At 63.6% G+C, this 57,671-nt stretch carries 35 protein-coding genes, 3 pseudogenes and 2 riboswitches (1 of these 40 running past the window's edge); of the genes and pseudogenes, 19 read left to right on the top strand and 19 right to left on the bottom strand.

Annotated elements, in window-relative coordinates:
- Both gcvT and BO39_RS19655 read right to left on the bottom strand, forming a co-directional pair.
- Window positions 1-580: the 5' portion of a glycine cleavage system aminomethyltransferase GcvT gene (gcvT, locus tag BO39_RS19660; RefSeq protein WP_084698284.1), read on the bottom strand. 530 nt of this gene lie to the left of the window's left edge; the window shows 580 of its 1,110 coding nt (coding positions 1-580); it begins with the start codon at window positions 578-580; the stop codon falls past the left edge of the window.
- Window positions 581-643: 63 nt separating this feature from the next.
- Window positions 644-735: riboswitch (glycine riboswitch) on the bottom strand.
- Between the two features lie 3 nt (window positions 736-738).
- Window positions 739-837, bottom strand: a riboswitch (glycine riboswitch).
- A gap of 63 nt (window positions 838-900) precedes the next feature.
- On the bottom strand, window positions 901-1,452 hold the full coding sequence (locus BO39_RS19655) for a hypothetical protein (protein ID WP_043836631.1): 552 nt from the start codon (window positions 1,450-1,452) through the stop codon (window positions 901-903).
- 183 nt (window positions 1,453-1,635) lie between these two features.
- Between BO39_RS19655 and ispH the strand changes: the two genes are divergently transcribed.
- The 4 genes from ispH to BO39_RS19635 all read left to right on the top strand — a co-directional run bounded on the left by ispH (window position 1,636) and on the right by BO39_RS19635 (window position 6,145).
- Window positions 1,636-2,643 (top strand): 4-hydroxy-3-methylbut-2-enyl diphosphate reductase, encoded by a 1,008-nt coding sequence (gene ispH / locus BO39_RS19650; RefSeq protein WP_043836629.1) that lies wholly within the window; start codon window positions 1,636-1,638, stop codon window positions 2,641-2,643.
- Window positions 2,644-2,715: 72 nt separating this feature from the next.
- On the top strand, window positions 2,716-3,690 hold the full coding sequence (locus BO39_RS19645; RefSeq protein WP_043836627.1) for a homoserine kinase: 975 nt from the start codon (window positions 2,716-2,718) through the stop codon (window positions 3,688-3,690).
- On the top strand, window positions 3,680-4,144 hold the full coding sequence (gene rnhA / locus BO39_RS19640; RefSeq protein ID WP_043836625.1) for a ribonuclease HI: 465 nt from the start codon (window positions 3,680-3,682) through the stop codon (window positions 4,142-4,144). Before BO39_RS19645 ends, rnhA begins: the two co-directional genes overlap by 11 nt.
- Before the next feature lie 78 nt (window positions 4,145-4,222).
- Window positions 4,223-6,145: a potassium transporter Kup gene (locus BO39_RS19635; RefSeq protein WP_084698276.1), complete on the top strand. Its 1,923-nt coding sequence runs from the start codon at window positions 4,223-4,225 to the stop codon at window positions 6,143-6,145.
- Window positions 6,146-6,429: 284 nt separating this feature from the next.
- On the opposite strand, the gene BO39_RS19630 is transcribed toward BO39_RS19635, so the two are convergent.
- On the bottom strand, window positions 6,430-8,910 hold the full coding sequence (locus BO39_RS19630) for a PAS domain-containing protein (protein ID WP_043836621.1): 2,481 nt from the start codon (window positions 8,908-8,910) through the stop codon (window positions 6,430-6,432).
- Between the two features lie 118 nt (window positions 8,911-9,028).
- On the opposite strand from BO39_RS19630, the gene BO39_RS32755 reads away from it, so the two are divergent.
- Together BO39_RS32755 and BO39_RS19620 are read left to right on the top strand one after the other, a co-directional pair.
- Entirely contained in the window at window positions 9,029-9,553 is a 525-nt protein-coding gene (locus BO39_RS32755; protein WP_043836620.1) for a hypothetical protein, read from the top strand.
- Between the two features lie 71 nt (window positions 9,554-9,624).
- Complete coding sequence (locus BO39_RS19620) at window positions 9,625-10,794, top strand: aminotransferase (RefSeq protein ID WP_043836618.1); 1,170 nt, start codon at window positions 9,625-9,627, stop codon at window positions 10,792-10,794.
- Window positions 10,795-11,692: 898 nt separating this feature from the next.
- On the opposite strand, the gene BO39_RS34500 is transcribed toward BO39_RS19620, so the two are convergent.
- The 8 genes and pseudogenes from BO39_RS34500 to BO39_RS19595 form a co-directional block, all read right to left on the bottom strand.
- Entirely contained in the window at window positions 11,693-12,130 is a 438-nt protein-coding gene (locus tag BO39_RS34500; RefSeq protein WP_043836615.1) for a hypothetical protein, read from the bottom strand.
- A gap of 147 nt (window positions 12,131-12,277) precedes the next feature.
- A pseudogene (locus BO39_RS35255) lies at window positions 12,278-12,679 on the bottom strand (TniQ family protein); the annotation flags it as partial.
- 347 nt (window positions 12,680-13,026) lie between these two features.
- Window positions 13,027-15,501: a TIR domain-containing protein gene (locus BO39_RS31285; protein WP_084698283.1), complete on the bottom strand. Its 2,475-nt coding sequence runs from the start codon at window positions 15,499-15,501 to the stop codon at window positions 13,027-13,029.
- 421 nt (window positions 15,502-15,922) lie between these two features.
- Window positions 15,923-17,167 carry a hypothetical protein gene (locus tag BO39_RS31280; protein ID WP_245615274.1) on the bottom strand — a complete coding sequence of 415 codons (1,245 nt, stop codon included), beginning with the start codon at window positions 17,165-17,167 and terminating at the stop codon, window positions 15,923-15,925.
- Between the two features lie 312 nt (window positions 17,168-17,479).
- A pseudogene (locus tag BO39_RS35250) lies at window positions 17,480-17,875 on the bottom strand (TniQ family protein); the annotation flags it as partial.
- On the bottom strand, window positions 17,856-18,956 hold the full coding sequence (locus tag BO39_RS31275) for a TniB family NTP-binding protein (protein WP_084698271.1): 1,101 nt from the start codon (window positions 18,954-18,956) through the stop codon (window positions 17,856-17,858). The gene BO39_RS31275 and the pseudogene BO39_RS35250, both read right to left, overlap by 20 nt.
- Window positions 18,953-21,070, bottom strand: a complete 2,118-nt coding sequence (locus BO39_RS19600; protein ID WP_043836609.1) for a DDE-type integrase/transposase/recombinase — start codon at window positions 21,068-21,070, stop codon at window positions 18,953-18,955. The genes BO39_RS31275 and BO39_RS19600 overlap by 4 nt, the downstream gene beginning before the upstream one ends.
- Entirely contained in the window at window positions 21,067-21,801 is a 735-nt protein-coding gene (locus BO39_RS19595; RefSeq protein WP_156963780.1) for a hypothetical protein, read from the bottom strand. Before BO39_RS19595 ends, BO39_RS19600 begins: the two co-directional genes overlap by 4 nt.
- 2,728 nt (window positions 21,802-24,529) lie before the next feature.
- On the opposite strand from BO39_RS19595, the gene BO39_RS33675 reads away from it, so the two are divergent.
- The 7 genes from BO39_RS33675 (at window position 24,530) to BO39_RS32750 (ending at window position 34,360) form a co-directional block, all read left to right on the top strand.
- Window positions 24,530-25,717: an amidohydrolase family protein gene (locus BO39_RS33675; protein ID WP_169742791.1), complete on the top strand. Its 1,188-nt coding sequence runs from the start codon at window positions 24,530-24,532 to the stop codon at window positions 25,715-25,717.
- A gap of 59 nt (window positions 25,718-25,776) precedes the next feature.
- Window positions 25,777-26,979 (top strand): DUF2252 family protein, encoded by a 1,203-nt coding sequence (locus BO39_RS19585; RefSeq protein ID WP_211257490.1) that lies wholly within the window; start codon window positions 25,777-25,779, stop codon window positions 26,977-26,979.
- 441 nt (window positions 26,980-27,420) lie between these two features.
- On the top strand, window positions 27,421-28,185 hold the full coding sequence (locus BO39_RS19580; RefSeq protein ID WP_156963779.1) for a hypothetical protein: 765 nt from the start codon (window positions 27,421-27,423) through the stop codon (window positions 28,183-28,185).
- A gap of 311 nt (window positions 28,186-28,496) precedes the next feature.
- Window positions 28,497-30,377 carry an ATP-binding cassette domain-containing protein gene (locus BO39_RS19575; RefSeq protein ID WP_052402330.1) on the top strand — a complete coding sequence of 627 codons (1,881 nt, stop codon included), beginning with the start codon at window positions 28,497-28,499 and terminating at the stop codon, window positions 30,375-30,377.
- 190 nt (window positions 30,378-30,567) lie between these two features.
- On the top strand, window positions 30,568-31,839 hold the full coding sequence (locus BO39_RS30215) for a S1C family serine protease (RefSeq protein WP_169742790.1): 1,272 nt from the start codon (window positions 30,568-30,570) through the stop codon (window positions 31,837-31,839).
- Window positions 31,836-33,197, top strand: a complete 1,362-nt coding sequence (locus tag BO39_RS34495; protein ID WP_156963778.1) for an energy transducer TonB — start codon at window positions 31,836-31,838, stop codon at window positions 33,195-33,197. The genes BO39_RS30215 and BO39_RS34495 overlap by 4 nt, the downstream gene beginning before the upstream one ends.
- Before the next feature lie 719 nt (window positions 33,198-33,916).
- On the top strand, window positions 33,917-34,360 hold the full coding sequence (locus BO39_RS32750) for a hypothetical protein (RefSeq protein WP_156963777.1): 444 nt from the start codon (window positions 33,917-33,919) through the stop codon (window positions 34,358-34,360).
- A 2,318-nt stretch (window positions 34,361-36,678) separates the two neighbouring features.
- Here the strand turns inward: BO39_RS32750 and hxsA are convergent.
- The 3 genes from hxsA to hxsB are packed head-to-tail and all read right to left on the bottom strand — an operon-like array spanning window position 36,679 to window position 40,105.
- Window positions 36,679-37,260 (bottom strand): His-Xaa-Ser repeat protein HxsA, encoded by a 582-nt coding sequence (gene hxsA, locus BO39_RS35245; protein WP_408735175.1) that lies wholly within the window; start codon window positions 37,258-37,260, stop codon window positions 36,679-36,681.
- A gap of 47 nt (window positions 37,261-37,307) precedes the next feature.
- Window positions 37,308-38,513, bottom strand: a complete 1,206-nt coding sequence (gene hxsC / locus BO39_RS19560; RefSeq protein WP_043836598.1) for a His-Xaa-Ser system radical SAM maturase HxsC — start codon at window positions 38,511-38,513, stop codon at window positions 37,308-37,310.
- Window positions 38,510-40,105, bottom strand: coding sequence for a His-Xaa-Ser system radical SAM maturase HxsB (gene hxsB / locus BO39_RS19555; RefSeq protein ID WP_169742789.1), 1,596 nt, complete (start codon window positions 40,103-40,105; stop codon window positions 38,510-38,512). Before hxsB ends, hxsC begins: the two co-directional genes overlap by 4 nt.
- 179 nt (window positions 40,106-40,284) lie before the next feature.
- On the opposite strand from hxsB, the gene BO39_RS19550 reads away from it, so the two are divergent.
- Window positions 40,285-40,926 (top strand): class I SAM-dependent DNA methyltransferase, encoded by a 642-nt coding sequence (locus tag BO39_RS19550; RefSeq protein WP_211257489.1) that lies wholly within the window; start codon window positions 40,285-40,287, stop codon window positions 40,924-40,926.
- Window positions 40,927-40,964: 38 nt separating this feature from the next.
- Here BO39_RS19550 and BO39_RS19545 read toward each other — a convergent pair whose 3' ends face one another.
- Window positions 40,965-41,762, bottom strand: a complete 798-nt coding sequence (locus BO39_RS19545; RefSeq protein WP_043836596.1) for a hypothetical protein — start codon at window positions 41,760-41,762, stop codon at window positions 40,965-40,967.
- Between the two features lie 1,251 nt (window positions 41,763-43,013).
- On the opposite strand from BO39_RS19545, the gene BO39_RS19535 reads away from it, so the two are divergent.
- The 3 genes from BO39_RS19535 to BO39_RS31265 all read left to right on the top strand — a co-directional run bounded on the left by BO39_RS19535 (window position 43,014) and on the right by BO39_RS31265 (window position 45,909).
- On the top strand, window positions 43,014-43,427 hold the full coding sequence (locus BO39_RS19535) for a DarT ssDNA thymidine ADP-ribosyltransferase family protein (protein ID WP_043836591.1): 414 nt from the start codon (window positions 43,014-43,016) through the stop codon (window positions 43,425-43,427).
- A gap of 385 nt (window positions 43,428-43,812) precedes the next feature.
- Window positions 43,813-44,883, top strand: coding sequence for a hypothetical protein (locus BO39_RS32745; protein WP_156963775.1), 1,071 nt, complete (start codon window positions 43,813-43,815; stop codon window positions 44,881-44,883).
- Window positions 44,884-44,922: 39 nt separating this feature from the next.
- On the top strand, window positions 44,923-45,909 hold the full coding sequence (locus BO39_RS31265; protein WP_211257488.1) for a BTB/POZ domain-containing protein: 987 nt from the start codon (window positions 44,923-44,925) through the stop codon (window positions 45,907-45,909).
- A gap of 264 nt (window positions 45,910-46,173) precedes the next feature.
- Here BO39_RS31265 and BO39_RS19530 read toward each other — a convergent pair whose 3' ends face one another.
- Together BO39_RS19530 and BO39_RS31260 are read right to left on the bottom strand one after the other, a co-directional pair.
- Entirely contained in the window at window positions 46,174-47,538 is a 1,365-nt protein-coding gene (locus BO39_RS19530; RefSeq protein WP_043836589.1) for an IS5 family transposase, read from the bottom strand.
- A gap of 870 nt (window positions 47,539-48,408) precedes the next feature.
- Window positions 48,409-50,139, bottom strand: a complete 1,731-nt coding sequence (locus BO39_RS31260; protein ID WP_084698281.1) for an AIPR family protein — start codon at window positions 50,137-50,139, stop codon at window positions 48,409-48,411.
- Between the two features lie 412 nt (window positions 50,140-50,551).
- On the opposite strand from BO39_RS31260, the gene BO39_RS19525 reads away from it, so the two are divergent.
- Window positions 50,552-51,508 (top strand): hypothetical protein, encoded by a 957-nt coding sequence (locus BO39_RS19525; protein WP_156963774.1) that lies wholly within the window; start codon window positions 50,552-50,554, stop codon window positions 51,506-51,508.
- A gap of 948 nt (window positions 51,509-52,456) precedes the next feature.
- Here BO39_RS19525 and BO39_RS19520 read toward each other — a convergent pair.
- Both BO39_RS19520 and BO39_RS19510 read right to left on the bottom strand, forming a co-directional pair.
- Window positions 52,457-53,335: a metalloprotease gene (locus BO39_RS19520; RefSeq protein ID WP_156963773.1), complete on the bottom strand. Its 879-nt coding sequence runs from the start codon at window positions 53,333-53,335 to the stop codon at window positions 52,457-52,459.
- A gap of 2,718 nt (window positions 53,336-56,053) precedes the next feature.
- A complete protein-coding gene (locus BO39_RS19510; protein ID WP_043836580.1) occupies window positions 56,054-57,253 on the bottom strand; it encodes an IS256 family transposase in 1,200 nt (399 codons plus the stop codon).
- Between the two features lie 191 nt (window positions 57,254-57,444).
- On the opposite strand from BO39_RS19510, the pseudogene BO39_RS19505 reads away from it, so the two are divergent.
- A pseudogene (locus tag BO39_RS19505) lies at window positions 57,445-57,671 on the top strand (IS110 family transposase); the annotation flags it as partial.

The following is a 57,671-nucleotide window of genomic DNA, read 5'->3' as shown; positions in this document are numbered from 1 at the left end:
CGATCTCGAAGCCGTCCTCCCCGGTATAGCCGGAACGGGTGACCAGGGCGGGGATGCCGGCAACCGCGGTTTCCAGCACCCCCATGAAGGGCATCGCGGCCACCCCTTCGGCGAGCCCCGCGAGGATCGCCTCCGCCCCCGGCCCCTGGAGGGCCAGCAGCGCGCGGTCCGGCCGGGGCACCAGCGCGACGCCCGCCGGCAAGGCGGCACCGATGGCCTCAAGGTCCACCGCCTTGCGGGAGGCGTTCAGAACGAGGAACAGCCGGTCGCCGAGATTGGCGACCATGAAGTCGTCCACGATGCCACCGAATTCGTTCATCAGCAGGGCGTAGCGCTGCCGGCCGGAGCGGAGCGCCCCGATCTCGGCGGGCGTCACCCGCTCCAGCGCGGCCGCGGCGCCCTCGCCCCGCAGCTCCGCCTGGCCCATGTGGGAGACGTCGAACAGCGCGGCCGAGGACCGGCAGGCGAGGTGTTCCGCCATGATGCCGGTCGTGTACTGCACGGGCATCGCGTAGCCGGCGAAGCCAACCATGCGCCCGCCCAACTCGCGGTGCAGGCCGGCCAGCGGCGTTTCGAGCAAGCTTTCCGTCTCGGCCACAAATCCCCCAGAGCCGCGGATGCGGCCGGTTCAGATCGTGGCCCCCCTCTGTCCCGAGACCTGAGAGATTCGGGTGGGGTGAACCCGGCCCTTACTCCGTCGGTGCCGCGGCCTTCCGGCAGCGGGCTTTCCAGAGGCCCCTTCCCCGCGCGGTCCTTTTGCCTGAGCGTTTCCGGGGGCCGGTTGCGCCTTCGGCGGGGGGCGGGCCGGGCCAGCCCCCTCTCTCCCGCGCGGAATCAGCGGGTAGAGGACTCGTGCCCGAATGCGGCGCCCCGCGCAACCTCCGTCCGCAACCTCCGCCGCTAGCGGACGCCGCGACGCCGGTTGGCCGCCAGCTGCTCCGGGGTGAGCTGGAAACCGATCAGCACCACCTTCTCCGCCGCCCGACGGACGTCGCCGGGGATGCGGACCAGCATCTCCTCGCCGCGGGCGAGGGTCCGGCGCTCACTGCCGTTGAAGGAGACGCGAAGGGTGTCGGTGCCGCTGTTCAGCACCCGCTCCTCGCTCTCGTCGGTCACACCGACGACGTAGGGCAGGTCGAAGGTGGTGCCCGTGGCGGCGGGGCCGCGCTCGGCGGTGAACTCGACCTGTACGGTCACGTCCAGCCCGGCGTCGCGCGGGGCGTAGTCGCAGCGCGCCCCGAAGCCGGTCATCCGGGCATCCACCTCCATGGCCGGGAGGTCGGGCCGCGCGCCCTGGCGGTAACGAGTCAGGTCCACGGCCTCGGCCAGGAGGGCCACGCGCGGGCAGGGCGCCTGCGGGCGCTGGGTGAGCACGCTGCCGCGGCCGCCGCAGCCGGCGAGGAGCGGCAGGGCGAGAAGAGCGAAGGCGGCGGGGCGGGCGAATCGGATCACGCGGGAGGCACTCCTGGCCCAGGGGGCAACGGCAGGATGACGCCCCAGGGCATCGCCTGGGAGAATTGCGGCGGCCGCGCGGCTCACGCCCTGGGCGGCGGGCCCCTGGGCGGCTAGATAGAACGCGCCCACGGTCCGGCCGGGGGCTGTTCGCGCCGGCGCCGAAGGACCAAGTCGCACGCCATGGACCAGACCGCAAACCCTCGCCCGACGGGCCTCCAGGCCCCGGCGAAGCCCCCCCTGACCGTTCTGCTCGCCGGCCCGCGCGGCTTCTGCGCCGGGGTGGACCGCGCCATCAAGATCGTGGAGCTGGCGATCGAGCGTTACGGCACCCCCGTCTATGTCCGCCACGAGATCGTCCACAACCGCTTCGTGGTGGAGGGCCTGCAGGCTAAGGGCGCCGTCTTCGTGGAGGAGCTGGACGAGATCCCGGACGACGGGCAGCCCGTCATCTTCTCCGCCCACGGCGTGCCGCGCTCCGTGCCCGCCGCCGCCGATGCGCGGCAAATGCTCTACCTCGATGCCACCTGCCCGCTGGTGAGCAAGGTCCACCGCGAGGCCGAGCGCCATTTCGCGGGCGGCAGCCACATCCTGCTGATCGGCCATGCCGGCCATCCGGAGGTGGTCGGCACCATGGGGCAGCTTCCGCCGGGCGCCGTGACCCTGGTGGAGGACGCCGAGCAGGCCGCGACCGTGCAGCCGCCGCCCGGTCCGCTGGCCTATGCGACCCAGACCACGCTCTCGGTCGATGACACCGCCGAGGTGCTGGACGTGCTGCGCCGCCGCTTCCCGGAGCTCTCGGCCCCGGTGAAGGAGGATATCTGCTACGCCACCACTAACCGTCAGGCGGCGGTGAAGGCGATCGCGGAGCGCTGCGAGCTGATCGTCGTAGTGGGCGCCGCCAACTCGTCCAACTCCGTGCGCCTGCGCGAAGTGGCGGAGCGCGCCGGCTGCCCGCGCGCCGTGCTGGTGCCGCGCGGCCGGGACTTCGACCCGGCGCTGGCCGACGGCCTCCGCACCATCGGGATCTCGGCGGGCGCGAGCGCGCCCGAGGTGCTCGTGGAGGAGGTGGTGGCCCGCCTGCGCGAGCGCTTCGACGTGACGATCGAGGACGTGACGGTCGCGGAGGAGAAGATCATCTTCAACCTCCCCCGCCCGCTCCGCACGCCCCGCACCGCGACAGTGGAGTAGCAGGCGGCCCCTTGCCGCCCTGCCCGGGCTGATGCATGGACCCCCGCGCAGAGGAGGTGCCCGGGAGATCTGATGGCCGTCTATACCGAGGTGTCCGACGAGGCGCTGCGCGCCTTTCTCTCCGGCTACGACCTGGGCGATCTCGTGGCTTTCCGCGGCATCGCGGAAGGCGTCGAGAACAGCAACTACGGTCTCAAGACCACCGGCGGCGACTTCATCCTCACCCTCTACGAGCGGCGCGTGGACCCGGCGGAGCTTCCCTGGTTCCTCGGGCTGATGCGCCACCTTGCCGCGCGCGGCCTGGCCTGCCCGCAGCCCGTCGCCGGCACCGACGGCGAGGCGCTGCGCGAGCTGGCGGGGCGCCCGGCGGCCATCTGCACCTTCCTGCCCGGCGTCTGGCCGCGCCGCCCCTCGGTGGCCCATTGCGGCCCGCTGGGGGAGGCGCTGGCCGCCCTGCACGCGGCGGGCGAGGGCTTCGCGGCCGAGCGGGCGAACTCCCTCGGCCCTCCTGGCTGGGCGCCGTTGCTGGAGCGCTGCCGCCCCAATGGCGACACGGTGCAGCCAGGCCTTTGCGCCGAGTTGGACGGGCAGCTGGCCGCCATCCTTCAGGACTGGCCCCAGGACCTGCCGCGCGGGCACATCCACGCGGACCTCTTCCCCGACAACGTCTTCTTCCTCCAGGGCCCGGACCGGCGGCCACGGGTTTCGGGGCTGATCGACTTCTACTTCGCCTGCACGGACATCCTCGCCTACGACGTGGCGATCTGCCTCAACGCCTGGTGCTTCGAGCCCGACCTCGCCTTCAACGTGACGAAGGCGCGCGCCCTGCTGGCCGGCTACAACCGCGTCCGGTCCCTTTCCGCAGCCGAGATGGCGGCCCTGCCCGTGCTCCTCCGCGGCGCCGCGCTGCGCTTCCTGCTCACCCGGCTCTACGACTGGGCCAATACCCCAGCGGGCGCGATGGTCACCCGCAAGGACCCGATCGAATACCTGCGCCGCCTGCGCTTCTTCGCCGCGGCCAAGGAGGTCTCCGCCTATGGCATCTGACACCGTGGAGAGCGGCACCCTGGCGGTGGAGATCTGGACGGATGGCGGCTGCAAGCCGAATCCCGGCCCGGGCGGCTGGTCCGCGATCCTCCGCTTCGGGACGATCGAGAAGGAGCTCTCGGGCTACGATCCCGCCACAACGAACAACCGCATGGAGCTGACCGCCGCCGCCTCGGCGCTTGAGGCGCTGAAGAAGCCCTGCCGCGTGGTCCTGCACACGGACAGCGAGTACGTCCGCAACGGCGTGACCCGCTGGGTCCATGGCTGGGTGCGCAACAACTGGCGCAACGCGGCGAAGGAGCCGGTGGCGAATTACGAGCTGTGGCAGCGCCTGCTGGCCGCCGCCAAGCCGCACCAGGTGGAGTGGCGCTGGGTGCGCGGCCATGCGGGGGACGTGATGAACGAGCGGGCGGACAAGCTCGCCACCGCGGCGAGGCTAAGCCTCGGGCGATAGGCGCGCCACCACCGGGCCCTCCCTGCGTTCTCCCCCGGCAACGGCGTCCAGGGCCGTGCTGAGAAGGGGAGCACGGCCATACCCGATAGCAACGCAAGCAGCCCTCCGCCGGCCGCGGTCTCCACCCCGGCCGCGGCGGCCCATCCCGCCGGCGCGGCCCTGCTGCTCGGCGCGCTCGGGGTGGTCTTTGGCGATATCGGCACCAGCCCGATCTACGCGATGCGCGAGACGCTGCGCGCCGCGAGCGGGGAGGGGGCGGCGGACCCCACGGCCATCTACGGGGTGGTCTCGCTGATTTTCTGGGCCGTCACCCTCGTGGTCGCGACCAAATACGTCGTTCTCGTCATGCGGGCGGACAACCAGGGCGAGGGCGGGACCATGGCCCTGATTTCCCTGGCCATCCCCGTTGCGCCAGAGCGGCTGCGGTTGGGCTTCCTCGTCGTGGGCCTCGCCGGCGCCTCGCTCTTCTTCGGGGATGCCATGATCACCCCGGCGATCTCCGTGCTCTCGGCCGTGGAGGGGCTATCGGTCGCGACGCCGGTCTTCACGCCCTATGTCGTCCCGATCGCGGCCGCGGTCCTCATCGGACTTTTCGCCATCCAGAGCCGCGGCAGCGCCAAGATGGGGCGGCTCTTCGGGCCGGTGATGGCTGCCTGGTTCGCCGTCCTGGCACTGGCCGGCCTGCTGCACGTCATCGCGCGGCCGGAGGTGCTCGCGGCACTCGACCCTCGCCACGCGATCCGCTTCCTGGCGGGCAACCCGGGCCAGGGGGCGCTGGCCGTGCTCGGCTCCGCCTTCCTCGCGTTGACGGGCGGCGAAGCCCTCTACGCGGATATGGGCCATTTCGGCCGGCACGCGATCCGCGTGGACTGGTTCGTCCTCGTCATGCCCGCGCTCGTCCTCAACTATCTCGGCCAGGCCGCGCTGGTGCTGGGCGACCCGGCGGCGGCGGAGAACCCCTTCTTCGGACTCTTTCCCGGCCCCCTGCTCTACCTCGCCGTAGTGCTGGCCACCGCCGCGACGGTGATCGCGAGCCAGGCGGTGATCTCGGGCGCCTTCGCGCTCGTGCAGCAGGCAATCCAGCTCGGCGCCGTGCCGCGGCTCGAGGTGCGGCAGACCTCGGAGGAGACGGCAGGCCAGGTCTACCTGCCGCTCATCAATTGGCTGCTTGCCGCCGCGGTCCTCGCGCTCGTCTTCGGCTTCCGCAATTCCGAAAGCCTGGCCAACGCCTACGGCATCGCGGTTGCCGGCGACATGATGGTGACGACGATCCTTCTCTCCCTCGTCGCGCGCGGGCGCTGGAAGCTGCCCTGGCCGGCCGTGGCGCTCGTGGCCGTGCCCTTCCTCCTGCTCGACCTCGTCTTTGTCGCGGGCAACCTGCACAAGATCCCGGCGGGCGGCTGGTTCCCGCTGCTGGTCGGGTCCGTGTGCCTCGCGATGATGCTCATCTGGCGGCGCGGCCGCGCGGTTCTCCTCGCCCGCCGCGACGAGGGAGCGCAGACGCTCGAGGTGTTCCTCGGCGGCCTGGACGCCGCTGACGCCCCGCTGCGGGTGCCCGGCACGGCCATCTACCTCACCGGCCAGCGGGAGGTGGTGCCGGCGGCGATGGCCCTGAACATGCGCCACAACGGCGTGCTGCACGAACGCGTCGTGCTGATGCACGTGGTAGCCGAGCGCGTGCCGCGCATCCCGGAAGCCGAGCGCGTCTCGGTCCACCTCCTGCCGGGCGGCTTTCGCCACGTCACCCTGCGCTTCGGCTTCGCGGAGAAGCCCGACGTGCCCCAGGCTCTGCGCCTGCACCGGGAAACGATCGGCTTCTCGCCGGAGGAAGCCTCCTACTTCATCGGCAACGAGGTGCCCGTCCCCTCCATGCGCCCTGACCTGCCGGTCTGGCAGGAACACATCTTCGCCTTCCTCACCCGTAACGCGGTCCGTGCGCCGGACTACTTCCTCATCCCGCCGCCGCGTGTGGTGGAACTCGGGACGCGAGTTGAGCTTTGATCCTGGCTGGTGCGTTGCCGGTGACTCCGGGGAGAGGAAGAAGGAATTCTTCCCCTCCCCGGGCCCCTCACCATCATCTTTTTCTTCAAGCTTGAAGGACTTCTGCGGCCGGTGCGCCTCCGGTCGTGGACCCGAGGCGACTGCACAGTCAGGCAGGGTGCCGCCCCTCAATCATCGCGTCCGCAACAGCCAGACGCAGGTCCAGGAGCCTCAGGCTCCTGGCGGGTGAGGTCCGGAGAGGGCAGCGCCCTCTCCGGGGTCACCAGCACCGGCCAACCGATCTGTTACACCTGAATCGCACCCCGCGCGGCCTGCCGGGAGAGTTCCTCCGCGACATCGGTGCCGCGCGCGAAGGGGATGCCCATCTCGACGATCAGGCCTTCGGCGGCCCATTCCCACTGCACGAAGCCGCCGAGCTGGTTACTGAGGGTGTTGTCCACCACGCGCGATCCGAAGCCCTTCCGGGCGGGGGCGCTGACGGCGGGACCGCCCGCCTCTTCCCAGCGCAGGCGCAGGGTATTGCCGTCCCGCTTCCAGGACACGCGCAGCACGCCGGATGCCGAGGAGAGGGCGCCGTACTTCGTGGCGTTCGTCGCCAGTTCATGGAGGGCCATGGTCAGCGCCTGCACCACCGATCCGGGGATGACGACCTCCGGCCCCTCCAGCACCGCGCGCGGCGCCGCCCCCTGGCCCAGGAAGGGCGCGAGCGTCGATGCGAGAACCGCCCGCAGCCCGGTGCCGGCCCAGTTCGTCTCCGCGAGCAGCGATTGCGCGCGGGCCAGGGCATCCACCCTTCCCTCAATGGCCGCGCGATAGACGGGATCGTTGCCCGGAGTGAGGCGGAGCGCGGCCTTCACCACGGCGAGGGCGTTCTTGCCGCGGTGGTCCACCTCCCGCATCAGCAGGGCTTGCCGCTCCTCGGCCAGCCGGCGCGCGGTCATGTCGAGCATGACACCGAGGGCACGGACGGCACGGCCGCTGGCTGAATCGCGGAAGAAGCGGCCGCGGTCCCAGACCCAGGCCCAGCCCCCGTCAGCGCGGCGGATGCGGTACTCGGCTGAGTAGCGGTCCCGCGCCGGATCGGTCAGGCCCGCCTCGACCTCGCGTTCGAAGCGCTCGCGGTCTTCCGGGTGGATGCGGCCGATCCAGGCGGCCGCGGCCTCCGGGATCTCCTCCCCTAGCAGGGCCGTGACACCGGCGGTGCGTACCACGCGGCCGGTGACGAGATCGCGCTCATAGACGAACCCGTCGATGGCCCCTGCCGCCGCCTCGAAGCGTTCCCCAATCCGGCGGCGGTCGGTGATGTCGACGTGGATGCCGACGAGGGCGGCCGGGGCGTTGTCGGCGGCGGGGAAGAGCCGGGCGCGGCAGAGGAACCAGCGCTCCTCCCGACCATCCGGAACGCGGCGGAAGACGCGCAGCTCAAGGGTCATCGCCCCCTCGCGCAGCGCCCTGGCCACCCCCTCCCGCAGCAACTCCCTGTCCTCCGGATGCACGGCGGCGAAGAAGGCGGCGGCACTCTCGGTGCCCGCGTCCTGCAGGGGATCGAGCCCGAGCAGCACGTACATCTCCGCCGACCAGCGCACCTGGCCCGTGCCCGGCTCCCAGGACCATGACGCTGCATTGGCGGCCTGCTGCGCGAGCTGCATCAGGCGGGAGTTCTCCGCCAGCGCCCGCGTGCGCTCGGCCACGCGGCTCTCCAGCGCCTCGTTCGATCCCTCGAGCTCCCGCTGGCGGCCGAGCACCGCGCGCGCGAGCACGAAGAGAAGCGCGGAGGAGGCGAGCGCGAGAAGCGCCTGGGGCAGGACCTGCTGCCGCCAGTCCGCGTAGAGCACCGAGCGCGCCCGGGCGGCGGAGACGTAGACCGGCCAGCTGCCGCCCACGCGCCGATAGGCAACCACCCGCTGCACGCCGTCGATGCTGGAAACCTCGCGCGAGACCGAGCGCTCCTCGCCGAGCCGCATGGTTTCGAGCATCGTGCTGCCCTCCGCGATGCGCGGCTCCTCGCTGGGCAGGTTACCGAGCCCGGAGGAACGGGCGAGCAGCGCTCCGTCGGTCCGCACGAGCGAGACGACGTTGTCGGGCGAGGCGGCCAGCGCCTGGAGGGAGCGGTTCACCTGGTCGAGATAGAGGGAGGCATTGATCACGCCGTCATAGGCGCCGGGCGGCAGGCCGTTCCCCGTCCGCACCCGGCGCGCGCTGAGGGCGAAGAACGGCCGCCCCGTGTAGCGACCGGTATAGACAGGGCTGATGTGGAAGGAGGGCGCGTCGGCCGGGCGGAGCGCGCGGTTGAACTCGCGCGAGAGCATCGGGGCGTCCATTCTCACCGGCAGCATGTTGCTTGCCACGAGGGCGTAGGCGTCCCGGTCGTAGACGAGGACGTAAAAGGTCTCTCGTTCCGGCGCGACGTTCTCGGTGGCCAGGCGCTGGAGCGCGGCGTGCCACTCGGCTTCCTGCGCCCGGATTTCGGCGTCCGAGAGGCCGGCGAGGATATCGTTCGCCCGCTGGAGCCGGAGGAACTGCCCCTCCAGCAGGCGGCGGGCATATTCCGCAGCTGCATCGGCCGTGCGCGCGACCTCGGCCTCCGCCCCGCGCGCCGTCGCGTCCCAGGCGCGCCAGGCGGAAAGGCCGGCCAGGAGGGGCGGCGCGAGGACCACGCCGCAGAGGATGAGGAGCAGAATCGCGCGCGACCGCGAACGCGCGCCCCGGCCTGTCGCCGCGGCGCCCGGACCGGATCCGTCCCGGACGGCGTAGGTCTGGTTCACGGCGCTCCCCCACAATGACCGAATGTTTACGATGCGGCGCGGGCCTTGTAACGCCCGCCGACGCGATCCCCGGGCGGCCGCGCCGTTACGAGGGGGCATTCCGCTGGAGGAACCGGCCATGGCGGCACCCGATGCTCCGATCCGCGTGAACCGCGCGCCCGTGCTGACCCTCTGGGCCGCCGTGGTGGCGGAGCGCCTGGGCCATTCGGCCGACACGGCCATGAGCCTGGCCAGCCATGTCGCGGGAACCGCGGCGCAGGCGAAGGCACGCCGCCTCGGCATCACCGAGGCGTCCAGGCAGGAGGATCAGGCCAAGGGGTTGGTGCAGCACGAGTCCGTGCCTCTGCTGGGACGGCAGGTGCCGGTGACGAGGGACGAGCACGGCCAGATCCTCGCCGCCTCGGGCGAAGGGCCGACGCCTGCCGCGCCGGCGAGGGCCTATGTCGCCAAGGCCTTCGGCAAGCGGCTGGACGAGGCGCGCGCGGCCATGGAGGCGCTGGCCGGCTCGTTCGACCCGAAGGAGCTGAACCGGGTCGGCTTCCGCCTTTACGAGCATTTCCGCCCGGAGGTGCCGGCGGATGCCCGCGGATGGGGCGCCAAGGGGGAGCTCCACCTGCCGCGGATCCGGGAAGCCGCCGGCTAAGCGCCCGCCGGAAAGGCACCAATCCGCGTCCGCCGCGTTCTCCCTCTCTCTTTCTCCGTCCGGGATCCCCGATGCTGCCGCTGAATCCGCACCTGCTCGACACCGGCACCCCGCCGATCCCGGAGATCCAGGCCTGCGGCGCCCGCTACGACGGTTCGCGCGGGCCGCTGCTCAATCTCTGCCAGGCGGTCCCGGCCTATCCGCCACCGCCCGAGATGCTTGCGCAGTTGGCCTCGGCGGCTGGCAGCCCGGCGGCCGCGGGCTATGGCCCCATCAGTGGCGACGCCGCGCTGCGCGAGGCCTATGCCGAACATCTCCGCGGAGTCTACGGGGATGGCATCTCGGCGCAGGAGGTCGCCATCACGGCGGGCTGCAACCAGGCCTATTTCGTTGCGATGATGGCGATCGCGCAGCGGGGCGACGCGGTGCTGCTGCCCACGCCCTGGTACTTCAATCACAGCATGACGCTCGACATGCTGGGCATCGAGGCGAGGCCCCTTCCCTGCCGCGCGCAGTCGGGCTTCGTGCCCGACCTTGAAGATGCGGAGGCGTTGATCGACGACCGCGTGCGCGCCATCGTGCTCGTGACGCCGAACAACCCGACCGGCGCGGTCTACCCGGCCGAGGTCATCCGTCGCTTCCACGAACTCTGCCAGCGACGCGGCCTCTGGCTCGTGCTCGACGAAACGTATCGAGACTTCCTGCCCGCGGGGCAGGACCGGCTGCACGACCTGCCGGCGGGCGGCTGGCCCGATAATCTCTTGCAGCTCTACAGCTTCTCGAAATCCTTCGCGGTGCCGGGGCACCGGCTCGGCGCGGTGACCGCCCCCGCCGCCTTCCATGCCGAGCTGAGCAAGGTGATGGACTGCGTGCAGATCTGCGCCTCCCGTGCGGGGCAGGCGGCGGTGACCTGGGGCCTGCCGGCGCTGACGGACTGGCGTGAGGCAAACCGGGCCGAGATGAACGATCGGGCGACGGCCCTTCGCGGGGCCTTCGCCCGGCTTCCCGGATGGCGGCTGGAGGCGCTCGGCGCCTATTTCGCCTATGTCCGCCATCCCTTCGGCGACACATCGGCCTGGGTGGTCGCGCGGCAGCTGGCCGAGGAGCACGGGCTGATGTGCCTGCCCGGCCCCGCCTTCGCCGGGGAGGAAGGCCATCTCCGCATCGCCTTCGCCAATGTCGATGCCGCCGCGATCGAGGAGATGGTGGAGCGCCTGCGCGCCGCGACACCGACAGGCTAGGTATAGCTCGCCAAGGTATCCTAGACACCGCGCCGCAGACATCAACGGCTTACAGGTAGCTTCGCCGTCAGTCCCTGTACTTCTCGCCACGCTTCCCTGGACAAACTGGCACTCCTGCCTTGGTAATCTGAAATGTTGAAAATCCTCAAAAGATTTCAATTGCTTAAACTTGAAGTCACTGCACAGGCTGACGCCATTTCCACGTGGTTTTCACCCCGCCTTGCTATTCCCTGGCCCCACGAAATTGGTTTCAGATTCTGGTTCTTGAAGTCAGCCAAGGACACTTAATAATTGAATTCACACACTTTCTACCCAAGTTCGCACGCGATCGTTTCTTTTCATCATCCGGTCCACCCACTGCAAAAGCAGCCCCTGTGCCCTTCCAACGGTCGACAATCTCCTCCGCCACAGAGGGCACCGCCATACAGGTGTCGTGCAAGGGGTTAAACCATCCAGAGGCGTCATGAGGATCCCAGCCACCCTGGCGAGCAGGGAAAGGCAGGTTGAGGGATCGATCAGACGTATTCTCCCCTGGCAGGGACGGGCCGAGACAGGCGCTGCGATGGCCGGGTTCCCGGCGTCGTCGCCGGACGAGTTCCCGACGTCGCCTACCACGCACGGGCTCGCGGATCCCTGGGGAGGTCTGACGCCCCTTGCAGGAGACGTCCAGGGAGCCTCAGCACGCCGTCTAGCTCTCGATCTCCGCCTCTTCGAAACCGGCCGTCCACTCCGACCAGGGACGACCTCGTTGCCCAAACTGACGACCTTGCTGCTCAAGGTACAGCACGACCAACTGGGCCGTTCTTGTCGCGGAAAACTGAACAGAATGCCGCAGTTCCCTGGACCAGATTAGATCCTTGCCCTGGTTCACTGAACATCGAACAGTTACCGAGCGAAATCATGAACCTAAGGCCGCTTCGCGCTCTAGTCGTCTCAACGCAGTGGTCTCCAGGGCTTCTCGGATCGCAATTCCCCTGCCCGTCTCGATGCCGCCAAGCCACCGTTGGACAGCCCTCTCCCAGCGCGCGTGAGCAATTGAGCTCGATGGGCTCCTCTTGGCCTGAATGATCTCCGGGATGTGGAGAAAGGTCTCCGGCCACTGGTGAGCGGCCTGGAGGCCGAGGTGGAGAGCCACGTAGGGCGGGTCATCCAACATCATGGCGTGCTCCAGGGAGAACAGCTTTTTGCGCTCAACCCCAGGGGCGATATCCAGTCCGACCCTGATTATGAACTCGACAGCCTCGACCGGCCGGAGATCCCGAAGGGGAACGGCGCTGAGCGCCTGCTCGGCCTGTGCGGCGAACCGCTGATCACCGAGGAGACCATGAACCGCCATGGTCCCGTCCAGCAGGTCAGGGTCAATCGGGGAGCAAGGTGCCTGGGTGAGGTCCGCTCCGCACCGACATCTCGTCAGGTCGGCCCCCTGCCACCCTAGCCGTCGCCCACATGCCGGGTATGCGCAGGCCCACACCAAACCCACGGCATGCATGGGGCAGGCCTCAACGTGTGTGAGATCCCAGTATGAGCGATGGTGCGGCGATTCAGCCAAGCAGGGAGGGCAAACCGTCCGGACGCCAACCTGGCCTTTGACAAGACCCATGCTGACCGCTTGACCTCGAAACGTCGCCTGGTCGCCGGTCTTGGGGCTGCAGGATATCCAGCGCAGGCGGTCAATAGGCACACCAGAATCAGCCGACAACCGGGAGAGGTTCTCCTCCGTCGGCCAGTTCAGGAACGCGGGCATACCAATTTTGCTCGCAAGGAGGGCCGCAGTTGTCATGTCCCGACGCTTTGCGAGCCGGAAGATGTAGCCGATGAAGCTCTCATCGTCCCGGGGTTCTGTACTAACTGAATGACGACCCGAAGCTTTAAGGAAGGGATTCATGGAGGCCCGCAAGGTTTCGACAAAACCTTAGGCCCAAGGATTCACAGCCGTCGACTGGGTAGGATCGGACTTCCAGGTGATACAGACCGCCCTGGTGAATGACCGTTCAGGGTGGAGCCCAGAGATAGGGAGTGCGGCACCTCGGCGGCTGCTTTGCGCCCTTCTAGGTCTTTGAGCCGAATGGGGTGATGCCTCCGGAGCAGACAAGCGCCAAGGGGTACGACAAGGAGCACGAGCGAAGCAGCTCGTTCCCTGCCGGACTGAGGACACGATGCAAAACGAGCCCCCTGCAGTCTACAGCTCCTGTGCATGCGGTGAACTGCGCGTTTGATGTTCATATCGGTGCGTCAGTGCACTCGTCGCCATTCCAGAGCGTCTAACACCAGTAACGTCATCATGATCAAGCCCATTATAAGATTGAACCCTGTTCCAGGTCCTTCTGAAAAAAATCGAACTAGCATCTGCGGTGCAGCTGCCTCTAGCCCAAGGGAGGGCACAAGATTCGTTATGCCAGTGCTGGAAAGCACTAGCCAGAATGCTCGCATGTATCTCGTGCGTGGATCTCGGATCAGAATGAACACCGTCACAAATACCCCGACAAACAGGGTAGTCTTCCAGAGCCACCACTCCGCAGGCATCACATTCATTAGAGCCGTTAGTGCTGCAGCAGCAGCTCCTCCAAGACACGCTACTGCCCACCATGGAAGGCTTGTGTTGCTGCCATGCGCCGACCATTTCCCACCCTCATGCCGTCGACAAAAATTTTGCAAGACGACCTTATGCCAAGGAGCGCGGTGGAATTGTAGCTTACCTTCGGAAGAAATTTTCACGATGTGCCCCGTATGCCGGGCAAAGTCGGACCACGAGATCTTCTTGAGATAAAATTCTAACTGGGGGTCTTCAACAACCAAGAAGTTGGAGCGGGGGTCGAAGTACAGCATTGCTGATAGGCTAGGATATTGGTCGAAAAGCCTGCAGAATCCCGACGAAACTAATTCACCAAAGGCTCGTCCGAGCTCGGGGTACTCAGCTCGAGCTTCGTCGAGCAGCACAGAACCCTTTCCCTCCTGCCTTAAAATCCAAAGCAACGCCAGACCTGCGCCCTTTGGATTACAACTTGCATCTGCTGAAGCAAAAGCCTTTAGAAGGTTCTTGTACTTGAACTCGAATTGCTCGAGCACTTTGCTCGCCACATCCGATGGTCCGTACTCAATCGTCCGCTCCCGTTTCTCCGTCGCTAAGACCCCAGCCTTAATTGCAATCTGGTAACACAAATGCTGCGCTGTAAAGAAACTTCCTTCTGACGCTTCAATGATCTCACCTCGCAGGCGGAAGACAATGTTGGCTGCTCTCTCGCCACTCTCGATCATCGACTGAATTAATGAATTACTTTGTTTTCGCATGGGGATGATGCTAGCGCGTCCAGCAAGTTCAGGGAAACCCTCCATCAACGTGTGCCCAACTCGATTTATCCCGATAATAACGATCTTTGCGAGAGGCACGTCGTCATCAGCTTGTGCTTTTACCAGCCGTGCGATTCGGTTCTTTTTATCGTCAGGAAGATGGTGAAAGTCATCGAGAACGAGGTAACCGACAAAGCCCTCTAATAACTTGTTTTCTAATATGGTGACCTCAGTCTGCTGAGCACAGCGAATCCAGACTGCTTGCGTTTGGCAACCTAGTTCAGTCAGTGCTCTCCGAATCATGGTGGTTTTGCCGATGCCTGATGGCCCCTCGACAACAAGTCCCTTCCCAAATATGGCTAGTTCAGCTCTGCACTGACCGAACTCGTTGGGCGGTTCGTAGTTTATGGTGGGAGTACCCGCAGTCTTAAAGACTTCTCCAATTTCGAAGCGTGTAATTCCCTCGCTGTTTTGCTTTGTGGCCTTTTGAGGTGATTGAGAACCCCTTCGGACGTTCCGAGTGGCGTTGAGAATGCCCTTAGCAACGTCAAGCCAAGCTTCATCGGGATAATGCCAGGTACTGATTGCCTTGCCGTCACGGGGTAGAGCTTGGTAATGACCTATTGGACTGTCGACCCAGTTGACGGGTCTCAGTATGATAGGGATAATTCTTGGCCTTTTCTTCTCAGGGATTTGCCTTATCCATGACATCTCGGCCCTAACCCAGTCAGAACGAAAGAATTCCGGACTCACAAGTGTCAGGACAATATCAGCAGATTGCAGGCGTGTCCTAATCTGCTCCTGGAATAACTCGCCCGGGAGAATGCTTCCGTAATCCCAAATAATTGGCTGCGCTAGGTCTGGTTCACCGTCGAAGACGGCAGCCAATTGCGGCCGGAGTTTTTCCAAGTCAGATAAGTCTTTGTGAGAATAGCTGATGAAAATCCTGACCCGGTGTTCTTCTGTGTTGTGTCTCCTTTCGAGACGCCCGAGGATTGCTCTGCGCACTCCTTCAGTCACGTTTGTTAAAGCTTCGTCCTCGCTCCGCCACGATGTGATGGGCGACGCGTCGCGAGGCAATGCCAAGATTTTAGCAAAGGCCGTTGATTGCCAGCTTGACGGACGGGCAATCACAGGGATGACGAGGGCACTACCTCGTTCATGCTTTAGCATGGCATCGTGAATCAGTTGAGAAACATGACCTGCTGCAAGAAAATCGGCGCTGACGAGCATCAGGATTATTTGTGCGCGCTCATATTCTTCTTTGGCTTCCCCGATTAAACCACCGGTTAGATTTACGCTTGCGCCACCCAAGGCTTCAGTTAATCCCGCTTGCTCAAGTGTAGCTAGGCTTCGGCTCATTCTCTCGAATAAACGTTGATCTTCAGATACGTAGAGGCAGAATACCCGGGTAGCCATCTTGGTCCTCGTGCAAACCGAGCGTGAACAGTCGCGTTGGGAGTAAAACTAAACCTAATCGGGAACCAGTCGATGCCCGAATGAGATCAGACTCGCAGAAAGGGGCACGGCAGCAAATTACCGTAGTTCCGTTCCGTAGGACGGCTCTCTGACTCCATTGAAGTGCACCACTTGGTTGTCGGGCAAGGCACGTCCGAAGCGATGACCGTACCAGTCGCGAAGAGTTTGGCCAGCATGGCTGAGATCGCTGGCAACCCTAAAGTCGCAACACTACCCAACGCTGTTGCTCCGCGGTCGCACCACTAACGCAAGATGGTGCGGCGTCCTTCCATTGCTTCTGCTCTGAAGTGGTGAGGCAGCTTTCGGCCAAGTCCGGCCGTTCGGATCACCGCCGCTACAGTCTGGTTTGGATCGGGACCGGTTATTCACCAGGACGCTTGGTATGATCCAGTGGCAGTGGTTGAGCGATACTCACACGGTCTTCCCTGAACGAGGGCCATCTGTGCAGCGCAGAGCCGTTGCCCCTCCCACAGGCATCCCTCTCGAAGAAGTTCTGTCTCCCTCCATCAACATCGGGACCAGAGATCGGGTGGACACCTCTCTCCCTCAGCGCTGCTGCCAAAGCCCGTGGCGAGGTCCCCCTCTCTCGAGCGAGTTCAGACCCGCTCACGACTTCCCGATGGAACCGTTGGATCTCGGCTACATCAACACCGCCGTCTCCAATGCGAAGAATACCCTTCCGGGTGAGATGGGCGACCACCTCCCATTTCAGGCCCAGGGTTCGTGCAGCTTCCTGAACGGTAGCGACCGATCCCTTTTTGAGTCGCCCCAGAACGGCAGCGACATCCGCATGGCGGAACCGAAGCCGCTTCAGGCCCGTGGCCTCATGGGCGATCGCCGCAGGAGCCAAACGCCACTCCATGATCTCCCGCAACAAGGCCACGATGTCAAAGCCCCGATGGCGAAACGCGGCAGCGGCAAACTCGAACCCCACCAAGCCTCCAGAGGGCGCTGTCTCTGGTAGCCTGGCTTCCAGGTCTGCGAGCAGGCGACGCAGGGAACCCCGGTCGATGCCTAGCCGTGCCGCCTGCCCCAGCGCCAGCCTCGGCTCTCCTCGAAGGAGGTCAGACGACAGGATCAGTAGGACGCGCGCCTTCGAGACGCCGAGGATGGCAGCAGCCCCGACAAGCAAGACGGCATTCTTCTGAGCTTCCGCGAGAAGAGCGACGGCGTCCCGCGGTAGGGCAATGGGCATCCCACGCCCTCCATCGGCCTCAGCGGTCAGGAGCCCATCTGCGAGCAGGCGCCGCATCGAAGCGTGAGATCGTCCCAGTACGGACGCGGCTTCCCCAAGGTTCACCATGACATTCTGCTGATGTTGAACGCAGCTGGATTTTGCCTGTTGTGCGAACAGGCGGGAACGGTGGACTTGGAGCCTGAGAACGGGATCGCTCTGGATGCTGGCTTCGACAACGGCGAGCAGCACAGCCTGAACCGGACCGGGCCCGAGATCACGCACCCAATTCTGAAAGGGACCGAGCGCCTTTCTTGCTCCAAAGCGTCCCGGCCGCGATGCCGCCCCCTGCTGTTCCCTCTCCAAGAAGGCAGCAATAGGAGTTGGCCAGTCCTCCACGGCATTGATGCCTTTGCCCATGACGTCGGCCACCACGTTCGCTCCGGCAGCGCATAAGGTCTCGACCCGACGCTCCTTTTGCCATCCCACCAGGAACAGCCCCAAGCACATCGAGAGGCGGAGCAAATCACCCGGATCGCAGGTGCTGAGCGCCTCTGGGAGCCAACTCAGATCCCCTCCCCCAGCAAGGGAGAGAACTCGGGCATTCGTTGACGCCTCACCAGCTTCAATGGCTGTCGGGTTCCATCCCCGAAGGTCTGAGCCGCAACGGCACCGCAAGAGGTCTGACCCGGTCCAGCCGGTCTTCCTCCGGCAAACCGGGCACTGGAATGCCAGGCGAACCCCATGCAGGGGACAGGCGGTACAGAGCGCCAAATCCCACCAAGCACGGTGATGATCCCCCTCCTGCAAACAGCGAGGGCACGACCTGCGAACAGACAGGTCAATCATCTCGCGATGAATGACGCCGCCCAGGAAATGATGGTGCGCAAACCGGTTCGCGCGGCGGTAAGCAAGGGCCTCTAGCGAGGTCGTGGGTAGGCTGGCGAGATGGGCAAGCCGCTCAAGGCCGCCCGAGGCGACCGCACACCCGGGTTGGCGCAGTCCTGCCATGCCCGCAACCCGCACCGCATCTGTGCCAACACGATCCGCCAACCGGAGAAGGTAGCCAGGCAGGCTCTCCCCGGAACGCGTCACCGTTCCCGATGGAAAGGGGACAACACTACTTCTGGAAGCTGGCATCGCGCTTGGGGTTTGAGCTTCCCCTCACCCCGCTTGCGGGACCTTCCGGCTCCGGGGCAGCAGCTTCGACCGGCGGCAATGCAGCTGCTCTTTTGACCCGCGCGCGATCACTTGGTGAGAACGGATTAGCCTTGCCCTCGACCAGAAGCCAATTGCCGAATGCGGCCTCCAGGTGCTCCCATCGAATGCCTGGAACCATACCGCGGTCATCCTCATGCGCGATCCAGTCATCCAGCGCCACAATGGCCGCCGCTTCGATGAGCTCGGCGGCATCGCCCACCACGCCACCGCTTGCCTCGCGGAGCGCCTCCGCCATCACGCGGTCTGTCAAGTTAGATGAATGACCAAAGACATCTTCTTGAAGGTGGCGGTCGTAATCATCCAGCACGTCTAGCCAGTCCTCGATGTCGGTCTCAGTCCTGCCAAAAGCTTCCAGGGTGTGCCCACGCGGTGTGCGCTTCTTTAACTCCACGTTGGAATCGGTAATCCTCCTGGCATCTTCTGTTCCAACGAGCAGGAGCGAAAAGAGCTTGAGGTTGACGAGGTCCTTTACGAAAAGCGCGACGCTCTGGGGCGTTTCCCTTGCCCGACCTTCAAGCAGCTCATGGACCTCATCAATGGCAATGAGCTTGGTCCCACAAACACGTGCGACATGTGCGATCTGGTCGACAATGTTGTCTCTGTTGTAGCGGCGACCCAGAACGTCCTCAATCGACCTGCCGCTAATCTTTTGATAGATGCGTTCGGCAAGTGCCTTCACGCTTGCATTGCGTGCTGAAACGCAGACCACAGGGATGTCATCAGAGAAATCGCCGTTCTCGGATTGATTCGCCCTCTGCCTGACCGGGAACTGGAATTCCACCATCTCAACAAGTTGGCTTTTGCCAGTCCGCGACGCGCCGAGGAGGAGCTTGACGCGTCCCTCCGACCCCCTGTTATTGCGGCTAATCAGATCAAGAATGTCCTTCTCGATCAGACGCAGTTTTCCGTAACGTGTGCGCAGGCGCCGCAAATCCTCAATAGCCCACTTGAGCTTCGCTCGATCCAGGGGACGCGGAGCAGGAGGAAGTTCGTCGCTCATGTGTTTGGCATCTTCATGGCTGGAGCTGACCGTCGAACTCGCGGCATAGCGGGCGCCGGTGGATCTGTTTCGGGGACGGGTGAGGCTGCCAGGGATGCCTGTGGCTCGACCTGGGTCTCTGTCTGAGGTGTGGGTTTACGACGCTTGTCGGTTACTGAGGTCAGGCCCTTTACGGGGTCAAGACTGCCGAGGTCGTCGCCGCTAGGAGCCATCGATCCAATGCCTGCCAGCCTAGCGAGACGGGCACGGACCTTGGAGCCTGTGGACTTCTTCGACCAAGTCGCCGCCGCCTGAAGCTCCATTCTCTTTTTGGCTTCGACAAGGGAGCGCTCGCTATGTGTGCCCTCCTTCTTCTTTGCGACCCTGCGCAGAACGAGTTCATGCGCGTGCATGCTGGTGCCTCGCATGTATCGTTCGAGGACAGGCTGCACGGGAGTCAGCAAGCCCGTGGCAGGGTTGATCACCTTGGCGTTGGAGATATCACCATCATCGATCCGAAGGAGGACCTCACGCCTATGGCGGGGCCCGGGTTGAAGAACGATGTCTCGGATGAGGTCCCCGTTCCAGATGAGTCCCTTGTACTGAACTCCCTCCCTGGTGGCTTCACAGCGGACTGTGCGCATCAAGACGTCGTCGAGCTTGCGCTTGGATGGCGGGGGCCGCGGGCTCCGAACGGCAGCGCTCTCATTCCAGACATCTAGCGGGACATCATTGAGGCCGTCATGGAAATCCTTGGCGTAGACCATGGTAGCCCAATGCCAAAGGCGCTCGTAGAAATCCGAGAAAGGCATTGTCGCTTCGCTCTTCCGTGGACGGTTGTCAGTGACACGGTTTTTTACCCGACGCGTGCTCCCCTTTATGGGGTAGGCCACCTGCCCATGCAGGGTGCCGAAGAAGCGTTCTATCGAGGCCTTGTACCCTGGGTTCTCACCTGGTGCGTAGGCCGTCCGGATGTCCAGGTTCAGGCCAACCTCCTGAACATGCTCGTTGTCGTAGTCGGTCCCACGATCGAAGAAAAATTTCAGCGGCGTGCCAGCACACGGGTAGTCGTAGTCGATCCCTGAAACGAGCTTCTTCAGGAATCCCTTGGGCATCATGGTGTTGCGCAGACACTGCATGACGGCATGGAGGGACGGGCCGTCGAAGTGGAGGTGCACGCCGCATACCATACGGCTTCGGCGGCAGAGCGATGCTGTGATCCAGGGACGACCGAGGTTCTCACCAGTGACGTCGTCGATTACCTCGATCTTTGCCTGAGTGTGGTCGACCTCAAGGATCTCGAAGACGTAGTCCGCACCCGGTCCCTTGACGACAGGCTTGAAGCGGTCGTCGGCATTACGCTTGCCGATCCGAGCAACAGCTTCCTCGTACTGGTCAATGTTCTCCGACATGTAGCGATTGATCTGACGCCTGCTGACCCCGATTGGCTTGTCTGGGTGCCTGCCGTTGTACCGGAGAACCGCGTGCTCCACGCTCTCACAAACGGCTACCTTTGTGTTGCGGGCCTTTGTCATCCAGACACGCTTGATGGCTCCATCGATGATCCTCTTCATGGGGCCAACGATGATGGTTCGAGTGTCCGACCCCCGCTTGTCGTAGCGGGGCGCCATCATCCTCCAGTCCTGGTAACGGCGCCAACGCTTCATCCACCCGCAGAACGTGGAGAAGCCTGGTGGCCTTTTCTCACCGGCGATCGTCAGGGCGACATGGTGCAGCAGGGGCATTACCTTGCTCTCACTGAGCCGGTCGGGTGTCTTCCGCTCGTCTTCTGGTAGATGCGGCAGGTAGGTCTGGTAGAAGTCACGAGGCCTCTCATAGGCCTCGATGTACCGGCGCATCCGGAGAACGGCTGCCTGCATGGATGGAGGTAGTGCACTGAAGGTGACTTCAGAGATGTCCTTCCGATCCTCCGGGAGATCCTCCCCGGGATGCTCTACCATCTTGATCGCCTCGCTAAAGCAGCCATCCATCCAGTCGGCGACCGGGAGTTTCGCGTTTTCCTCGCTCTCTACATTCGTGAGCTGAAGGATGCTCCCGACCTTTGCATCGATGACCCAGGTGGCACCTTTCCAGCGGAGGAAGTTGCCCACCGATGCAGTACGCCAGTCTTTCATGACAGGTATCCCTGGGTGCGGCAGCCGAGAACGGTCATCCCGGCATCGACCTTGCACCTCAAATCCACCTGGATGAAGCCCTGGGCCACAAGGGAAATTAGGTCCTCTAACGCCGCCACCTTGCGGCCAAGACGCTCCTGGAGATCACCCAGGGTTACTGGTCTGCTCTCGGAGAAAACAGCCGCCGCAAGGCAGGGCAGATCCGGATCAGTTTCGCGAGGACGATGATAGATCACCTCCTTGCTCGCAGGCAGGCATGGATGAACGGTGAGGTCCTCACCCATGAGGAACTCGTAGGTCAGACCGTCCACATCGACCGGCCGAGGCCGACGTGCCTTGGCACTTCTCCTCTTGGGCTGACGCTTCCCCCACGCGAGTTTGACCATGCGAACTCCTCGCGTGGTCACAGCCCGCATGCTCGGAATAAACGGCCGCATCTGATTGTCGTCGTGCAGGACGTCGATCGGCTCTACCTCTGTCGTCCAACGGAGAACCTGCGGATCGGCCTCTAGGAGGTACGCCATGTCTTCATGAAAATAATGCCTCAACCGCTCGTTGCGGTGCCCACCCTTGTAGGTGGGGAAGTACACCATGGTCGGTGTAGCTTTGGGCACAGCTTCTGCGTTGCCTCCAGCGCGCGGCGCGGCCTTAGGCGAGCGATGTTGGATTGGCAGAAAGCTGGCGCACTTGCGCTGCAGGAGCGACTTCGCACCAAGGACATGTTTGCGCACGCGAGGCATCCGGTCCGGAGAGAGACGGGCCGCCCTCACCCAGGAGGGCAGCAGCTCAGGCTGGGTGCCGAGCTATGCCTGCGGACGACGTGATCGCGGGGTGAGCATGATCCCGCCCACCTGCCAGGGGGGCAGACAGGTGCGCACGGATGCCCGTCGCCAGATGGGCAAAAACCCTAGTGCGGCAGGGGATAACGGGCGGGATCATGGAGGTCCTGGGCAGCAAGTGACCACACACAGAATCAATCGGGCGACCTCTTGAGGTCACCGGATGTCAGATCGCTGCGGATATCGGCCAGGACATTTGGCTCCCATAGCGGAATGCGGCCCGGTTGTCCAGATTATCTGGGCAAGGTGGCCCCTGTCGCCCAGACCGGACCGAGGTTGCTCAATGCCGAGAGGGCTACCACCGCACTTTTTTCAAACGCCGGGAGTTGGCTGCGGCCCATCGGCTGTAGCCTGGGATCATCCAGGCCGAGCACGGCTCGTCCTCGTGCCGTCCTAACGCGCTACGGGACCACGGAGGATCCCTTCCTGAACCCGACCATTCACCAGGCCAGCGTATTCCTTGGGGATAGGACAGCGGGCTAGCACACCCTGGATATAGCTAAAGGTCCGTGCTTCACGAGCCTCGGCCGGGACGCGGTCAACACGGGGAAAGCGGGTTTCTGCCAGCCGTGCGCGGTCGTGCTCCAGACTTTCAATGCGTCCATCAGGAGAGATGCGGGCCCTAACCGCAAACCGGTTGTCGATGTCTCGAGGCGCCTGACCACGCCAACAAGCGCTGAGGTGTTCCTCGAGGGTCCACTCGTCACCCAAGGGCATTTCAGTCCACCGCCCCGCTCTGAGGTCGTAGCGCCGGGTGGGAACACCGATACGGGCGACGACTACCCGTTGCAGCTTGAGCTCCGTGCCCTCCCATGCGAGCTGCCCCCTCGCCTGCCCCCCAGTGGGGCAGCAGTGTCCCTCTCCTGGACGCAGGATCTGAGCGGAAAAGCTGCGCGTCTCGGGCGAGAAGGTCACCTGGGCGGCCACGCGGGCGATCGAGCCGCTGTCGATGGAGCGGAGCTGCTGCCTGAGCCCTTCATTGAGATGCCCTTCCGGCCTGGCTGCCCACTCAAGCCCCTGGCGGTAGACCACAAAGTCGAGGGGAACAGGCCAACTCCCTGTACCCGTGATCGGGACGACGATACGCCCCTCGGTCTCAACGGGTACTCCCACATTCCCGAATTCAACGCTGCGGGTCAGAACGGGTGGGCCTCGGTTACCCTCGAAGAACACCATGGCAGAGACCCTGGTGCCGGTAGAGACGGGGCCTGACCATCCCCGGCAGATCCGCCAATGCAGAGGACCAACCTGCCCACTCGTCGCCGTCTTGATGTGGCGCTGTGGGGCTATCCCCTCGTCGTCATTCTCCCGTGAGGGCGGAAGAACTGCACTCCGGTCCGAGCACTGGGCCAGCGCTTCCTCCACCGAGCGCCAAGCGGTCATCGGGAGTTCGGGCTCTCTCGGAGGCGGCGCCCGGTTGGCTTCGTACTGGGTGCACAGTGACCCACCGGGAACGACAGTGCCGTCTGGTCTCACCCCTGCCTGCCCCCGCTGAGGACGCCCGCTGTAAGGGTTAGGCGTCGCGAACGAGAAACAGTGGGCCCCCGAGATAGCGTTGAACTCGTAGCCGAGCAGGGTCACCCGGTCCCGGAAGAGCCGGAGGTCCTCCAGAAGGGTGGAGAATGCATCCTCGGCATCGGGGGTCAGGACTACAGGCTGGGATGGCTTGGAGGCGGGTTGCGCTAAGGCTGCCGACGCAGTGAGGATCCCCAATACGGTCGCCAGTGCAAGAGCAGTTCGCCGCATTCTTGTCTCCCCGGACCGCTGAACACGCAGAGTGACATGCTCAACCTCCCTGCCAAAGCAGGAGGCTTTCTATAGGAGGTCAGACCCGAGATGGTGGCTCAGTACTTTCGGCAGTGGTTACCCTGAGGCTGCTTGAGCAGCGCCAGCTTAACTTTGTGGCATCAGAACTGAAATCCTGCTCACATCCCGTCGTCGTGCCGGGGAGATGCCTATGTCCGATCAAGCCGACTTGAAGCACGCCGGTAGCACCACAACACGGCGCAATGTTCTCTCGAGCAGCAGGATCCTGGCCGCACTCGGTCTGTCGGCAGGGTGTGTCCCCACTCCCAGCCCCGTCGTTGCTCCGCCTACTGAGCCAACGACACCCCTGGCTGCGATCGATGTCCATTGCCATGTCTTCAATGCGCGGGATTTGCCAATCACTGGCTTCATCCAACACATCTATGTTCCGGAGGCCATCGAGCACGCTCCGGTCCTTGGCCCAGCGTCCAACGCCCTAACGCTGCTTCTCGGCCATATGCTCAGGCTGCCCGCACTCACGCCCTCAGCCGAACTCGCGCGGCTCAGGGGCTCCCGCGGCGCGCGAACATTCTCGACCCAGCCTGATCGAGGTTCGCCGAGCGACACCCGTACAGACGACCAAGTTCTACGCGACGCGCTACAGTTCGCTCTACCACGATACCTAGATGATCGGCCGGGATCGGCCGTTCGGCGGGAGCTGTTCTCCCTGGGTGTGACGCGGCCGGAGCTCAGGTCCGCTTCGGAGCCGACTGAGGAAGAGCGCCAGCTATTACTCGACATCCTCACAGGGCGCCCTTCCCTTCGCACATTCGATAACAGTCCGACGCGGCGGCGCTTCAGCATCCGTCAACTCGTGGAGGACATCATGAGGGGGCCCGAGGAAGTAGTCGGCGTGCTACGCCTTGGTGGCTTCTTGGGTCTCTCCCGTTCCGAACTCGTAAAGCGGCTGGTCCAGCTCCCAGATGATGGCAGCGGCCGCGAGGTCCGCCTCTTCACACCCGCGGTCATCGACTTCACGATGTGGCTGACAGAGGGGCCCCTTGACCAGCTCAACGTCAGCTCGCTTCCCGATCAGGTCGACGTCATGGGCGAGATCGCGGCTACGCCCGGCCAAGCTTATGGCATCCATCCCTTTGTACCATTCTGCCCCTGGCGGCAGGTCAGGGACGAGGCCAATGCGTCCTCCCGCTCCAGGGGCATGACGCCCTTGGACGTCGTCAAGTATGCCGTCCAGGAGCAGGGCTTTGTAGGCGTAAAGCTCTACCCAGTGTTGGGCTTCTACCCCTCCGGGAATGCTGCCCGGTGGAAGAACGAGCCGTTTCCCGCCAGCCTCCGCGGCCTTGATGCTGATGGAACGAAGCTCGATCGGGCTCTTGCCGAGCTTTACGATTGGTGTCTCGCCGAGGACGTGGCGATCATGGCTCATACCTCGGAAAGCCAGAACCCAACCCCGGAAGCGGGACGGAGGGGTTCGCCCGCTTTCTGGAAGGAGATGCTCGACCACGACAACGGGCGCTGGCAGTCAATTCGCCTCAACCTCGGTCACCTCGGCGGCGTCTGGCATCTTGGAAAGTCCGGACCACCGACATCCTGGCCAAGCCATGCAGTTGGCCTCCTGTCGCGAGGGTATCCGAATGTCTACGCCGATCTGGCAGACTACGATGCCATTGCCCACCGAACCCAACGGGACACGGATCAGGACGCCCAGATCATGCCGATCGTGAGAGATCTCCTGGCCCGGCAAACCAACGCTGGAGCCGTGGACAGGCTCATGTACGGCACCGACTGGGTCATGCTTTCCCGCAGTCTGGCCGCAAAGGACTTCTATAGGGCAATGAGAGACAAGCTGCCCGAACAGCTCAACATGACATCGATGCAGCGCCGCGGCTTCCTCGGTGGGCACGCGGCACGGTTCCTTGGCATCGCTGTCGCGGATGGTCAAAAACCAAAGACCCGGCTGAGGCTTGAGGAATTCTACCGCAAGCGCGACTTGGATCCCTCACGGCTCGCGCTCTGGGATAGTCCACCGCCTACTGCCTGAGGATTCAGGGATGTCGGGATGCCCGGTTCAAGCATTTCGATGGGCCAGAGCAGCATCAGTTGCGGGGACTGCGAACAATCAGCCTACTAGGCCACCCTATGCTGCGGCGGAGCAGGACAGTGGACATACTGGCATCGACGAGCGGCTACGAGGCCTACCTCAAAGCCGAGCTCGGCCCCGAGGTGGTCGCAAAGGACTTGACCAAGAAACGGGCCGAGATGCGGAGAGGACCGTTCCCCTTTCTCCGAGCCACCTACTGGCGCTGGGCTGAGATCGTTCTGGAGATCTCGCCGGAGCTGGCCGACGCGCCCAGCCTGCTTGCGGTTGGAGACATACACCTCGAGAACTTTGGAACTTGGCGCGATGCGGACGGGCGGCTCGTCTGGGGCGTGAACGACTTCGACGAGGCGGCCGAGATGCCCTATGCCCTGGACCTCCTCCGCTTGGCCACAAGCGGCCTTCTGGCAGCTTCCCCTGCTGGTCAGGACGCCGCCCAGATCGAGGAGGCCCTCCTGAGCGGCTACACTGCCGGTCTGGATAACCCTGGGCCCGCGGTGCTGGACCGGGACCTAGCTTGGTTGCGGCAACTCGTCGTGGTTGCTGAAGGGCACCGCCAGGAGTTCTGGGACAAGCTGAAAAAGAAGCGGAAGCGGTTTGAAGCACTCCCTGCCGATGAGCGTCCCACCCTCTGGCCACGCTACGCGGCAGCCCTCCGCGCAGCTCTTCCGGCGGGCTCGGACGAACCCCGAATGTGGGCCCAATGTGCAGGGCTGGGCAGTCTTGGGCGCCCGCGCTGGGTGGCAGAAGCAAAATGGCAAGGCGACTGGGTAATACGGGAAGCCAAGGGCATCGTCCCATCAGGCTGGACCCGCGCACATACGGACAGGGGCCGCGCCATCCGTTGCATGGAGATCGCAACCGGTCGGTTCCGGGCCCCCGACCCGTGGCACGACGTGACCGACGGCGTGGCTATACGCAGGCTCTCCCCCAACAACCGCAAGATTGAGACCGAGAAGCCCCTCCTGCCCGAGAACGAGGACGGCACGGAAGGAAGGCTTGGGCAGGATGTTCTGCTCAGTACAGATATGCTTGGGGCCATGGCGCGAGACCTCGCATCAGTCCACCTCGGCTGCGGCGGTGAGGCGGATCGGCTTCAGCGTGACCTCGCGCGACGGAGCAAGGGCTGGCTAGCGGACGCCGCGCGGCGTGCTGCTCGAGCAGTGGCGACGGAGCAGAAGCTGTTCGCTGACCGTTCTCAGTAGGAACTAGGGAGATTGTGCGACCGTTTCGCCTCTTCTCCCCCTGGTGCCTCGGTATGTTCTTTCCGCGGGTGCTCGGCACGCCGGACGGCCTCACGTGGCATTACCCCCAATTATTCTCACGGCCATAAACTATGGTCGGGAAAATAAAAGGCGATAAAGCTGACCGCTTGCTGCGCTTCGCGCCGCCGAGGTCGTCGGTCCTACGGTGCCCACCGCGTCAAGTTCGGTCTGGTTTTTCGATCAGCAAATTCGCTGTGCCAACTGATAACCTGAGATCTCACTTGGCAAGGCGCAAGAGCGCTCGCTGGGTGCTCGCCAGTGTCATGAGCTTGACCATAGTGGCGATGACCAGCGTCTGACGCTCGCAAGCAGGGCGCCCACTGTTCCAGGCGGAAGTGCGTTCCCTGGTATGATCCTCAACGATGAACTGGAGGCGGCCAAGTGCAGAAAGCGATAGGCGTGGCGATCGCAGGGGCCTTTGGTTTGAGCTTGGCCGCCATTGCCCTCTTCGGGGAAAGAACACCAGCGGCGCCACCGGAGTGGACGGTGGTAGGTGGTATTGAGGGGGCCGCCGACGTCAAGTTCGTCCGCCTGGCCGAGGGACTGGAGCGCACCCGGGCCGTCTACGATCGGGCCTCAGAGCAACTCTGCGGCCAGCCCAACTCGCCCAGGATCTGCTTTCTCTACTTCTACGCCGCCCAGGACCCAACCCCGCCCACCATGCCGCGCCGCCAGTGGTTCTCCAGGGACGGTGCCGGTCGCTACCCCTACCTCGCCATGTACACCCGCAACCGAAACTCCAATCATGCCGAGTTGGGCGGCTGGGATTGCGAGCGCGCGGGCGTGGAGGGCGCACCCCGATCAGCCCTGTGCGGTCCCGGGGTTAAGGAAACCTACGACGCGGTCCTCAAGATCGCCTCCAGGACGAGCACGGCATCCGCGTGCAGCTGGCCGCGCACCGATGACGTCGCCCAATTCGAGATCTACTTGGCCAAGGTCAGTGACGCGGGCTGGAGAGACTACTACCGCGATGCGTTCAACACGATGAACTCCGGACGCGGGCCCGATAACCTACAGGACTGCCCGCGCCTGCGCGAGCGCATCGAGGCGGCCGCAAGGAACGCACGGGATTACCTCGGCATGCCGCAGCCAGGCGTGGTGCGTCAGAACGTCGCACCACGGGGAGGAGGACCGACGCGGAGGTAGGAAGCGTTCTAGAAGAGCTACCGCCATCATTTCGGCGAAGGCGGCAACGGACGGGTCACGGCTCCGGCTACAAGAAGCAGTTCAAGACTGCGGGTCAGGAGCTTCTTCCGTTCCACCGAAAAATTTTCGGAAGGCAAGGTGCAGCTTCCGTGCCCAATTGAACCGCTCCACTCCATTAAAGGAGACTCGCTTGCGGCAGGCTTCCACAACTGGAAGACGGTGTTCTGGAGAGCAATCAGTTCGAAGCCGACGAGGGTCAAAACTGAGGTGTGAGCCTTCGCTCATGAAACTACGCCGCCATGTTAGTTGGCATGGACCTGCGCCCGCCAACCGGCCTCGAACGCCCTTTTCCATTCCGCGACGTGGTGCGGCAGTTCCACGCGGTGCTCTGGCAGGGCCTTCCGGCCGCGCACCGGCGTCGGCTGCTGCTCGTCGCCGCCCTGGTCGCATTGGGGGCGGGCGTGCAGGGCTTGGCACCCCTCGCGCTGACGACGGCGGTAGATCGGCTGACGACGGGGCACCTTGAGGCAGGCCTGTTGGCGGTCATTGCTTATTCTGCCATGGCTGGGCTGTCGCGCGCTCTTCGGCAGGGCGTGTCGCTCGCGCACGGGGAGGTTGCCCGCGGGCTGGAGCGCGACCTCTACCGCCGCGCCTACGCCCACGCCCTCGCCCTGCCCCACGCCGTGCACCTCGGCCGCAAAGCGGGGGAGCTGGCGCGCACCGTCACCGACGGAGTGCGCGGCTGGAGACGTATGATGGACGCCGCCGTCTTTACCGCCATGCCATTCGTGGTCGAGATCAGCACCGTTGCCACCGTGCTGCTTGCCGCCGCTGTCCCGGCCACGCTGGTCGGCGTGCTGCTCGCCTTCGCCGTCGCCTATGGCCTCGTCTTCCACCGCGGTCTCCAGCGCCAGCGCGAGAGCTTCCGTACCGCCGCCCGTGCCGACGCGGAGGCCCAGGGCGTGGCCGCCGATGCGCTGGCGAGCCAGGAGACGGTGAAGCTCTTCGCCCGCGAGGCGCTGGTGGAGGGCCGCATCGGCGAGGCCTTCGCCCGTGGGGGGGCGGCCTGGGACATCTATAACCGGGCAGCCACCCGCAACGGCCTGACCCTGTCGGTGCTCTTCACCCTCGCACTGGGCGCGACCCTGTTGCTGGCGGCGCGCGAGGTGGCGGCGGGGCGCATGACTCCGGGGGGCTTCGTTCTGGTGAATGCCTACGTCCTTCAGGTGGTCGGACCCGTCGAGCGGCTGGGCAACATGGCCCGGGAGATCGTGCAGGGCCTGGACCTCACCGCTAGGCTGCGGGACCTGATGGCCGAGCCGGACGAGACAACCTTCTCCCCCGGAGCGCGCACCTTGTCTGGCGAAGGCCCCGTCGCCGTGCAGGTGGAGGGCCTGCGCTTCGGTTACGACCCGCGCCGCCCCGTGCTGCACGGCATCGATCTCGCTATCCCGGCCGGTCACAAGCTGGCCGTGGTCGGGCGCTCGGGCTCGGGCAAATCCACCCTGGCGCGGCTGCTCTGCGGCCTCTATCGCCCGGACGGGGGCACGATCCGGCTGGACGGCGTGCCGGTAGCGGATCTCTCCCTCTCGGCCCTCCGTGAGGCCGTGGCTGTGGTGCCGCAGGACACGATCCTGTTCCATGACACGCTGCGCGCAAATCTCCTCTTCGCCCGGCCGGAGGCGGATGAGGCGGCAATGCTGGAGGCCGCGCGTACCGCTGAGCTAGACACGGTAGCCGAGGCCCTGCCCGATGGCTGGGATACGGTGGTGGGCGAGCGCGGCCTGCGGCTCTCAGGGGGCGAGAAGCAGCGGGTGGCCATCGCCCGAGCTGTGCTCAAGCGCCCTCGCCTGCTGCTGCTAGACGAGGCGACGGCCTCGCTCGACACGCGGACGGAGCGCGCCATCCAGTCCGGGCTGGAGGCGGCGGCGCGCGGCGTCACCACCCTGGTCATCGCCCACCGCCTCTCCACCATTCGTGACGCCGACGAGATCGCGGTCATGGAAGACGGACGCATCGTGGAGCGCGGCCGACATGCCGTGCTGCTCGCCCAAGGCGGATACTACGCCGCGCTGTGGCATGCCCAGGAGGTGGAAACGCCGTCAGATCCCGAGGAAGGTAGGCAGGCTGTCGCCCTCCCGGTCACGCCGGGAAAGGGAAAATCGGGAGAAATGGTTGCGATGGGAACCTGATCTCGCAACGAGCAACGGTGCGTCGACACGTTAGGTGCCCCGCCGAGCGGGTGAGGCTGAAGCCTGAAGTAGCCGCTCACCTGGATCTATTTCGTTGCAAATTCGGCTTGTTCCAAGCAAAGTAGGCACGGATCATCAAACGACGCTGGGTACAAGTCTCGGTATGAGAGAGTCTGGATGGGCGACGCGAGTGCGTCAACGAGGTCAGGTCGCTGCCGCTGTAACCTTCCTCGTCCTCGCTTGGGCGCTGCCTGCCCCTGCTCAGGACGTGCCGCAGTTCGCCGTCGCGTCCTGGTACGGAGTGGCCTTCCCATCCTCGGGCAACGCGCCCGCAGGCTGCTCGGCCCTCAGCGAGTTCTCGACCGGCGATCGGGTGGAGATCCTGCTGAACACAGGGATGATGCTGGGTCTCCACATCTCTAAGGGACCTCGCTTGCCGGAGTGGGTGCCCAGCAACCAGACGGGAGGCGTCAGGGCTTGGGTCGATGACGAGCCGGAGTTCGCCTTTGCCGGACGGGTTACGCCGACAGGCCTCTTCCTCGATGTAGGCTCGGTGCTGAACCGCTCGGGTGCCAGCACCTTCCGGCGGCTGGGAGAGGGTCGGGCCCTGAACGTTGTGGTGGACGGGACGCTGCAGCGCTACGCCCTCCGCGGAACCTACGGCGCGCTCGCGGAACTCATCGGTTGTGCGCAGAAGGTCCGCGCGGGCGAGGTGACCTTCCCCGCTCGGGCTACTCCGCCGCTGGCCGCAGCACCGCCGCCTCAGTCAGCCCAGGCCGCCCAACGGCCCCCCAGCCCTGCGCCAGCGGCTTCCGACGAGAGCAGGGTAACCGGCTCCGGAAGCGGTGTCGTCGTCTCGGATGCAGGGCACATTCTGACCGCCGACCACGTCATCGAGAGCTGCCGCAGCCTGAAGGTAATCCAGATCGGTGCGTCAGCTGTGGCAGCCGACGTGGTCGGCCGGGATTCGAGGAACGATCTCGCCCTCCTCAGAGTGGCCACCCCACTGCCGAATGTGGCGAGCCTCCGGTTGGAAGCCCTTCGGAACGGGGAGGCAGTCGTTGCCTTCGGCTACCCCCTCGGTGGGCTGCTGGCATCCACCGGCAACGTCACTTTCGGTAACGTCAGTGCACTGGTTGGGCTGCGGGACGACAGCCGCATGCTCCAGATCAGCGCCCCGGTGCAGCCCGGAAATTCGGGCGGGCCGCTACTCGACATGGGGGGACGCCTAGTCGGGGTGGTGCAGAGCAAACTCAATGCGGTGAACGTCGCCGTTGCCTCGGGCGACATCCCGCAGAACGTGAACTTCGCGATGAAGGGATCTGTCGCTCTCGGCTTTCTCCAGGCCCACAACGTGGAGCCGGTGATGGAGCGGCGCGGCCCCGACCTGTCCCAGGCCGACGTTACGGCCCAGGCGCAGAAGGTGACCGTCCGCGTGCTCTGCCTGGGCGCGGCATCGTGAGGCGCGCTGCCGTCGTCCTGGCCGCAGGTTTCGGTCTGCTTTTGGCCAGCGGTGCGGGTGCGCAGCCGCAACGCGCCCAAGGCCGACCGGCCGCGTGCGACCTCACCGCAGCCCCCGAGGCTTGCGGCTCCTGTCCTGCCCTTGCCGCAGCCCTGCCGTCCGTTCCGGCGGATCGCCTGTCAATCGGCCCCTTCGTCGACGGGGTGCTCTGGACGCCCCTGTACGTTGCCCAGCGCCTGAACTGCTTGGACCTCGGTCTCACGCTGCTCCGCCGGGGTGCCGATCCTAACGTCGGCGGACGGGATGGTGCGCTGGTCGTCGAGGTCGCCCGGTCCGGCGCCGCCGATGCAGCGGGCCAGACCCGGGTCATCCGGCGCTCCCGGGCCATGGACTGGCTCCATCGGCTGGGTCGCTACGCGCTCGATGTTGACCGCCGCCTGCCGAACGGGTCGACGAACCGCGCGGCCTGGTCGACCGCCGCAGTCGTGGATGCCGACGCCCGGGACATGTGGCTCTTCGCGACGAGCCTTTCGGCGTCCCAGCCGGTGATCCCGGAAGGCATCCAGCCAGGGAGCGCGGACATCCCGGCCTCGGACACCGGGACGACTCGTCCGTCCGAAACCGCCATCGCCCGTGGCGTCGAACTCTTCGACATCATCTACCGCGAGACAGGTATGGTCGGCTTGACTACGCGCCTGCAGGAGTGCTGGGCCGAGCGGCGTCCACCCCACCTCACTCGCGCCCAGGTGCGCTGGTCCTTTGAAGCGTGCGGTGCACTGGATCTCGCGGCATCCGGTATGCACGATGCCTTTCTTCGGAAGATGCCAGGTGCCGAACCCCTAGATTTCTTCCGTGCATATAACCAGGAGCAACGCCTCCAAGCCTTTCGACAGTTCGCCTCGGAAGGCCTGATCCCTTCGGTGCATCGGCGGACGATGACGCGCAGCGTCGGCACCTGGATGGAAATTATTGCCTTCGCTGAGCGTCCGCGGGCCGCTCCGCCTACGCTGCCGGGTGCCCGTGCCCTGATGACAGGAGGCCAAAGTTCTCCGGCCACACTGATCGAGCCGCTCGTCCAACCAAGCTATCCCGATGTATCCCGCCGATCCGGCGAGGTTGGAGAGGTGGGCCTAGCCTTGAGGGTCGCAGAGGATGGCCGCGTCATCGTGGTTGACGTAGATCGGTCGTCGGGTTTTGGAAGGCTGGACGATGCTGCCAGGCTGGCGGCATTCCGGTGGCGGTTTCAACCGGCAAAGCGCGACGGTGTCAGCGTGTCCGCCTATCCCAGGGCGATCGCCAGCTATTCGATCACGCCCGTAGGGGTGCCGCGCGCGACGATGCGCATCGTCGGTGGGTAGGAGCGCTGCGGCACAGCCATGAAATTGGGAGCCGTCGCCGACGGGCTGACCTGAGCCGGGGTGTTCGTCATGATCGAGCTTGCCGTTGCCGTCGTCTCCATTCCAAGTTTTCTGAGTGTCCAGGACATGAGCCAGGAGGCTGCCTTCCTACAATGGCGCGGGCAAATCCCGCACGGGTTTCAGTGTTGATCGGAAAGACTTCACACCCTGCTCGCGCATTGCAGCACCTGCAGCGAGCCGATGGCCTGGGGCAAGCCTCTCACCAACAGCGGAACCAATCTCGTGAATGGCTGCACGGCCTGCGGCAGGCTCATCTACGGAATGGGGCACGGCTGCCCTTTCGCGACCGGTAGTATCCCAGCTCCGAGGAGCTGTCTTGCATCGGCGGACGGCTAACGCCTGTACCGCTCGCGGATTCTGAAACATCTGTTTGAAGCCTACGTGGCGAGTGCCTTGGTCGAAAGGCGATCTACCGGATGGCGCCCGTTGCTCTTGCGCAAGAAGAAGCGGGGAGAGGCCTTCACAGCCTACGTCAGAGACATCACCGTCTCTAGTATGGCGACCTACACAGGATCTGCGCACAAGCTCCGATGGAGGCGCCGCACCTGCTTGAGCCCACGGACGTCGAGATGGACACTGGCTAGGCATCTGTCCATTTCGGCCTGGAGTAGGGTGTCGTAGCCCTCGCCCCTTCCATCTTATCGCCCTGTGGAGCCCTCATGACTGTCTGGCGTGGCCTAGTGAGGTTGTGGATCGTGGCTTCCGTTTTGTGGGTTGGCTTCATCGCCCTGGTGTTAGGTAGTCAGGTGACCAACCCCTACATCCAGGCGCACTACTACTCCCTGCGGTCTTGGCCTCCGGGGGCGGTGCGGCTAGCTGACTGGCCAGGGCGTGCCGTCGTGGACACCACAACGGAAATCGAGTTCAGCAACAAGGTCTATGTCTACGCCGCCCGTGAGATCTCGAGGGCAGATCTGGATGCCTGGGCAGTCGCCTTCGAACGCGATCGGGCCGCCCCTCGTGCAGCTGAGATCTCAGCCGCACGTTGGAAAGCCTTGAACTTTGCATTGATGATTTCCTGTCTCCCGCCGCTTGCTGTAGCTGCCCTGGGATACGCGTTGAGGTGGGTGGCCCTTGGGTTCGGATGGAACCCAAAGGGCTGAGGGATGGCGAGAGCCTGCTGTTATCAGGGAGGGACACCCTTGCCAGCCAGTGGGACGAACACCGTGCGCCGTCGAGGGACGTCTGGCGGCAAAACAAGGGCGGCCTCTTCTGGCAACTGACCGCACTCATTGCAGCGCAACCGGCGGGTCATCTCTGCCACTGTCGCGATGCCCAAAGATCGGCCGTAGGCCTCTACCTGCCTCATCGGAATTCGGCGGCCGCGTTGGCAGCCAGGGGCGCCGCAGTCGATGTGCAGCTCCCACCTAGTGATGAAGTCCACGAGCGCAGATGCCATCACCTCCTGCCTCGCCTTCCATGGGCTGGTGTTGGCTGCCATCCGATTCCCCGGCTTCGACGCCGGGGAGGGTAGTCGCGCATGCTTTGTTCTGCCAGTCGTGACTACCTCAAATGGAGGCTCGGTGCGCATCCAGGTAGGTTTTGGTCATGCCAACGAGTTCGAGCGCCCGTCCGCGGGCCTGGACGCCGTCCCAGGACTGGGCGGCCGCTACATCCGGGCAACATGGGGCATGGCTTCGAGGCACGGCCGCAAATAGCGGTTTTTTGGAACCGCAATTCGACACGGCAGCTGCCGATCACCGTTTTCCGGAAGACCCAGTGTGTGGATTGGTATTCCCCCGCCGCGAATAGTTGTCATCTCGCGTACTGTTTGGAAGCGTACGATAGTAGCCTTCAACTCGCGTCCCATCGCGACGGGTGTACGAATCGATGTAGCGTTCGCTCGGCCTCGTCGTGGTCGACGAGAAGGGAGGCTGGCTACCTACCTGAGGTACTATTGGCAGCAGTGGGGGAGCTGTGGAGGTGCTGCCGGATGCACTGAAAGGTGACGGTGCTCCGGCAGGTATGGCCCCTTGGGATGACGAAGTGGATGGCGATGGGCGGTTAGCCACCACCTCGATTCGACAAACCTTATTGGCGGCGATCCATCCTTGTCCGCAAGCGAGGCCCGGCCCAGTCATGCCAACCCGGCAGACACGGTCTTGAGGAATGCAGCTCATTCCACAGGCTTTGCCTACAGTGCAGTTCGGTAGCCGATTGGTTGGCTGACGGTCGTCGTTGCTGCTGTTATCGGGCGGGCTGAGCGTATTGGTAAAGCTAACGAGTTGGGGCCTGACCTCTCCTGGATCAGGGTGTGGTGTAATTCCACAGTGATGAGCAAAAACTCGAACGAGCTCGGGGTGAGCCTCCAGTGCTGACTGAAGTGCGCTGTCGGGCTTCAGCACGGAAGATGCTGCCTCTCCCCAAAAGGGCACCGGAACACCAGCAGTGACAATTAGCAGAAGAGCTGTGGTCATCCCAGCAAGCGAAGCTGTGACCACGCCGGTCCGGCGAGCCTTGCCGTACCGGTTCGCGAACCGGACTTCCAGGCAACGCTGCTCCTCGTTCCGACGCGTCAGCCAAGCCTGAACTGCTCCGTCGGCGGCCTGGTGCGCACGCACTGCTGCATCGACTTCCCTGGAGGCAGCGATCAAACGTTGCTCGCTCTGCTCACAGGCTTGCCGTGCCCAACGATCCTTTAATGCACGGACGCCAGGTATCAGGTCCTTCCAGGAGGCATCGTCTCCCTGTGCCTGGGCCATCTCCTTTGCATTGAGAGCAGATGCATGGGCGTCGCGGGCACGAGCCTCCTCGTTCTCAGCTCTTGCTACTTGGCGGAGCAGATCGGCAGGTGGCTTGTCAGGGAGATCTGGAGGCCTCCTTTCGATCTGTGCCGCCAAGGCTCGCAAGCGGACCACCATTAGGAGAAGCACAATTGCTATGACTAGCCCGAGGGCAGCGACCTCGCTGGGAAGGAGGGATCCTCTGCTAACTGCGGAGACTGTGATGGCGTCGGCCACGATCGCCGAAACCCACCCGGGAACTTCCTCCCTAATCTCGCTCATAGCTATCGGGCGGATTGCCTCTTCGAAGCACGCCTCCCCGATCCGGATCAGGGCTGCGGGGTTCGCAACCAGTGCAGCGCCACCCAACTCCGGGCTGGATGGTTCGCGAAGAATAACCTTGGGAAGAATGCCTAAGACGTCAAATTGTCCGCATTGCTCAGCAGTGCATGCGTCTAGGGCTTGGATGATTACGCCACCTTCCGTCCAGATCTCGCTGCGACCGACATCGATTAATGACGAAAAGCTGGTCAAGGGATTTTGAACACTCGCAGTGACGACCGACCGCCTGCTCGGGGTTTCCCAAGCGAGATAATTGATGCCCATGCACGCTGCAGCGAGGGTTAAGCACAACACGGAAAACAGGACGGTGATGCTACGAGCTACTCGGAGCCGCGTCGGCCGGTGGTTAGGCGGGGTCAGCACGTGATGCCCAGTGCCCCGAGTGTTGCATTGTCCATCACCCCGCTCTCGCGCAGGCCTCTACTGCGCTGAAACTGCCGGAGAGCTGATGTCGTTCCCGAGTTCATAATGCCGTCGATCGTGCCGAAATAGAGATTTCGTGCTCGCAGCTCGACCTGCACCCGCATCGCCATGACGAGGCCGCCCGTTGTGCACGTGTCGTCCCGAGATGGTTGCGACGGCTGGGACGGTGCCGCTCGCTGAGGGGTGGTGGAGCCGCTTGGAGCAGCAGGTTGCGTGTTCGCCGCAGGAGGGGGGGACGGCGGCGAGTAGGAGGGAGGAGGCGTGTAGGAGGGTGACGGCGAGTAGCTATAGCCGCTCGATCCGGAACCCGAGTAGTGACTGCTATGGCTACGGTGGCTCGAATGACTGCGGTGGCTACTATGGCCCGCGTAAAGTTCTGGCCCGTCCGCGTATGTCGTCCGCTCCATTACGAACGGACGCCGGGCGCCTTCATCGGGTGGAACGGTGACAGAGGGAACGTCAGCCGCTGCGATGTCAGGCCCTCCCAAGGGTGCCACCGCCAGACCTGGCAGCATCTTGTAAAAGAACTTGGCTAGTGAACCCGTTCTCTTGGGATGCTCACTCATACAGTCATCACCTCATGATCCCGGATCGGGCGGATGTCCTTGCCTCTCCAAGAGAGGTCGGCCGACGAGAAGAAGCCGGAGCAGCCATCCCGCATCGAGCAGGGCTCGCACTCCGGGGCATAGTCCTGTTTCCAGTCGCTAATGCTCCGGCGTGCGAGGGGCCAGGCCACTTTGGGTAGTAGGCACAAGGGCGTGTTATAGATCGACACCGTCATGCCCCGCCGGGCCAAGTACTCGGCCGCATTGGCCACGGCCTTCCCGGCTTCCGCGGGATCGATCCACAGGACGTCCCGGTTACGACGGGTGAAGCCCATCGGCTCCAGACCCATCAGGGCGACATGCTCAACGAAGGGCAGGTTACGCCAGATGAACTCGGCGAGACCCTGCAGCCTGGGAACAGTGAGGGCGTGGGCCACGAAGCGGACCTCTATGGCATGTCCGTGTTCGGCCAGGTTGTGAATGCCTTCCAGGGTCTCCTCAAAGGCCTCTGGTGCTTGAACGACATGGTCATGCACGCGTGCGATATCCGCGTAGAGCGGGATGGCCCAGGTCGCCCTTCCCACCGCGGCAGCCATCCGTTCAACCAACTGGGCGTCGTGGAAGAGGCGCCCATTCGAAAGAATGTGGAGGCGGGTAGACGGCAGCTTCGCCCTGGTTGCTTCGAGAAGCCGGGTCAGGCCTCGGCCTAGGAGTGTCGGCTCACCGCCGGTGACGCCCAGCATCGACAGGTCAGGATCGATGAGGCCCACCAAATCAATCAGTTCATCTAGGCGCCACCCATCGTCATCCGGGCGCGGCGGCTGGCTGCACATAAGGCAGAGGCTGTTGCAGCGCTCGGTGACAAACAGGGAGTTCGAGTTCGCTCCCCGCCGGTAGAGGACGGAAATGCGGGAGCCCTTGGGTTCGACCCGGACGACATCTCCTGGCGCGACGACATCATCCCGGCGGAGGGAATGCACCAGTGGCAGGCCCGCTGCAGCCGATGCCGCGCCATGGCCAGGCATCCCCACGACGGCGCCGTAACCAGCGCCAGCCAATGCCGCCGGATCGACGTCCCCCAATCCAGGGTCGCGCAGGTCCACCGCGACCGAGGGCGGCGGAAAGGAGGATTTTAGAGCTTCCCTAAGGCTGAGCGCCTTCAGGAGACGCGCATGGGGACCAAAACCCTGGAGCGTTGCGAAGGTATGGAGCGGAAGGCTCATCTCGCAGCTACGTGCTTCACGCCGTGACCTTGCCCGGTCGCCCAGCCGAGAAGGACATCCCTGGTCCACTCATCCGAAGTCGCCAACATGGTGAAGAGCATGCCGAATAGGCCTGTGTGCCGCTGACAGAAATCGCTGGAGAGCCGGTCCGCCGCGACGTCTCCTTGGACAGCATGATGGTGCACGGGATCCGCCCCACAGTAGGGCAGGAAGGCGCAGTCGCGACAGCCGGGCTGCTCTTCGGCGATCCCACCGCGAGCAAGTTCCCGTATCGCGCTGGAAGTCATCAGTGTCGGCAGAGGCTCCTGGACGGAACCCATCCTAAAGGTCCGATCACCCACTGCCCCCAGCATGCGCCCCTCGTCGGACGCGTAGACCGAGCCATCATAATCGTAGACTAGGACCGAAAGCCCGGCACCTGCGGGTGACCGCAGGTCTACATAACCCGAATGAAACGGCGTGAGGATGTGCCGTAAGAGGATGGCTGCATAAGCCTCCTCGATCTCCATCCCGCCTTGGTTCAGTTCAAGAATTCGAGCCAGTGCTCTCCTGTAGAAGACTAGGAAATCCTGGACAGGATAGCCCGTTCTACGGGCCGTCCGGTTGGCGAAGCCGAAAGGGCTGATAGGCCGCAGGAACAGGGACCGGAAGCCCATCCCCACAAGGGTGTCCACGGTTTCTTCCGGGTAGGCCAGCGCACGCCTGGTAATCGTCGTGATCGCGGCGACCGATCCCGATCCGAGGATCTGGCGAGCTAGGTCCACGCCTTGCACCGTCTTCTGGAAGGACATGCCTCCTGGCACGGGCCGGTTGAGGTCATGGATGTCCGACAGGCCGTCCAGGGACGCCGAGATCTGGAAGCGGTGCTCGGCCAGGAAGGTGGCGATCTGCGGAGTTAGGTGATGGAGCGTCGACGTCATCGAGAAGGTGACGCGACCAGTTGCGGCGCGGCGTGCGATCTCCTCCGTCATCAGCCGGATCGTGCCGAATGCGAGTAGCGGCTCGCCACCCTGGAACTCCACCGTCAGGTGGTTGGCATCGCTTTCGAGGATGCGGTCCACTGCGGCAAGAGCGTCCTTCGGGGACATCTCGAAGCCCGGCTCGTCGACCCGCCGCCGGGAGACTTGGCAGTAGAGGCAGGAGTGGTCGCACCGAAGCGTAGGAACAACAATGTGGAGGGAGGGACCTTCTCTCAGGAAAGCCTTCCGCGTCCGGAGCTTCGTCGCCAGCAGCCTGACCGGGGTGTTCGTGCGCCCCTCATGGACCATGTGGCGGGCGAGGAGATCATCGTAGACAGGCGTCCCTGTGGGGAGCCGTCCGGCCCGGAGCAGCGATGCGTCTTCCTCGGTGAGGAAAATGAACTCACCGACGTCGTTTGTCAGGAGGACCTGCCCAGGAAGATCGGCAATCCGGACAGAGCGATGTGGTAGAAGACCATATCCGCCCGCACCGAGTTCGCTCTGCTCCGGCAGCGATCTCCGATGCGCTGGGCTGAAGGCTTCCTCCTCGATGAGGGCGCGCCAATGCCCGGCAGCGTCCCATGACAGGGAAGAGGGCGAGGCGGTGCCGGGAGAGGTCTCGACAGCAGTCACCGAAGGACCGATCCCCCCCCATTCATTTCCACCGCTGATTGTGTTCGATCGTTCTGAAGTTGAAAATCCCTTGCGGAGCCGCACCGAAGGTTAAACTATCGTCATCTTAGCGAGAGTGGGCAGTCTGCCCGGGGTGGCTTGCTTGAGCCTGTCGACCCGATGGCTGCTATGGTCGCTGCGTGCAGCCGACAGTGATCTCTTGGTACGATGCAAACGCTTCGCGGCTGGCGTCCGCATATGAGGCAATCGCGCCGATGGTCACCCGGGACTGGCTGGCTGACCTCCTGCCCAGTCCACCGGCTGTGGTCATCGACATCGGCGCAGGGACCGGACGTGACGCCGGAGCCTTCGCCGCGGCAGGATACGAGGTCATCGCCATCGAGCCGTCATCGGGGATGCGCGTTGAGGCCGAGCGGAGGCACCCGTCTCCCAGGATCAGGTGGCTGACAGACAGCCTCCCGGGCCTGACAACGGCGTCCCGCGCCGGTCTCGCCGCCGACGTTGTCTTGCTCAGCGCAGTTTGGCAGCACGTCGCCCCGACAGACCGGCCGAGAGCGTTCCGGAAGATGGTCAGCCTGCTGCGGTCCGGCGGGCTACTGGCAATGACGCTCCGCCACGGCCCCGACGACGGCCGTGGTGGATACCCTGTCACCCTGGCCGAGGTCGAAACCCTGGCACGGGACCACGGCATGCAGGTCGTCCGGACCGTGGCGTCCCCCGACCTCCAGGGGCGGTCAGACGTATCGTGGACGGCTATGGTCCTCCGCCTTCCGGATGACGGGACGGGCGCCCTTCCGCTTCTTCGGCACCTGATCCTCTAGGACGCCAAGAGCGCGACGTACAAGCTCGGCCTCCTGCGTCAGTAGCGCTCCAAGTCTGCCGCGGTGCGCAGCTTCAGCTTCTCCAGGTAGGCCTTAGCGCCTTCCTGGGCCTGCAGACGCTTCAGCATCTGCTCCATCTTATCCTTTGTCTCGGCGTTCATGGTCACTTCCTTGAGGAAGTCGCGGATCTCACCGGCCAAGCCGCGGGTCACGCCCAGTACCGCGGCCTCAATGTTCTCGTTCATCGACTGGATTTCACGCGTGCGCCGGGCCGCGCGACGGGCCCAGACCAGGGTCCTGTGCGCCGTGCCTTGCTCCCCGTGAGCCTTCTCGTGCGCCAGGTATGCGTCCACGAAGGAGTGCGGGCAGTCGGGATGCCGGTCCGCGAGCACGATCGCCTTGCCCGAGCGCAGCAACACCGGGCGGCCCGTGACGACCAGGGAGCGGACCTCGAGTAGGTGCTTCTTGCTCTTGGCGAACAGGAGCTCGCAGGACGGCTCGCCCTCCGCGGTCTCGCCCCACATCTTCCTGAGCGCCGCCACCTCGTCGGGGCAGTTGGCAGCCCGGCGCAGACGGACGTGCGGCACGGTCTTGCTGCTGCTCAGCGCGACCTCATTGCCGGTCAGGGCGACGTGCTTGATGAGCTCACCGCCGTTCTCGCGGAACTCCGCCCAGCCCCGGATGACGGGAGCGGGCGGGGCCTTCGCGGGAGGCTTGGTGGAGCCCTTGTTCTTCGGAGCTAGGCTGATCGGGGGCTTCCTCCGGGCCGTCTCCGCGGCCTTGGCGGGAAACTTCGGCGGGTTCTTGCGGGTCGGGGTCGCTGCAATCCGAGCCATGAGGAAAAATCCATCCTAAATAAAGTTCATGATGAACTTGTGCCCGGCGCCGCAGTTCCGCAACCCCCTTCAGCCTGACACTTGCCTGGACGGTCGGCCTCATAGGGACAGGCTGCCCGGGACCCGCGAGGGAGGAACGTGACACGTCTCTGTCGGAACGCGTCGGGAGGCTACGCGACGCCCGCGCCCGGAACGCCACCAAGGCCGAGGCCGCCACGAAGCAGGAGGCGAAGGCGGCTTAGGGCGTCCACGAATCGGCCACGGCGGATATAGACTGTTTCCTGGACGGCCTGCGGCTAGACAAGGTGGTCTGGGAGGTATTCGGCAAGGACGCAATCTCGCTCGACGGCGACAGGCCCGCCTGGCTGGACACGACATAGGCCCAGCACCGGCTCGCCCCCGCCGCGGTGACCTGCGCGAACGAGACTAGCCCCTTCTCCCATGTGGACGTCGCCGAAAACCGGAGAATGGGTTTCATCCGCTACTGGTTCGACCGCCTCGCCATCGCGTCGTGCGGCACATCATGGCGGCCTACGAGGCGCCTATGCAGCGCACCGGCCTAGAGCCCTGGTTCGAGCGGCAGGTTGGAGGCGAGTTTGACAGCTCGTGGAGCTGGACGACGCCTGTCGGACAGCCGGGATCCTAATCGCCCCGGGAGCGTTGAAGGGCTAGATGGTGTGACGGAAGTTGTCGCCCACAGCAGGCTGCACGGATGGGCGACGGAGACCCGCCTCATGCGGATCGACACCGGCTGATGATCTGTCGCCACGGCAGGGCGGTCGCCTGCACCATTCCGGACGACGTCCAGGGGTTCCGAGGCTACCACCACCAATGGTGGAATCGGGAAGCCGAGGCTCCCTTCCCGGACTAGAGAGGCTATAGGCCGCCAGCCGCGCGCACGGTCCCCTCGTTGGTTGTGCTACACTCGTAGTGCTGCGGGGCCTGGAGCCGAGACATCACGCCGCCTTTCGCTGGCTCGCAAACGTCCCAGAACCTACAACGTCCGAGCATGAGTTACAGGCACGACATCAGGCGCGAGGCGCAGGCACGAGGCACGAGGCACGAGGCACGAGGCAGCCCGTGACTCGTACACTTCACGCCGTTCGTAAACCTCTCTAGGATCGTCGAGCACGGCCTTTTACCGCGGGCAGAGCTAGACGCAGAAGGCATCGAATACACCTACACCGATTCCTAGCGGCTGGACGATGAGCTCGGTGCCACCCCGCTCTCCATCTCCGACCCGCCTGGGTCATGCTCAAGCGCAAGCGCGAACTGGCCCCGCGTTCCACCTGGGAGATCCTCTTCTTCGAGCCCAGCATCCTGTGGACCCACAACTGCCGCTTCTGCTACCGCAACGCGTCGCACGCCGACCTGAGCACCTGCAGGAAAGTCAGCGGCGGCTCCTGGCGCTTCCGGACCATGTTCGAGGACGTGGCACCCAATGCGACCTTCAAAGGAGAGTCCTACCGAGGAGCGGTTGGCCTCGGCCTCCACCAGTCGACCCGCGTGGACGCGGAGGTGCAGGTGCGCGGGAGGATCGCGCCCGAACTCATCATGGGTGTCGGCGTCAGCTGGGCGCGCCTCGGCTCGAAGGCGCAGACGATGATGGACGGGTTGAACCAGAAGGACGGTGGGGATCGCAACGTGCCGTTCCATGAGTTCTGACGCCGCAGTTCCCCGACGCAGCACTGCGGGAAAGCCGCTCCCGTTCCTGAACACACCCCCTCAACCGGCGTTCAGGTGTCCTCGGGCGGCAGCGTCCTTAAAGTGTTCGCCAGACCATCAGGCGGCCGTCCGGGGAGAGGTGGGCGACGGGCGGTGCGCGGACCGCCAGCCAGGGCTGCGCCAGTGCGGGCGCGTCGGGCGTCCCGGCGGGACGTGGCGAAGAGGGCAAGGACAGCGGGGCTGGTGAGCATCGGTGCGTCTCCGTCGAACGTGGGAGCCACGCGTACCTACCCCAACACTCGATCACGATGCGGAAACGGACTCGATTTTTCTTGAGCCACTTGCGAACCGACTTTGGTACGAAACTTTTAAACTCGGAGCACATATGTACCAACCCAGTACGACCGGACAGTTGGTCCCTTATATTAAGCGTTTACTAGTTGCTGAGGGCAGCGGAGGTGCGGCCACTGCAGTAATCTGGCCCTTCGTCGATCAAGCTACAGCGGAGCCTCTTTTGGAACTCCTTATCGATAGCAACGTGCTCCTGAGACCGAAAACTCTATCAGAGCTCAAACCATTACTGCGGCGGCCTTATAACTTAAACATTAACATGGCTCTGGTAGAGCAGTGGCTTTCAAACGAGGCATTCCGTTCCGATCCCGCCGCGAAAATATCGGAATACGTCTCAGGTTTTGTGCGAGAGGGATTCTATTTTCCCAAAGATTTCGCTCTGGACCGGGCTCAATGGCTGCAAAGGAATAGCGAGGCGCTAAGGTACAATGGAGCCCTGCAATTTGCCTACATAGCATTAACCAAGAAGTTGTTGGACAGCAGAGAGGGGAATGACCACACTCTGCGGCAGCTCACAAGAATCAGGGACGCAGACATCCCGAGATTTTCATGTTGTTTGTTGTTGGCAGCAGTATCTCTTTTCTTAAAGAATAATCAGCACCTCAAGCTTGTTGGAGACAAAACGAACGCGTATTCTTACGTCAGGGCTTTTTTTGATTATCAAATAAAAAAGAAAAAAGAAGCGCCATACATTACTGCAAGGTACCTGCAGAACAGGGCCGGAGATCTTTCTCTCTGGCTTTCAGCCTCACTATTTAATGCTCTCGGCGCAGAATGGTTGGGGGAGCCAGTGGTGGTTACACAAGACAAAATACTACATCGCTTTGTTTTCAGATTGATGCCTTTGGTTTCTCGCCCCGAGGTGGTTTCTTGTTCTTACTTGAGCAGCGAGCTGCCAGAGGGGGGGCGGACTGAGATGGATGAATTGGTAGCAGCACTGGGCAAGCCCCATCGTGGGCCGCCTACCAGGGAGGAGAAATGCCAGCGACTCAGAAATTTGTTCGCACTTGCGAATGAATATTGTGACGCACAAGAAAGAGTTGAGTTGGACAGAATTTGGGAAGAATGGATTGTCCCTGGATTTTCTGCGCCAGCTATTAACTAAACTCACAAGCTCTGGCCAGATCAGCGTTGCTGAAGTTTTATGGAAGGCAAAATTGGCCTCAGTGCAGTGCCCGTCTTGCTACAAACGCGAACAGAATCGTTCCGCTGGGCTGATTTGCGCACGACAACAGAGGAGGGTGCGGGCGTGACTAACCGGTTGCCGAAAAGTAGAAGATCGACAAAAGCCAAAACAGTGCGGCAAGAACCTGCTGTTGGCATGAGGACCAAATTTCCGTATCAAGTTGCGGTTACGTGCTGGATTGACCTTCTCGGTTATGGAGACTTGATTGCCGCGTCCAATTTCAATCCACTACATCCAAAAGCGACGCGAGCCGTAGAGCGCCTTGAAGAATTTCACGCCATCGTTGCGAAACACAGTGATCGCAATTTTCGGACATTGGTTATGAACGATGGGGCTGCTGTCTATCGCGATCTCTCTTACAGGAGCAGCTCAGTTACATTCGATTTCCTGATTCGTGCCTGGCGACTGTTTCAGGATCTAAAATTGCACGAACAGGAACGCGGATTTCCCGGACCACGACTAGTGCTCGCGGCAGGCTTTCGGCTTCGGAGGCATGTCCAGGTAGACAAACAGCGAGCTAGCCACCTTGAGTCTGTTCTTACAAGGTTTAGAAACGGCGAGATCGGGAGTGAAGAGGCTATTAGGGAAGCGAGCACTATCAGGAAGTCGTTTGATGTAGTTCCTGAGCTTCAGGCGAACTTCGCTTTTACGAAAGCCTATGTTGAAGAGTCTAGTGGCTCGAAGGCTGGATTAGCTGGTGGAAATTTTTTTGTTGATCTTGCAATATTTGCGCAGGCGCGTCCTGATTGGCTGAATATTGATGGTGTGGTAAATTGGCGCTTTGAGCGACTAAATATGGCTGCGTCTTTTGGAAAGGTAGTCGGAATCGGAATAGTGCCTCAGGAACCAGGCAAGGTACCTGGAATGTCGAATGCATTGGAGGTCGCGCAGTATCTGACGCAGGACAAAGATGTGCTTGCAAAGTTGAGGGAGAGTAGGCGTTAGTTCAGTCTGGAGTTCCGCAAGCGTGGCGCATAGTTACTCAAGGCATCAGTCCTTAACAATAACGCGTCAGGAACGGCGGACGAATAGTAGAAGTATGTCTGCTTTGCGGAAATTGGACTTCACCATCTGTCTCGGGAAGGACGCGGTCGTGGAGTATGGAAGCCACCAGGGAGGCGCCGTGTTGACTACGAGACATCGCCGGGCCGATTGAGAACCAACTGGATGCGCCATCCGGTCCTTGCTAGTCGGCCTTGAATAACCCGGTCAGGCCGCGTGGGCTGTAGCCGGGAGATGGTCCGGAGCTGGGAGATGGTCCGGCTGGGCGATGGCGTGGATGAGGCTGGTGAGGAGGGTGAGCAAAAGGGCTCTCAGGTAGGCGAGGATCTTGCGGATGTTGTGACCGCAGCCGCAGAGGACGGCGTAGACGGCGTCACCGATCGTGCCCTTGAGCGCGCATCGGGCAAGGCGACCGTCGGTCTTCATGTGGCCGATCTCGGGCTCGATGGCGCTGCGTCGCCGCAGGAGCTTGCGCAGGCGTGGGGTAAGGCCGCGCCGTGTACCGCTGACGAGCACCGTCGTGCCGTGGGCACCATGGCCGCGGTAGCCGCGATCGACCACGGCAAGGCTTGGGCAGGATCCGGTGAGGGTCTCCACCTGCTGGAGGGCCTCGGGAAGGGTGTGCCCGTCATAGGGGTTGCCGGGCAGAGAGCGCATGCCGACGACAAAGCCCCCGGTGAGCGTGGTGGCGATGCTGACCTTGGTTCCGAACTCGTAGCGCACCCGCGCCTTGCCCTTGGAGATGCAGTCCACCTCCGGCTCATGCAGGGCGTAGATCTTGCCCGCGCTCTTGGGTGTCTGCCGTAGCAGGCGGGTGACGAGCGCCATGCGTTGCTCGATCCGCGTCCGCAGCCTTCCTTCGGGTACGGCGCCGAGCTTGCGGCCAATGTCACGCAGCACACGCCCGGTGTAGCCTTTGAGCGTGCGCAGCACCTTGCGCATGCGCCGGAACTGCCGGGCATGGGCGTGCCGCCCTGCCTGCGCTGCCAGGCGTGGAGCCTTGCGGTTGTAGTTCTGTCGTAAGGTGATCCCGGCTTTGCTGGCCAACGCCACCAGGGAGCGGCGCGCCCTCTCGTACAGCCTGCTGTCGTTCGGATGCGCGATGGCCTTCTCCATCACCGTCGTGTCCACCGCGATCTCGGAGAAGGCGCGCGGCGTCAAGGCACCCGAGGCCCGGCCTGCCTCGATGGTCTTGGTGAGCAGCCACTCCACCCCCTCCTCGCCGATGCGGCCGCGCCAACGGCTGAGCGAGGACGGATGAAGGGGCGGGCGGTGCTGGAAGACGGTCTCGCCGGTGAAGTGCTGGAAGTACGGGTTCTCTACCCAGCGGGCGAGCACCGCCTCGTCGGAAAGGCCGTAGGCGTGCTGCAGGACCATCAGACCGGCGACTAGGCGCGGATCGGTGGCGGGCCGCCCCTCACCAGCGGGGAAGAACCCAGCACATTCCCGCTCGAACCAGCCCCAATCGATCAGTGCCGCCAGCCGGACCAACCCGTGCCGTCCATCGATCATGTCGACCAGGCGTGGCCGCAGCAGGTCGGCCTGTTCCGGAGGGCGGGGACGATGCTTCATGCCCGCCAGAATCGCAGGATTACCGCACCGTTCCAACCCAACCCTGCAATTCCAGAGCGCCCAATCCAACAACTCTCCCAAGCGGATCAGTATCCTGGAGGTTGTTCACGCCCGACTACCGAGGGGGAACCGGCCGCCTTCGCGCACGACACCGGCTACCTCGCGGCGCGGGATGCTAGAAGCCTGGGACTGGTCAAGCTCCTGCGCTGAGTCCAGCCCTACCTCACCCACAACTTCGGCGATTGGTTCGGCGCCCTGCGGATGCCTGCCCCGACCCCCTGGGGCCTTTGGAGCCTGGAACGAGTGCTGGGCAATCCAGAGCTCTCGGAACTGCAAGTGGTGGCCGGGATCCGTGCTGATGGGGGCGGGTCGCTCTCCTTCGCCGTCTCCGACACCCGGTCCCGGGCAGCCCCTGCGGCTTTAGGACCTCAGCCCCCGTCCTGACGCTGACCACCTGTTTCCTCGAGGAGGCGCCCGCTGGTGGGCTGAGGCAAAGCCCAAGTGTACCTCCCTGCTTATGAGATTGGGCGGCTCCCAAGGTTGACGCCGAGCAAGGGAGTGCCCTGGTGGCGAAGCTCTCTGGGGCGGGCAATGCCTGATTAATCCTTGGGCTGAGCGTGGCAATGTAGAGCAGGCAACGGGTCCATAGGCGATAGCTCCGCTCCTCTGATGAGAGGTTGGTCAATAATTTTCTACCGAGTACCGCAGGTTAGTTCCTGACAAGAGCGATTGGTCTGGCTATGGGAAATCCGTAGAAGAAAGCCAAAATCAATCGGCTCTCCCTCGGTTGCCGGATGTGATCTATCTCGACCTATCGCGTGTAGTGATGCGGGCGTTAGTTACGATGCTCGGCAATCTAGCCCCAGGTAACTATGAAGTTGCCGGAGCTTCCTGATTATTTGCTGCCTGAGCCAGTGCGACTGACTTGTCGAAGACGTCCTTCGACATTGTCGGGTTCTTGAAGAGAACAGCCAGAAATTTTCCTGGGTACTCTGCCTCGAGAACTTGCACCATCCCCAAATAAACTGCAGCGCATTTTCCGTCTACATCAACAGCACTCAACGACGACCTAAAATCATCGATTGTCTTGTCTGTAGGTTGACGTCCGATTAATTTGAAAACCGCTGAAGCCAAGACGCGATTTCCATGCACCAAAACACCCCAGGGATAACCACTTCTTTTGGCTAAAGTAGACTTTTGTCTCTCAATCCATGCGTCTATCTCCCGCTGGGTCAAAGTGCAATTGAACGCCCGCGCTCCACTTGTCTGAGGATTGAACACAGTTTTGTAAGGTGCTTTTGTTAGATCGTTAAAAAATCTGCCAATACCTGTTTTGACCTGAACAGCAAGCACGGGATCCATAGAAGCGCATGTCAGTGCAGTTGTGACCTCAACTAGTTCGCAAGAGGTTGGTGAAAGTGAAAAATCCTCGCTCCTTAGAAATTGATACTCTACACCCTCGATTGACATTTCCTGCTGAATTCTGGTTTGCTCAGGATCGCGGGCGACAAAATCCCGCCCCTCTACTCGATTCTGCAGATTGTTCGTGCGGGTAACTTCTGCACCAAAGTTGGCGGGCGCATTGTCCAAAATGATCACTCTAATAGAAACTCTCAGCTTGCCTAGGCTATCCTCGGCATCAACCCTGCCTAGTGTACTGACTGTCTGTGCCCCGTTAACTATTGAAGCCCCCATAAACTCAAATGCGCCAGCAGTTCGTGAGGCAGCAGATTTCGGAGCGCGTATGATTCTATCTGCGATAAGAGTAATTCCATTGTTGAAATACCAAAAATCCTCGGGCGCGCCCCTCCCCGTGTTTCTTATGCCTTCATTGATATCAGTTGCACCCAGTGCGTAGCGGATATTTTTGGCAACCAGCCGCTTGCCATGTGAGTCCCACCATTCTTTGAGCTGTAAACCATCTATCAGTCCGAAATAAGCGGCATACGGCTGAGGGATGTATGACCAATCTAGTATGGTTGCAGTAAGAGATATTCCTCCACTGCCAGCGGCACGAGCTAGCGACTGGTAAACCTCGTCGAGTCCGATCACTTTATTTCGGGCAATAGGATCTTGATCAACAGGATCGTTAAGATCTGCGAGTAGACGGTCTATATTGGCAGTGCCGTGCCGAGCGATCGTACTGCTCCCAGTGCTGATCAAAATTATCTCTAACGTAACTCCAGGGGTCATGATTGCTTGGCTAATGTCATTTAGCCGAGTATGTAAGCGCGGATGGAAGTTGGCGGAGTTGTTCTCGACAATATCTCGAACGCCGTTTACGAAAAGCGCTATGTCGCCCGAGGATGGTTCCCCACCACCTGAATTAATCCATTTTGATTGGACGATAACTACCTTTGCTTCGGTGGCGTCGTAATACACCGCGTCCACACCGTTATCATCGGATCCGTCCCAAACAGCTTTCCCAGCGTCTTCCTCAGTGCAAGCTGACTCAAGATACACAGCGTATGCGGCAAGGCACCTGCTCAGAACCTTGTTCTCGCGTTCGTTATCATTAACACCTATGTCATTTAAATTGAGGTGCTGCTCGAAAAGATCTTTCAATTTCGTTTTGATTTGTTTAACTTTAAGAGACGACACGAGGCACTCTCCGCGAGTTGCTTACCGAAGCGTAAAAGCCAAGTCTACAGCATGGATGTGAACCGCGCCATCTGGAGCCGATTGGAAGAGAAATCAGCTTGCCACCAATCCGGCCCTTTGGCAGCTGCTGAACAGAGGCTGCTCTCGGAAGGCCGAAGGCGGGAAACAGTTGTCGAACGTCGGAATTGAGTGGGCCTTAGCTCTACTCAGGCCATCAGGCGGCGTGGCAGATGGCGTAAGCCAGGGCGCGTTGTAGGGCTGGGCAGGTTTTGCACTGTGGGTGCTGCACCGCGATGTGAGCAAATCCTGCTCTCCCCAGATATGACGTCGAAGGGCGGCGAGGGGACCGCTCGAGGTTGGGCGTGATTTGCGGTACCAAGCACTGGGGCGCACGGGCAGGGCGGAGGTGGCGGTGAGCGACAAGCTAGTGTCTTCTCGTTCTCGTGCCGGTGCTCGTGACTTCACGCGCGAGAACGACCAGCGCGCGGAGAACCGTATCAACGTCCTACTCTACGCGTGCCAAGCAGTGCCCGAGTTCTGGCGGGAATGTCGGCGCGAGCTCGGCCTCTCGGAGGACGCCTACCTGCGTCGGGTGCTGGTTGATGGCAGGCAGGAGAGGCCGGACTTCCTCGTCTACGAGGGAGGCATCCCCACCTGCTGGATTGAGGCTGAACTCGCGGATAGGAACGACCAGCAGCTCGGCGCCTACGCGGACAACCCGCTCGACCCGCCGAGAGTGCTGTCACTCGTCGGTCCCATAATGAATCGGGAAGGCGACCCCTCCCTTGAGGCTATGGCGGGCCTCGCAGCCCGTGTTGCCGGGGATGTGCGGCAATCGAACCCCCCCGCGGCGGAGGTGCTGGAGTTCTTCGCCGAACTGATCCGGGAGCATATTCGCCCGTCGCGGCTGCGCACGAGGGAGCGCGACATCCCGGAGCGGCTGCGGGTGCCTTGGTTCGAGCGGGCGGCCGGGGCGCTGCTGGACCTCATCGAAGACGACACGGTGGTGAACGCCACGAAGCAGGCCGTGTCGCTCTCCCTTCAGCTTAGGCAGGGCCTCAAGGGCACCAGCAGCATGTCGCTCCTTACGCAGAAAGGCCTTGGCGACTTCGACTTCCCGTCCCCCGTTCGCATGGAGCGCTATCTCGCAGCCTCCGTCTGGCAGGATGTGAAGCCTGCCTGGACTGCGCTCTGCGAGGCTGTCCAGCCTGGTTGGCGCCACCGTATGAACGCTAGCCAGCGCATCGTTGTGTCGCCCGCGGCCGTCGAGCGGCACGCCGACCTGTTCGCCGTCGCCTTCGAGAGCATCAAGAACTGCCTCTCGCCAAATAGGCCGCCGGACGCCTCACGGGAGACTTGCATGGGTTAGGCGGACGGGCTCTGACGGTGTCTGGGCAGTCTAGGTATCGGGCGAAAAGGTAAACCATCCGGAAGCGTCATTAGGAATCCAGCCGCCCTGGCGTACAGGGAGAGGCGAGCTGAGGAATCGATTGGACGTATCTCCGGCGTTGAAGCTCCTATAGCGGTTAAGGAGCTATCAGAGCTGTTCGGAGTGGACGTGTTGGGCGGCAGAGATAGCTCATGCATTCAGGGACCGGCGTAGTGCTGACAAGTAAGCCATACATCTCTATCGGGCTCAGGTGTCACGTCTTCTTGGCCGTGGCGCTGTGAATGAGCCTGTGCTCCCCATCCAGCCAGACGCCAGTGCCGCGGTCCGAGTGGCCTATGCAGAGGCTCTGCGGGCTTCCAGTGACCTGAGGCGACGCGTGGACGCCCGGCACCAAACTGAGCTTTCGAAGCTGAGGCGGGAGGCCCGAACAGCTTGGCATACTAGGAACCTCGGTGATGATTCCGCGTGGCAGAGGCGCCTGTCCGATCTCGTTCGGCGCCGGGACGAGGCAGTGGAGGAGCTTTCCGAGCAGCTGTTGGCTCTTGAGCAATGCCGTTTGGGCTTCTTGGCGGGCATCAGGGCCGAACATCGTGCCCGTCGCCTTGCCCGCGGTGAGCCAGAACCCAGACGGCTCCCCGGCAAGAGCGGGCGTCGGATCTGGGGAGCTTGGGGCCCGGATGCGAAAGACCTGGAGGTTCCATGGTGACTATGGCTGCTATTACCTGCCTGGAACTCCGCAATCTTGGCAGAGGGCCTGCGAACTAGGCCGTTGAGTGCCGCTGGAGCGGTGCCCACCGTTGGATGGAAGGCCTCTGTCCCCCAGTGTGTTCCGGCTCGGCCCCCTTAGGCTTGAACCCGGAGCGACCTGGACATCTCCAGCCGTCTCTAGCGCAGCGCAAAATCCGAGCCTGTTGGTTCAACGCTGATCTAGATGTCCCGCAGTGATAGGATGACCTCGGTGTGGCCCGACAGGCTCCCGAGCCCGACGAGGAGGGCGGCGCCAACCGCCATCAGGGCGGCATAGACCCCGAGCCATCTCAGAGCGTGCCGCGAGGACAAGGCGGTGAGATGGCAACGGCTGCCGCGCGTGTTCCAAACCTCGAGCAAGGCGATAGCGCCCAGCAAGCCGAGGATGGGTGCCCGGAAGGACCAGGCTAGCACTCCGCAAATCAGGCCGGTGCCAACCGCCAGCGCTATTCCGGCGGCCGGGCTGAAGCTGGAGACCACCGACCGGATAATCCGACCGCCATCGAGAGGGACGATCGGCAGCAGGTTGAAGAGATTTAGGAAGACGAGCACCTGCGCCGCGGCTGCGGCGTGCGGGAGCGATCCCCTGAGAAGCCATGTGAGGCCGAGAACAAGCGGCGTGGCGGCCAAGCCGAACACCGGCCCCATCGCGGCGATGTAGGCCTCCTCGTGACGCTTCTCGAAAGGCCGTGCTGGAATGGCGACGCCACCCATGAAGGGGATGAGATAGAAACCCTTCGTTGGGACCCCGAGGCGGCGCATGGCCCAGACGTGGCCGTACTCGTGTATGCAGAGCCCCGCCACCAGCAAACCTGCAGCCAGCCATCCCAGCGACAGTGCGTAGACGAGGAGGCTGCCCAGCAGGCCGAGGATCTTGGTGCTCTTGAGCGCTTTGATCCCGAGCACGAGGAGGCCAACCAGCGCGGGCTTGGAACTCGGGCGCTCAGCCCGGCCACCATCCTCCGAGCCGAAGGCATCGCCGTGCGCGATGGGCGCCGGTGCGGGAGAGTAGAACGCCTCGCGTATCGCCTCGGGCGTCCTCTCCGACCACGGCCTCACCACCCTAGTCTCCTCCCAAGTGAACGGACGTCGCACTGCACCCCGTTCTGCAATCGGCTGCAAGCGGCCGGTCTACCCAAGCGGAGGACGGCGGCGCAGGAGTGGCCATCCAAGCCGGGTTTAGATGTCAGTACCGGTATCGACCGCAAGGTGCCGAGCGAGACCCGGAACTTGGCCCGTCGCTTGGCGCGCCGTGTCGTCAGCGCGTTGGTCGAGAAGGCCCAAAACATCCCCAGAGGCGCGTCCCGGGAGGAGTTCCTCACCGATCTCTGCTGACGTCGAAGCAGATCCGCGTGCCAACCTCGGCGAAGCGGTCGAGCGCCACCACGGCGTCCATGCTGACCAAGTCACCGAGTTCGGCCAAGTTGGTGTCAGCAACGGAAGGACCAATACCGACGACCCTAAGGGGGATCCCTAACGAGATTTGTGGGTGGTCCACATCTGGCCCGCGTGGCGAGCTACTCCTGCGAGGGTGTCGCCAATGGGCAGGCAGTTGTCGCCGAACGCCATGCACTCCTTGATGAGCGTTTCTAGCATGCGGTGGCCGATGCTGCGACCGAGGGCCACATGACTGATGTAGACCGAGTTCGCCAGCGGGGTTCCATAGGCAGCGCGAGGGGCCCAGGTCAGGATGGAGACCGGCAGGTTGAGGCCAAACCGAGCAGCAGCAGGTCACCGGAGAAGAGGGCAGCGACAGCCGCTAGAACGGGGCTGCCGTCCTACCATTAGGCAATACCCTCTCGCGGGCTGATCTGAGTAGAGGGAGGTAGAGGTTGGGGGCTCCTCACGTCCCTTGCCCAGTCACCTCCGACGCTGGTCATGCCCCCCTAGGCAGGAACTGTTCCAGAGCATCGCCAAGTGGCTGGGCGCCGACTAGGTCACCTTTGAACCCAGCCGCCTCCGTAGCCATATACGTCCCGAAATTTCCGAGGCAGCGACGTTGGCGGTTCGGCTGAAAGAGGCAGTGCCGCAGAGGGGCGCGGCGCAACCCGGCCCGATTGCGGCCGCGCTTTACAGTACGAAGATGCATGGCATCCCCCGTTGCCCCGGATGCAGCGCGAAGCTTCGGCATACACCAGGGCACCAAAAGCACGGTGGAGCCACTAAGGTCAGGGCCCATTTCGGGCTACGTCAGGCCCACAAACACGATCCTGGCTGCAAGTACGACATCGATGCCACGTTGCGAAAGGCCGTTGCCATATCGCGAGAGGTCCGCGGCATGGGAGAGGCCGCCTTGGTGGAGCATGTCGGCAACCAGGAGCAGACGACGGTAGAGTTCCGTCTAAACGTTTTGTTGGCGGGCCTGGAGGAGCACGGGAGCCTGTTCCGCCAGGAAAGCGCGCCTGAGACCGCCACCGCGTACCAAAAGTCAAACCGACGCCTGACGGCGTACATGAACTGCGTCGAAAGCATCGTCATGGTGGCCGACATTGTTGGCGACGATGCGGAACTCGAGGACAAGGTCCAGGTGGTCTTCAACGGGGAGAGGATCCCGTGGAGAGACTTCTTCTACGGACTTCAGGAGCATAAGCGCCTGTGGCGAGCGAGGCAGAAGGTTGAAGGTCGCCCTGTATCGGTGGAGTTTGAGCGACGGGACCGGGAGAGGAGTGCGTCGGCTCCGTACAGATTCAACGGGCATTACCAGATTTCCGGCCAGTTCGTCCGCGAGGGAGGTGATCGCTCGTATAACATTCAGGTGCAGCTTCAGATCGGGGACAAGGCGCTAGCGGACGCCATCTGGCGTGCAAGGCGGGTCGTAGTCTGCGGTGCCCCACGCTTCAGGATGCCGGATTTTGCCCGCTCGCGCCCGGGCGACTATCCGCCATTCGCCCACATCATTCTTCCGATACAGCACCCGAGCCAGGTCTTCGCCACCGGGGGCGGACGGCTTGAGATGCCGGAACGCGCCGCTGACGAGATGCCGAGGCGCCTGCCGCTATCTGGCGCGAGCCCGTCCCCAGTTGCGCCCGGGTCGGGCGGCAACGTCCCGCCCAGCGAGGGCACGCCTCCGGAATCGCGGGAGCGGCTGGATAGATGGCCGGACGAGAAGATGTCGTCGGGCGGCCCGCTGGAGCAACCACCTCCTGGACCGGATCGCGGCAGGGCCACCGAGACCGGTGGCGGTGAGGGCATCGATTGCGAGGGGGCGGGGGGAGACGAGCCGGGTCCGCGGCGGAGGCGAGTGAACCCCGCCCGCCAGCCTGAGCCGTCCGATCCGGGAACGGCCGAGTCAGGGACGCCATCGGCAAACGAAGCGGCAGGGTACGCCGGGGGCCTGAAAGGGCGGACGCCAGTCTTGGGAGAGGCTGTTGCTCAACCGCCAGCCCTCGCTGACGCGGCCAAGCCGCCCTTGGTCACCATAGAGACCGCGCAAACCCTTCGAGAAGCCGACCCGCTCCCTGGCTTGGTGGCGGCTGGTAGGGTGACCCATCAGGCGGCACCATCGTCGGTGAGTCAGGAGGCCGCTACCACCGGACCGGCGAAGCCCGCTCTCCAGCGCGACCGGACACGTCCTGGTCGCGGCTTGGTAGGGCGAGTCGCGTGGGTTACCGGGCGAGGCACGGCCAGATTGGTGGCGCGTGGCCGCTCGGCGTGCCGCCGAATCCTTGTCTGGTTCAGGGGTACGAGCGGATAAGTCGCGGCGCGGGTGAGAACGGCACGATCGTGTCCCACGGCGTGGTGTAGGAGCGGTGCTCCTCAGCGGGCTGAGCCGCGGTGTCAGTGAGCCGCAGCGGGCAGGCTGACGGAGGGAGTATCGCTCACGGCGCCGATGGTCTCCAGCGTCATGTAGCGCGAGCGCTGGATGGCCCACTCGTCGGATTGCTCGAGGAGCAGGGCGCCGACGAGCCTGACAACGGCCGCTTCGTTGGGAAAGATGCCGACGACGTCGGTGCGGCGCTTGATCTCGCCGTTGAGGCGCTCGATCGGGTTGGTGCTGTGCAGCTTGGCCCTGTGCTCGCGGGGAAAGTCCATGAAGGCCAGCACGTCTTCCTCGGCGGCATCCATCAGCGTGGCCAGCTTCGGCACCTTGGGGCGGAGCTGGTCGGCCACTTTGCGCCACTGGGCGTGGGCCGCGGGGGCATCGGCCTCGGCATAGGCGGTCCCGATCCAGGCGGAGACGATGCGGCGCTGGGTCTTGCCCGCATGGGCGGCGGCGTTGCGGCCAAAATGCACGCGGCAGCGCTGCCATGTGGCCCTGAGCACCTTGGCGACCGCGGCCTTGAGACCTTCGTGAGCGTCGGAGATGACGAGCTTGACCCCGCGCAAACCGCGCCGGGCCAGACCACGGAGGAACTCCGTCCAGAAGGTCTCGGCCTCGGAGGCGCCGACCGCCATGCCGAGCACCTCGCGGCGGCCATCGCTGTTCACCCCTACCGCGATGGTGACGGCCACCGAGACGATGCGGCCCGCCTCCCTGACCTTCACATAGGTGGCGTCCAGCCACAGGTACGGCCAGTCGCCCTCGATCGGCCTGCTCAGAAAGTCCTGTACCCGGCCGTCGATCTCGCTGCAGAGCCGAGAGACCTGGCTCTTGCTGATGCCCTCCATCCCCATGGCCCGGACGAGGTCGTCCACCGAGCGCGTGGAGATGCCCTGGACGTAGGCCTCCTGGATCACCGCAGTGAGCGCCTTCTCCGCCAGCCGCCGGGGCTCCAGAAAGGCCGGGAAATAGCTGCCCTTCCTGAGCTTCGGGATCCTGAGCTCGACCGTCCCGGCCCGGGTGTGCCAGTCGCGCTCCCGATAGCCGTTCCGCTGGTTCACCCGCTCGGCGCTGCGCTCGCCATGCCCAGCGCCACAGGCCCCTTCGGCATCCAGCTCCATCAGCCGATGGGCGACAAAGCCGATCATCTCCCGCAAAAACGTCGCGTCAGAGCCCTTCTCCAAGAGCTCTCGAAGCGCAATCCTCTCGTCGGTCATCGTGGCGTCCTTTGGTCAGTGTTGCGTCTCGCAACCCAACCCTAGCCAAGGTCACCGCGATGGCCGCCCTAACTCGGGCGGCCGCCTCCTACACCACATAGCCTAATCGCGTCTGGCGCTGCTCGGAGTGGCGCTGTCACCTTGCCGAGCCGGGCGGCACGCCTGGTTCACGGGCAGCCGGGAGAGGTGCGATGAAGACCTACGTGGGACTGGACGTGTCGCTCGACGAGACGGCGATCTGTGTCGTCGACGAGGTGGGGAAAGTGCTGGCGGAGAGGAAGGTGCCATCGACGCCGGAGGCGATTGCCGGGTTCATCACCGGCAGGACCTCGGAGGTGGTCCGCATCGGGCTGGAAACCGGTTCCCTCTCGGTCTGGCTGCACGGCGAGCTGCGCGCCCGTGGGCTGCCGGTGATCTG

This window comes from Roseomonas aerilata DSM 19363 (assembly GCF_000711725.1).
GTDB classification, from domain to species: Bacteria; Pseudomonadota; Alphaproteobacteria; order Acetobacterales; family Acetobacteraceae; genus Roseomonas; species Roseomonas aerilata.
This window is presented reverse-complemented; position numbering and strand designations above follow the sequence as displayed.

Bases quoted from the DNA above. Each gene is read 5' to 3' on its own strand.
- ispH (WP_043836629.1), top strand. From the start codon at position 1,636: ATGGACCAGACCGCAAACCCTCGCCCGACGGGCCTCCAGGCCCCGGCG.
- BO39_RS19645 (WP_043836627.1), top strand. From the start codon at position 2,716: ATGGCCGTCTATACCGAGGTGTCCGACGAGGCGCTGCGCGCCTTTCTC.
- rnhA (WP_043836625.1), top strand. From the start codon at position 3,680: ATGGCATCTGACACCGTGGAGAGCGGCACCCTGGCGGTGGAGATCTGG.
- BO39_RS32755 (WP_043836620.1), top strand. From the start codon at position 9,029: ATGGCGGCACCCGATGCTCCGATCCGCGTGAACCGCGCGCCCGTGCTG.
- BO39_RS19620 (WP_043836618.1), top strand. From the start codon at position 9,625: ATGCTGCCGCTGAATCCGCACCTGCTCGACACCGGCACCCCGCCGATC.
- BO39_RS34500 (WP_043836615.1), bottom strand. From the start codon at position 12,130: ATGGCGGTTCATGGTCTCCTCGGTGATCAGCGGTTCGCCGCACAGGCC.
- BO39_RS31285 (WP_084698283.1), bottom strand. From the start codon at position 15,501: ATGGCTACCCGGGTATTCTGCCTCTACGTATCTGAAGATCAACGTTTA.
- BO39_RS31275 (WP_084698271.1), bottom strand. From the start codon at position 18,956: ATGAGCGACGAACTTCCTCCTGCTCCGCGTCCCCTGGATCGAGCGAAG.
- BO39_RS19600 (WP_043836609.1), bottom strand. From the start codon at position 21,070: ATGAAAGACTGGCGTACTGCATCGGTGGGCAACTTCCTCCGCTGGAAA.
- BO39_RS19575 (WP_052402330.1), top strand. From the start codon at position 28,497: ATGGACCTGCGCCCGCCAACCGGCCTCGAACGCCCTTTTCCATTCCGC.
- BO39_RS32750 (WP_156963777.1), top strand. From the start codon at position 33,917: ATGACTGTCTGGCGTGGCCTAGTGAGGTTGTGGATCGTGGCTTCCGTT.
- hxsA (WP_408735175.1), bottom strand. From the start codon at position 37,260: ATGCTGCCAGGTCTGGCGGTGGCACCCTTGGGAGGGCCTGACATCGCA.
- hxsC (WP_043836598.1), bottom strand. From the start codon at position 38,513: ATGAGCCTTCCGCTCCATACCTTCGCAACGCTCCAGGGTTTTGGTCCC.
- BO39_RS19545 (WP_043836596.1), bottom strand. From the start codon at position 41,762: ATGGCTCGGATTGCAGCGACCCCGACCCGCAAGAACCCGCCGAAGTTT.
- BO39_RS19535 (WP_043836591.1), top strand. From the start codon at position 43,014: ATGCTCAAGCGCAAGCGCGAACTGGCCCCGCGTTCCACCTGGGAGATC.
- BO39_RS32745 (WP_156963775.1), top strand. From the start codon at position 43,813: ATGTACCAACCCAGTACGACCGGACAGTTGGTCCCTTATATTAAGCGT.
- BO39_RS31265 (WP_211257488.1), top strand. From the start codon at position 44,923: ATGGAAGGCAAAATTGGCCTCAGTGCAGTGCCCGTCTTGCTACAAACG.
- BO39_RS19530 (WP_043836589.1), bottom strand. From the start codon at position 47,538: ATGAAGCATCGTCCCCGCCCTCCGGAACAGGCCGACCTGCTGCGGCCA.
- BO39_RS19510 (WP_043836580.1), bottom strand. From the start codon at position 57,253: ATGACCGACGAGAGGATTGCGCTTCGAGAGCTCTTGGAGAAGGGCTCT.